Annotated in this window: 67 protein-coding genes and 1 tRNA gene (1 of these 68 only partly in view); 58 read left to right on the top strand and 10 right to left on the bottom strand. The window is 54.4% G+C overall.

The genetic code is table 11. The annotated features are described in order from the left end of the window. Window positions 1-46, top strand: partial view of a hypothetical protein gene (locus ASD8599_RS16130; RefSeq protein ID WP_108829480.1) — the end only. The gene continues 722 nt to the left of window position 1, outside the view; the window shows 46 of its 768 coding nt (coding positions 723-768); the start codon falls outside the window, past its left edge; the stop codon is at window positions 44-46. 48 nt (window positions 47-94) lie between these two features. Continuing rightward, window positions 95-170: transfer RNA gene (locus ASD8599_RS16125), tRNA-Trp, on the top strand. Window positions 171-228: 58 nt separating this feature from the next. Here ASD8599_RS16125 and ASD8599_RS16120 read toward each other — a convergent pair. Then, window positions 229-999, bottom strand: a complete 771-nt coding sequence (locus ASD8599_RS16120) for a hypothetical protein (RefSeq protein ID WP_108829479.1) — start codon at window positions 997-999, stop codon at window positions 229-231. After that, window positions 996-2036 (bottom strand): GSCFA domain-containing protein, encoded by a 1041-nt coding sequence (locus ASD8599_RS16115; protein WP_181364518.1) that lies wholly within the window; start codon window positions 2034-2036, stop codon window positions 996-998. The genes ASD8599_RS16120 and ASD8599_RS16115 overlap by 4 nt, the downstream gene beginning before the upstream one ends. A gap of 274 nt (window positions 2037-2310) precedes the next feature. Between ASD8599_RS16115 and ASD8599_RS16110 the strand changes: the two genes are divergently transcribed. The 3 genes from ASD8599_RS16110 (at window position 2311) to nusG (ending at window position 4032) form a co-directional block, all read left to right on the top strand. Beyond that, window positions 2311-2979 carry a hypothetical protein gene (locus tag ASD8599_RS16110; protein WP_108829477.1) on the top strand — a complete coding sequence of 223 codons (669 nt, stop codon included), beginning with the start codon at window positions 2311-2313 and terminating at the stop codon, window positions 2977-2979. Between the two features lie 132 nt (window positions 2980-3111). Further along, window positions 3112-3309 (top strand): preprotein translocase subunit SecE, encoded by a 198-nt coding sequence (gene secE, locus ASD8599_RS16105; RefSeq protein ID WP_108830234.1) that lies wholly within the window; start codon window positions 3112-3114, stop codon window positions 3307-3309. Window positions 3310-3498: 189 nt separating this feature from the next. After that, window positions 3499-4032, top strand: a complete 534-nt coding sequence (nusG, locus tag ASD8599_RS16100; RefSeq protein ID WP_108829476.1) for a transcription termination/antitermination protein NusG — start codon at window positions 3499-3501, stop codon at window positions 4030-4032. Here the strand turns inward: nusG and ASD8599_RS16095 are convergent. Beyond that, on the bottom strand, window positions 4016-4324 hold the full coding sequence (locus ASD8599_RS16095) for a hypothetical protein (protein WP_108829475.1): 309 nt from the start codon (window positions 4322-4324) through the stop codon (window positions 4016-4018). The genes nusG and ASD8599_RS16095 overlap by 17 nt on opposite strands. Further along, window positions 4311-4646 carry a hypothetical protein gene (locus tag ASD8599_RS16090; protein WP_108829474.1) on the bottom strand — a complete coding sequence of 112 codons (336 nt, stop codon included), beginning with the start codon at window positions 4644-4646 and terminating at the stop codon, window positions 4311-4313. The genes ASD8599_RS16095 and ASD8599_RS16090 overlap by 14 nt, the downstream gene beginning before the upstream one ends. Before the next feature lie 498 nt (window positions 4647-5144). On the opposite strand from ASD8599_RS16090, the gene rplK reads away from it, so the two are divergent. From rplK to rplL, 5 genes are all read left to right on the top strand, one after another. Then, window positions 5145-5570: a 50S ribosomal protein L11 gene (gene rplK, locus ASD8599_RS16085; RefSeq protein WP_108829473.1), complete on the top strand. Its 426-nt coding sequence runs from the start codon at window positions 5145-5147 to the stop codon at window positions 5568-5570. A gap of 1 nt (window position 5571) precedes the next feature. Then, window positions 5572-6273 (top strand): 50S ribosomal protein L1, encoded by a 702-nt coding sequence (gene rplA, locus ASD8599_RS16080; RefSeq protein WP_108829472.1) that lies wholly within the window; start codon window positions 5572-5574, stop codon window positions 6271-6273. A gap of 100 nt (window positions 6274-6373) precedes the next feature. Next, complete coding sequence (locus tag ASD8599_RS16075; RefSeq protein ID WP_108829471.1) at window positions 6374-6802, top strand: hypothetical protein; 429 nt, start codon at window positions 6374-6376, stop codon at window positions 6800-6802. Between the two features lie 321 nt (window positions 6803-7123). Next, window positions 7124-7639, top strand: coding sequence for a 50S ribosomal protein L10 (gene rplJ, locus ASD8599_RS16070; protein ID WP_108829470.1), 516 nt, complete (start codon window positions 7124-7126; stop codon window positions 7637-7639). A 71-nt stretch (window positions 7640-7710) separates the two neighbouring features. Beyond that, the gene (rplL, locus tag ASD8599_RS16065; protein WP_093734404.1) at window positions 7711-8082 is read left to right on the top strand and encodes a 50S ribosomal protein L7/L12; all 372 of its coding nucleotides are present in this window, start codon (window positions 7711-7713) and stop codon (window positions 8080-8082) included. Window positions 8083-8204: 122 nt separating this feature from the next. Here the strand turns inward: rplL and ASD8599_RS16060 are convergent, their stop codons facing one another. Further along, window positions 8205-9287 carry a ubiquitin family protein gene (locus tag ASD8599_RS16060; RefSeq protein WP_108829469.1) on the bottom strand — a complete coding sequence of 361 codons (1083 nt, stop codon included), beginning with the start codon at window positions 9285-9287 and terminating at the stop codon, window positions 8205-8207. A 481-nt stretch (window positions 9288-9768) separates the two neighbouring features. Here ASD8599_RS16060 and rpoB point away from each other — a divergent pair, with 481 nt between their 5' ends. The 6 genes from rpoB to ASD8599_RS16030 all read left to right on the top strand — a co-directional run bounded on the left by rpoB (window position 9769) and on the right by ASD8599_RS16030 (window position 21419). After that, entirely contained in the window at window positions 9769-13905 is a 4137-nt protein-coding gene (gene rpoB / locus ASD8599_RS16055; RefSeq protein WP_108829468.1) for a DNA-directed RNA polymerase subunit beta, read from the top strand. Window positions 13906-14001: 96 nt separating this feature from the next. Next, window positions 14002-18249, top strand: a complete 4248-nt coding sequence (gene rpoC, locus ASD8599_RS16050; RefSeq protein WP_108829467.1) for a DNA-directed RNA polymerase subunit beta' — start codon at window positions 14002-14004, stop codon at window positions 18247-18249. 111 nt (window positions 18250-18360) lie between these two features. Then, on the top strand, window positions 18361-19173 hold the full coding sequence (locus ASD8599_RS16045; protein ID WP_108830233.1) for a nucleotidyltransferase domain-containing protein: 813 nt from the start codon (window positions 18361-18363) through the stop codon (window positions 19171-19173). A 148-nt stretch (window positions 19174-19321) separates the two neighbouring features. Next, window positions 19322-19630 (top strand): hypothetical protein, encoded by a 309-nt coding sequence (locus tag ASD8599_RS16040; RefSeq protein WP_108829466.1) that lies wholly within the window; start codon window positions 19322-19324, stop codon window positions 19628-19630. Window positions 19631-19736: 106 nt separating this feature from the next. Beyond that, on the top strand, window positions 19737-20552 hold the full coding sequence (locus ASD8599_RS16035; RefSeq protein WP_181364517.1) for a glycosyltransferase: 816 nt from the start codon (window positions 19737-19739) through the stop codon (window positions 20550-20552). Next, the gene (locus ASD8599_RS16030) at window positions 20553-21419 is read left to right on the top strand and encodes a DMT family transporter (RefSeq protein WP_108829464.1); all 867 of its coding nucleotides are present in this window, start codon (window positions 20553-20555) and stop codon (window positions 21417-21419) included. Here the strand turns inward: ASD8599_RS16030 and ASD8599_RS16025 are convergent. Beyond that, window positions 21408-22217, bottom strand: coding sequence for a putative rhamnosyl transferase (locus ASD8599_RS16025; RefSeq protein ID WP_108830232.1), 810 nt, complete (start codon window positions 22215-22217; stop codon window positions 21408-21410). The genes ASD8599_RS16030 and ASD8599_RS16025 overlap by 12 nt on opposite strands. 91 nt (window positions 22218-22308) lie before the next feature. After that, window positions 22309-22494: a hypothetical protein gene (locus ASD8599_RS16020; RefSeq protein WP_108829463.1), complete on the bottom strand. Its 186-nt coding sequence runs from the start codon at window positions 22492-22494 to the stop codon at window positions 22309-22311. A gap of 411 nt (window positions 22495-22905) precedes the next feature. On the opposite strand from ASD8599_RS16020, the gene rpsL reads away from it, so the two are divergent. The 11 genes from rpsL (at window position 22906) to ASD8599_RS15965 (ending at window position 31425) form a co-directional block, all read left to right on the top strand. Continuing rightward, entirely contained in the window at window positions 22906-23277 is a 372-nt protein-coding gene (gene rpsL / locus ASD8599_RS16015; RefSeq protein ID WP_108829462.1) for a 30S ribosomal protein S12, read from the top strand. A gap of 12 nt (window positions 23278-23289) precedes the next feature. Then, on the top strand, window positions 23290-23760 hold the full coding sequence (gene rpsG / locus ASD8599_RS16010) for a 30S ribosomal protein S7 (RefSeq protein WP_108829461.1): 471 nt from the start codon (window positions 23290-23292) through the stop codon (window positions 23758-23760). Between the two features lie 15 nt (window positions 23761-23775). Beyond that, entirely contained in the window at window positions 23776-25896 is a 2121-nt protein-coding gene (gene fusA, locus ASD8599_RS16005; RefSeq protein WP_108829460.1) for an elongation factor G, read from the top strand. Window positions 25897-25986: 90 nt separating this feature from the next. Continuing rightward, window positions 25987-27162, top strand: coding sequence for an elongation factor Tu (gene tuf, locus ASD8599_RS16000; protein ID WP_108829459.1), 1176 nt, complete (start codon window positions 25987-25989; stop codon window positions 27160-27162). Window positions 27163-27349: 187 nt separating this feature from the next. After that, on the top strand, window positions 27350-27889 hold the full coding sequence (locus tag ASD8599_RS15995; protein ID WP_245926070.1) for a hypothetical protein: 540 nt from the start codon (window positions 27350-27352) through the stop codon (window positions 27887-27889). 8 nt (window positions 27890-27897) lie between these two features. Continuing rightward, window positions 27898-28305: a hypothetical protein gene (locus ASD8599_RS20320; protein ID WP_108829458.1), complete on the top strand. Its 408-nt coding sequence runs from the start codon at window positions 27898-27900 to the stop codon at window positions 28303-28305. 348 nt (window positions 28306-28653) lie between these two features. Further along, window positions 28654-28971: a 30S ribosomal protein S10 gene (gene rpsJ / locus ASD8599_RS15985; protein WP_011567658.1), complete on the top strand. Its 318-nt coding sequence runs from the start codon at window positions 28654-28656 to the stop codon at window positions 28969-28971. 15 nt (window positions 28972-28986) lie between these two features. After that, a complete protein-coding gene (rplC, locus tag ASD8599_RS15980) occupies window positions 28987-29712 on the top strand; it encodes a 50S ribosomal protein L3 (protein ID WP_108829457.1) in 726 nt (241 codons plus the stop codon). Continuing rightward, a complete protein-coding gene (gene rplD, locus ASD8599_RS15975) occupies window positions 29709-30326 on the top strand; it encodes a 50S ribosomal protein L4 (protein ID WP_108829456.1) in 618 nt (205 codons plus the stop codon). Before rplC ends, rplD begins: the two co-directional genes overlap by 4 nt. Beyond that, complete coding sequence (locus ASD8599_RS15970; RefSeq protein WP_108829455.1) at window positions 30323-30619, top strand: 50S ribosomal protein L23; 297 nt, start codon at window positions 30323-30325, stop codon at window positions 30617-30619. The genes rplD and ASD8599_RS15970 overlap by 4 nt, the downstream gene beginning before the upstream one ends. A gap of 152 nt (window positions 30620-30771) precedes the next feature. Next, window positions 30772-31425 carry a DUF4272 domain-containing protein gene (locus tag ASD8599_RS15965; RefSeq protein WP_181364516.1) on the top strand — a complete coding sequence of 218 codons (654 nt, stop codon included), beginning with the start codon at window positions 30772-30774 and terminating at the stop codon, window positions 31423-31425. A 389-nt stretch (window positions 31426-31814) separates the two neighbouring features. Here ASD8599_RS15965 and ASD8599_RS15960 read toward each other — a convergent pair whose 3' ends face one another. Further along, a complete protein-coding gene (locus tag ASD8599_RS15960) occupies window positions 31815-32423 on the bottom strand; it encodes a hypothetical protein (protein ID WP_108829453.1) in 609 nt (202 codons plus the stop codon). 209 nt (window positions 32424-32632) lie between these two features. Between ASD8599_RS15960 and rplB the strand changes: the two genes are divergently transcribed. The 6 genes from rplB to ASD8599_RS15925 all read left to right on the top strand — a co-directional run bounded on the left by rplB (window position 32633) and on the right by ASD8599_RS15925 (window position 35765). Then, on the top strand, window positions 32633-33475 hold the full coding sequence (rplB, locus tag ASD8599_RS15955; RefSeq protein ID WP_108829452.1) for a 50S ribosomal protein L2: 843 nt from the start codon (window positions 32633-32635) through the stop codon (window positions 33473-33475). A 3-nt stretch (window positions 33476-33478) separates the two neighbouring features. Then, window positions 33479-33757, top strand: a complete 279-nt coding sequence (gene rpsS / locus ASD8599_RS15950) for a 30S ribosomal protein S19 (protein WP_108829451.1) — start codon at window positions 33479-33481, stop codon at window positions 33755-33757. Further along, on the top strand, window positions 33754-34146 hold the full coding sequence (rplV, locus tag ASD8599_RS15945) for a 50S ribosomal protein L22 (RefSeq protein ID WP_108829450.1): 393 nt from the start codon (window positions 33754-33756) through the stop codon (window positions 34144-34146). Before rpsS ends, rplV begins: the two co-directional genes overlap by 4 nt. Then, complete coding sequence (gene rpsC, locus ASD8599_RS15940) at window positions 34146-34853, top strand: 30S ribosomal protein S3 (protein ID WP_108829449.1); 708 nt, start codon at window positions 34146-34148, stop codon at window positions 34851-34853. Before rplV ends, rpsC begins: the two co-directional genes overlap by 1 nt. A gap of 15 nt (window positions 34854-34868) precedes the next feature. Beyond that, complete coding sequence (gene rplP / locus ASD8599_RS15935; protein WP_108829448.1) at window positions 34869-35282, top strand: 50S ribosomal protein L16; 414 nt, start codon at window positions 34869-34871, stop codon at window positions 35280-35282. Between the two features lie 171 nt (window positions 35283-35453). Continuing rightward, window positions 35454-35765, top strand: coding sequence for a hypothetical protein (locus ASD8599_RS15925; protein ID WP_108829446.1), 312 nt, complete (start codon window positions 35454-35456; stop codon window positions 35763-35765). A gap of 301 nt (window positions 35766-36066) precedes the next feature. Here ASD8599_RS15925 and ASD8599_RS15920 read toward each other — a convergent pair whose 3' ends face one another. Further along, window positions 36067-36642: a thermonuclease family protein gene (locus tag ASD8599_RS15920; protein ID WP_108829445.1), complete on the bottom strand. Its 576-nt coding sequence runs from the start codon at window positions 36640-36642 to the stop codon at window positions 36067-36069. 160 nt (window positions 36643-36802) lie between these two features. Beyond that, window positions 36803-37417, bottom strand: coding sequence for a 2OG-Fe(II) oxygenase family protein (locus ASD8599_RS15915; protein ID WP_108829444.1), 615 nt, complete (start codon window positions 37415-37417; stop codon window positions 36803-36805). A 241-nt stretch (window positions 37418-37658) separates the two neighbouring features. Between ASD8599_RS15915 and rpmC the strand changes: the two genes are divergently transcribed. The 25 genes from rpmC (at window position 37659) to ASD8599_RS15785 (ending at window position 54464) form a co-directional block, all read left to right on the top strand. Beyond that, on the top strand, window positions 37659-37862 hold the full coding sequence (gene rpmC, locus ASD8599_RS15910) for a 50S ribosomal protein L29 (protein WP_108829443.1): 204 nt from the start codon (window positions 37659-37661) through the stop codon (window positions 37860-37862). A gap of 11 nt (window positions 37863-37873) precedes the next feature. Beyond that, a complete protein-coding gene (gene rpsQ, locus ASD8599_RS15905; RefSeq protein WP_108829442.1) occupies window positions 37874-38104 on the top strand; it encodes a 30S ribosomal protein S17 in 231 nt (76 codons plus the stop codon). A gap of 76 nt (window positions 38105-38180) precedes the next feature. After that, window positions 38181-38549, top strand: a complete 369-nt coding sequence (rplN, locus tag ASD8599_RS15900; RefSeq protein ID WP_108829441.1) for a 50S ribosomal protein L14 — start codon at window positions 38181-38183, stop codon at window positions 38547-38549. Next, on the top strand, window positions 38549-38854 hold the full coding sequence (rplX, locus tag ASD8599_RS15895) for a 50S ribosomal protein L24 (protein ID WP_108829440.1): 306 nt from the start codon (window positions 38549-38551) through the stop codon (window positions 38852-38854). Before rplN ends, rplX begins: the two co-directional genes overlap by 1 nt. Then, window positions 38854-39408 carry a 50S ribosomal protein L5 gene (gene rplE, locus ASD8599_RS15890; RefSeq protein ID WP_108829439.1) on the top strand — a complete coding sequence of 185 codons (555 nt, stop codon included), beginning with the start codon at window positions 38854-38856 and terminating at the stop codon, window positions 39406-39408. Before rplX ends, rplE begins: the two co-directional genes overlap by 1 nt. A 16-nt stretch (window positions 39409-39424) precedes the next feature. Then, window positions 39425-39730: a 30S ribosomal protein S14 gene (gene rpsN / locus ASD8599_RS15885; protein WP_108829438.1), complete on the top strand. Its 306-nt coding sequence runs from the start codon at window positions 39425-39427 to the stop codon at window positions 39728-39730. Window positions 39731-39742: 12 nt separating this feature from the next. Next, a complete protein-coding gene (rpsH, locus tag ASD8599_RS15880; RefSeq protein ID WP_108829437.1) occupies window positions 39743-40135 on the top strand; it encodes a 30S ribosomal protein S8 in 393 nt (130 codons plus the stop codon). A gap of 12 nt (window positions 40136-40147) precedes the next feature. Then, window positions 40148-40681 carry a 50S ribosomal protein L6 gene (rplF, locus tag ASD8599_RS15875; RefSeq protein ID WP_108829436.1) on the top strand — a complete coding sequence of 178 codons (534 nt, stop codon included), beginning with the start codon at window positions 40148-40150 and terminating at the stop codon, window positions 40679-40681. 11 nt (window positions 40682-40692) lie between these two features. Then, the gene (rplR, locus tag ASD8599_RS15870; RefSeq protein WP_108829435.1) at window positions 40693-41052 is read left to right on the top strand and encodes a 50S ribosomal protein L18; all 360 of its coding nucleotides are present in this window, start codon (window positions 40693-40695) and stop codon (window positions 41050-41052) included. Window positions 41053-41248: 196 nt separating this feature from the next. Next, complete coding sequence (gene rpsE / locus ASD8599_RS15865) at window positions 41249-41827, top strand: 30S ribosomal protein S5 (protein ID WP_108829434.1); 579 nt, start codon at window positions 41249-41251, stop codon at window positions 41825-41827. A gap of 3 nt (window positions 41828-41830) precedes the next feature. After that, a complete protein-coding gene (gene rpmD, locus ASD8599_RS15860) occupies window positions 41831-42019 on the top strand; it encodes a 50S ribosomal protein L30 (protein ID WP_093922174.1) in 189 nt (62 codons plus the stop codon). 204 nt (window positions 42020-42223) lie between these two features. Next, on the top strand, window positions 42224-42985 hold the full coding sequence (locus ASD8599_RS15855; RefSeq protein ID WP_146188224.1) for a hypothetical protein: 762 nt from the start codon (window positions 42224-42226) through the stop codon (window positions 42983-42985). Window positions 42986-43197: 212 nt separating this feature from the next. After that, complete coding sequence (rplO, locus tag ASD8599_RS15850) at window positions 43198-43665, top strand: 50S ribosomal protein L15 (RefSeq protein ID WP_108829432.1); 468 nt, start codon at window positions 43198-43200, stop codon at window positions 43663-43665. A 124-nt stretch (window positions 43666-43789) separates the two neighbouring features. Beyond that, on the top strand, window positions 43790-45151 hold the full coding sequence (secY, locus tag ASD8599_RS15845; protein ID WP_108829431.1) for a preprotein translocase subunit SecY: 1362 nt from the start codon (window positions 43790-43792) through the stop codon (window positions 45149-45151). Next, complete coding sequence (locus tag ASD8599_RS15840; protein WP_108829430.1) at window positions 45148-45795, top strand: adenylate kinase; 648 nt, start codon at window positions 45148-45150, stop codon at window positions 45793-45795. Before secY ends, ASD8599_RS15840 begins: the two co-directional genes overlap by 4 nt. Window positions 45796-46368: 573 nt before the next feature. Further along, window positions 46369-46737, top strand: a complete 369-nt coding sequence (rpsM, locus tag ASD8599_RS15830) for a 30S ribosomal protein S13 (RefSeq protein ID WP_108829428.1) — start codon at window positions 46369-46371, stop codon at window positions 46735-46737. A gap of 15 nt (window positions 46738-46752) precedes the next feature. Next, on the top strand, window positions 46753-47142 hold the full coding sequence (gene rpsK / locus ASD8599_RS15825; protein WP_108829427.1) for a 30S ribosomal protein S11: 390 nt from the start codon (window positions 46753-46755) through the stop codon (window positions 47140-47142). A 113-nt stretch (window positions 47143-47255) separates the two neighbouring features. Next, complete coding sequence (locus ASD8599_RS15820) at window positions 47256-48272, top strand: DNA-directed RNA polymerase subunit alpha (RefSeq protein WP_108829426.1); 1017 nt, start codon at window positions 47256-47258, stop codon at window positions 48270-48272. Window positions 48273-48407: 135 nt separating this feature from the next. Next, the gene (gene rplQ / locus ASD8599_RS15815) at window positions 48408-48827 is read left to right on the top strand and encodes a 50S ribosomal protein L17 (protein ID WP_108829425.1); all 420 of its coding nucleotides are present in this window, start codon (window positions 48408-48410) and stop codon (window positions 48825-48827) included. A 126-nt stretch (window positions 48828-48953) separates the two neighbouring features. Continuing rightward, entirely contained in the window at window positions 48954-50333 is a 1380-nt protein-coding gene (locus ASD8599_RS15810; RefSeq protein WP_108830230.1) for a trypsin-like peptidase domain-containing protein, read from the top strand. After that, a complete protein-coding gene (locus ASD8599_RS15805; protein ID WP_108829424.1) occupies window positions 50333-51640 on the top strand; it encodes a replication-associated recombination protein A in 1308 nt (435 codons plus the stop codon). Before ASD8599_RS15810 ends, ASD8599_RS15805 begins: the two co-directional genes overlap by 1 nt. Before the next feature lie 37 nt (window positions 51641-51677). After that, on the top strand, window positions 51678-52034 hold the full coding sequence (gene crcB, locus ASD8599_RS15800; protein ID WP_108829423.1) for a fluoride efflux transporter CrcB: 357 nt from the start codon (window positions 51678-51680) through the stop codon (window positions 52032-52034). Then, window positions 52031-53071, top strand: coding sequence for an RluA family pseudouridine synthase (locus ASD8599_RS15795; RefSeq protein ID WP_108829422.1), 1041 nt, complete (start codon window positions 52031-52033; stop codon window positions 53069-53071). Before crcB ends, ASD8599_RS15795 begins: the two co-directional genes overlap by 4 nt. After that, window positions 53071-53754 (top strand): HAD-IA family hydrolase, encoded by a 684-nt coding sequence (locus ASD8599_RS15790; protein WP_108829421.1) that lies wholly within the window; start codon window positions 53071-53073, stop codon window positions 53752-53754. The genes ASD8599_RS15795 and ASD8599_RS15790 overlap by 1 nt, the downstream gene beginning before the upstream one ends. Continuing rightward, the gene (locus ASD8599_RS15785; protein ID WP_108829420.1) at window positions 53751-54464 is read left to right on the top strand and encodes an ATP12 family chaperone protein; all 714 of its coding nucleotides are present in this window, start codon (window positions 53751-53753) and stop codon (window positions 54462-54464) included. Before ASD8599_RS15790 ends, ASD8599_RS15785 begins: the two co-directional genes overlap by 4 nt. The last annotated feature ends 12 nt before the right edge of the window (window positions 54465-54476 follow it).

Genomic DNA, 54476 nt, shown 5'->3' with positions numbered 1-54476 from the left:
GCAAGAGGTCTGGCCGCATCTGGAACAAAAAGTCAAAGCAGCCTGAGAACGGACTTGCAAAAGAAAAACACCCCGCATATTTACTGCGGCCAGTAGGGGCGTAGCTCAGTTGGTAGAGCGGCGGATTCCAAATCCGTAGGTCCAGGGTTCGAGTCCTTGTGCCCCTGCCATTTTCAAACATTCCAAAAGAAACCGAATCCGTCGGTGATCTTCGGCTTTAGGCAGGTGTCAGGCTTTCAACAGCTTTTGCAAAATGCTTTTGCGACCCTTGTCTGTTTGCGATGTGTCTGTTGTGGTTTTCGCATCCGACGCACCGTTTGTTTCATCATCCAGAAACGCCGCTGCTTTGGCCAAGGCCAGAATACCATAGTCTTTGTTACCGTGATGCACATCGGTATCGGAAAGGGCCTGATACGGCGCCAGCAAGAAATCGCCATCATGTGTGTCTTTGGGGGTGTCGATCACCGCTGTCCCTGTCGCCTCGACCAACGCGCGTACTTCGGCGCGATAGGTTTCATCCACATGCACCAAGACGCGTTCGTCAATGCCGCTTTCCGTCAATGCCCGCCGTGACAGACGCGGTGGCTCCAGAACGGCCACACTGATGTTTGCGGATATGGCAGCTTTTAAAAGCTGGATCATGGATGCTGTGCGATCTTGCGCCAGCGTTTTGATAAAGTTGCCGGATGCCAGTTGCCGCTTTGGAAAGTGTTCATGCATCGTCCAGGGCGCTGTGCTTTTCCAAAAGCGGTGCCGGGATACAAGGCTGCTGTGAAGCGGCCCCGACAGCACAATGCGGTCGCCTTTGGTCAGGGTCACATCCAATGGTACGCTGACAGAGGTGTTGTCTGCAAAAACGCGCAAAGTGTCACCAACAACGTCCAATTTCATATCGATCAGGTTCTTGCCGTGATTTGCGATCAACGTATAGGGGGATGCCTTCGGGCCGACGGCGGCTTTCAAAGCAGAAACATGAGAATCGCCAAAGATAAGTTTCATTCCGCGAACTCCTTTGTCAAAAGCGCATCGTCACATTGTTCGTACCCGAAATCGCTGTCGATCTCTTCCGACGCGGGTCCTGCGGCTTGCCCGATTTTGTTGACTTCAAAGAACTGTCGCATGACTTCACGCACCCCGAAGGCAGAGACTTCACGCAAGTCGGGTTCATACAGCGAATGACGGCTGGGTTGCCCTACGATGATCTCATAGCTGGGGAAATACGTCACATCATCATGTGTGGCGCTAAGTTCGCCAGCCACGGCCCGCAATACAGATTTTGAGTGTGTGGTGGCTGTCAGTACATGATTTTCCGTGGCTGTGGCCGCCAATCCTACCGGTGATACCGTAAGCAAAAAGCGCGCGGATGGATTGGATTGATGGATGCGGGCACGGGCGGCTTCCATATCGGCCATTACTTCGGAAAAGCGGAGGTTCACAAATTCATACAAGGCGGGGTCATAATTGCCAGCCACCACACCAGGGGCGGTGGGGTAGACAGTGCCGTCTTGCGTGGACGCCCATGTTTCTGTCAGCCCCAAGGTGAAGACAAACACATCCATGGTTTCAAACATGCGCCGCACCCGCCGCAAATGCCGTTCGCGCAGCACGCGCACTTCCGCAACAGAGCCGAAACCGCCTTCTTCTATGCTGGGACGTAAGGCGTCGTAAAAACGGCCGCCTTTTTCCCAGATCGTGTCCAGTGGTTTTGCGTCACCAAAGGCTTCACGCACCAGCTGCAGCAACTGCCGCGAGGTGTAGATATTACCGTAACGGCACGAATAGATGCCGTATCCCAGCTTTGCAGCGGCAGCGTCGCTGAGCAGTTTGGACGGCGCTTCCATATCCATATAGTTCAGCCCGCGGATTTTCAGGTTGTGTCCGATGTGCTGTGCAAAGCAGCTGCCGGCCGTCGCAATCTTGGCGGTATCCAGACCTTCGATGCGTGGAATGATATTGTCCAAGTCTGAAAAATGACGGTCCGAAACGGCGCGCTTCCAAAAGGTGTGGGCGGGTCGGCCAGAGTACGGATTTGGCATGGGGGCGTTCCTTGCAGTCTTGGTCCGGTCAATCGGGACGTCTTGCCATTGCAGCCTTGGTCTTGACCGCATCAGGGTTTACAAACAGTTAAACCACCCGCCGGGCATTGTGAAGGCACCGCCACACGGCATGGTTACCGAACGCAAGAATACGGATGCCCCGTTTTTGCCGCAGTCATGGCATGAGATGGCCGCATTTCTTTGTGAATGTGTTCGCAGAAAGGCTGATCTGCCCCATTCTTTCCAAATGACTGTAATTTGACACGAGTTCACCATGCGCCACGCAACCGCTGATACATCTGACGACACACCTCACATCGAGACGGACGTGACCCTCCACGCGATCCGCTCGATGTTGATGGAAACCTCCGATGGTTCCGCCAGTGTTCCTGTGGAACGGGCTGTCGTGCGCCAAACGGTCATGGCGGGTGCGGTGCGCGGTCCAGATCACAACCATTCAGACGCTGGGGCGAACACCCCTGAAGGCTGTGCAATGGATGCGCCCATGGTCAAAGATACAGCGCGACGTTTGAATCTGGATACGATCAAATCTGCGCTGGGCGCCTATCGGCCGACGCCAAAGCATGTTGTCTTGGCAGTCTTTGCGCTGGTGCTGGTGTTCCGTCCGCATTGGGTTCTGTTGTCGCTTGCTTTGACGCTGTTTCTGACAATTGGCGCTTTTGTGTGTTTCGGCGCAGATCGTGTGTGGGGAATGCTTATGATCGCATTTCAACGCTTTTCACAGCGGCGCCCCGAACAGGCAGCCCGCCTTGGTTCGAAAATGGATGCTTTCGCGTTGCGATGGGATGCTTTGCTTGATCGGTTCCCGGAAGGCTCTGTGGACGGGCTGTATTTGCCGGACTTTCAGGCCCTTAGCACACGCGACGACGCCCATGCCGAAGCGATGGACGCGCGGTTGGCACAAATGCGCAGCGAAGCCTGACCCCATACGACACATTGTTGTCTTGAATTTGACGTCTGCCACGGTTACATGGGCCAAATCGCACGGCTCATTGCGCAGATTGCACATGATTTTCGGGTTGCGCACACAGACGGGCACATAGGGACGCTTCACATGGCTACGGTAAATCCACTTCAGTTCATTCAGCAGGTTCGCTCGGAGGTCTCTAAAGTTGTGTGGCCCACGCGCCGCGAAGTGATGCTGACAACTGTTATGGTATTTATCATGGCGGCACTGACCGCGGTGTTCTTTGCGCTGGTCGATATCACGATCCGCTGGGGCCTTCAGTCCGTGCTGGGCATGTTTGGCTAAGACGGCTTGGGGATGGTGTAAGCCCTTGAAGTGTGAGGGTTTGCAGAGTAAACGGCACATCTAACCGATAGACAGGCGTGCGGCGATTCGAGCCTCGCGCCGATTTTTATTCGGAAGCGGTTGTGGAAACAGGCGCGAAATCAATGAATTACGGCGCAGCAGCGCCACGGCAAAAGGGCGAGCAGTCAGATGGCGAAACGGTGGTATTCGGTCAGTGTTCTTTCCAACTTTGAAAAGAAGATTGCAGAAACAATCCGCACATCTGTCGCTGAAAATGCGCTTGAGCACGAAATTGACGAAGTTCTGGTCCCGACAGAAGAAGTGATCGAGGTCCGTCGCGGCAAGAAAGTGACCACCGAGCGTCGCTTTATGCCCGGTTACGTTTTGGTCCATATGGAAATGTCCGACCGTGGCTATCACCTGATCAATTCTATCAACCGCGTCACAGGCTTTTTGGGGCCGCAAGGTCGCCCGATGCCAATGCGTGACGCCGAAGTTCAAGGTATCTTGGGCCGCGTGCAAGAGGGCGAAGAAAGCCCACGCACTTTGATCCACTACGAAGTGGGCGAAAAAGTCAAAGTCAACGACGGCCCGTTCGAAGATTTCGACGGGATGATCGAAGAAGTGGACGACGAGAACCAGCGCCTCAAAGTGTCTGTGTCTATTTTTGGTCGCGAAACACCGGTCGAACTGGAATTCCTTCAAGTCACCAAACAGGTCTGATCGCGCACGCGGTATATGCAGGCAGTATTTTTAGAAACGCCGCTCCGGTTTGGGGCGGCGTTTTGCGTTTGTGCTGGGGGTCCTGACCCTGGCGGAACACCAGCAAATAGCGCAGCAGTGGGCCGTCGGGATAGGACACGTCCAACCCCGTATCGGGCACGATCTGACGGTGCCCGTTGTCAAATTCATCCCATGCGGCAGACCTTTGGGGCAGGATCATGCCAGACATAAAGTTGATGATGTTCTGGTCTTCAGGGGAAATACGCGCCCACGCCGCCTTAGAGATCAGCACAGAAAACGTCGGTGTGTAGATGCCGTTTTCGACCGCTGTGACCCCACGGGTGCCTTGCCAAATGCGTGCCCCGCGCCGTCATAAAGTTCAACGCCCTGCTTTTGTCTTCGTCATGGTTGCCGTAGATGGCTGCATTGCGTTCTTGCACACGCTTTGGACCGATACTGTCCAAACCTTCAAAATACGGCACCGCATAGCTGTTTTGGGTCAGGATATCTTCACCTGCTTTCACGAGATCCTGTGTCCGACGCCGGATATAGGCCGTCGGCGTCGCAATGAACCCCAGCACATGTGCATCGTCAAAATAGTCAGGCTTCGACAAGTAGTTTTCATGCAGGTGCCAATGGGTACTGTAGTTTGTTGCGCCGATCCCGCCATCAACGGGAACATCGGAAGTTGCAGTAAAGGATGTGAATCGCGCAAGTAGCCATTGAACACATAAGCGGCATCAACTTGTCCCGAGGTAACCAGATCAAGTTGCGCCCTGAGCTGCAAGGGTAAGGGGGGGGCACGGCGGTCAGGGCCCCAATTGCAACTCCCTTGAGATCAAACATCTCTCGCCTGCAAATTGTTAAACTGTGGGTGTATGAACGCAGAAAACCCTTTTTGGGCCAAGCGGCACAAGTCGTGATAAACCGTAATAATACAGTGCAATTGTGGGATTCAGGCCCTTGCAAATGTGCGGTTTTGGGGCTACTGAGCGCCGTGTTGCACATGCAGCATTCGATGTGGGAGGCGGCACGCACGCGAGCGGGCACCGATACCACATAGCAACCTGACCTTGGAAACGCGTTCCAAGGCGCTTAAAAGGAGAAGGCCCATGGCCAAGAAACTCGCAGGGACGATGAAATTGCAAGTCCCAGCCGGGCAAGCAAACCCATCCCCACCCGTAGGTCCAGCATTGGGTCAACGCGGCATCAACATCATGGAATTCTGTAAAGCGTTCAACGCCAAAACAGCGGACCTTGAACCAGGTGCACCTTGCCCGACCGTCATCAGCTACTATCAGGACAAGTCCTTCACAATGGACATCAAGACGCCACCAGCGTCCTACTTCCTGAAGAAAGCGGCCAAAGTAAAATCCGGCGCGACCAACCCGTCCCGCGAGACAGTTGGCACTGTGACCGTTGCTCAGGTGAAAGAAATCGCCGAAGCGAAAATGAAAGACCTGAACGCCAACGATATCGATGCGGCGATGCAGATCATTCTGGGCTCCGCCCGCTCTATGGGCATTGAGGTGAAGTAAGATGGCAAAATACGGAAAACGCGCAACAGAAGCGCGCGCAGCATTCGCCGGCAAAGCCTTGTTGTCTGTTGAAGACGCGGTGGCCTTGGTCAAAGGCAACGCAAAAGCCAAATTCGACGAGACCGTTGAAATCGCTGTGAACTTGGGAGTGGACCCACGTCACGCCGACCAAATGGTTCGTGGTGTAGTTGGCCTGCCAAACGGCACCGGTAAAACAATGCGCGTCGCTGTCTTCGCCCGCGGCCCGAAAGCCGACGAAGCGAAAGCCGCAGGGGCCGACATCGTTGGCGCCGAGGACCTGATGGAAATCGTACAAGGCGGCAAGATCGAATTCGATCGCTGCATCGCGACACCAGACATGATGCCCGTTGTGGGCCGTTTGGGTAAAGTTTTGGGTCCACGTAACCTGATGCCAAACCCAAAAGTCGGTACGGTGACTATGGATGTGGCTGACGCCGTGAAAGCGGCTAAAGGCGGCGAAGTGCAGTTCAAAGTGGAAAAAGCAGGCGTTGTACACGCAGGCGTTGGCAAAGCGTCCTTCGACGAAGCCAAGCTTGTCGAAAACGTCCGTGCGTTCTGCGATGCGGTGGCCAAAGCCAAGCCAGCAGGCTCCAAGGGTGCCTACATGAAGAAAATCGCACTGAGCTCTACCATGGGTCCAGGTGTGACAATCGAAATCGACAGCGCGATCGCCAAAGACTGAGCGTTTGTAGAATAGATTTGGAAAAGGCGCTCCTGATTGGGGCGCCTTTTTTGTGTGCTGTGGATCGCTACAAAATGCGGCGGGTTTCGTAGTGCCGTCGATGTCTGCGTTGAACCCAAAACGTAATTTTCAAAAAAGTCCGGCGACTATCCGCAATCGTTTTAGTGGTCTTCCGAATATCGAAAAATTGTGTGAATATTCAACCATGTCGAAAGTGCAGTTCAGAAATCAGTTGGTTTTTCATGCTATTCACGTACCGTCTGGAGCAAGGGGTGAGCTTGTTTCGTTCACGAGGATAGTAACTAGGGGGAAGGGCGATAAAACGACCGTCAAAACCACGTATGAAGCACTGTTTCGTGTCGACGATGTGCTTGTAACACCGAATGGAGATCCAAACGAGATTGGCAAATACTTTGTAAGAACATTCGGAGACTGCAATGTCTTGAGTTTAGAAGAACGCAACCAAGACCGCTATTGTAGGGATCAGTGGATTTTTGATAATTTTGCCGTCAGACAGAACGGTCAATAGTTAGACCAGTGGGCATTCGAAAGCAGATATCTCCGTCTCGCAACGGAGGTGTAAAAAACACTTCACATCTACCTTAAAACCCCCTAAACGCAAAGCTGCACAATGCGGCTTCCGAGTCGCTGTGTGCACATTCGTCCGAGACGGTGGGTGGAGCCTAGCTTCATAATTCCTGCCTGAGACGGGAAAGACCAGATTACTTCCGCCTTTTAGAGGCGCGTGGCGATTTTGGGCGGACCCCGTAAGGACCCGACTGTCAGGGTGTCTTACCAGATACTCTGGCTGAACTGAGCCGGGGAATTTCCCCAAATTTGGAGTAAAACTGTGGATAGAGCACAAAAAGAACAGTTGGTCGACGAACTCGGCCAAATCTTTGAAAGCTCTGGCGTTGTTGTGGTAGCACATTACGCCGGTCTGACAGTTGCTAACATGCAGGATCTGCGGGCGCGTGCCGCCGAAGCCGGTTCTGCTGTTCGTGTTGCCAAAAACAGGCTCGCCAAGATCGCCCTGGACGGTAAGTCATGCGAAAGCATTTCCGAATACCTGACGGGCATGACCGTTCTGACCTATTCCGAGGATCCTGTGGCTGCGGCCAAGGTTGCCGAGGACTTCGCCAAAGAGCACGACAAGTTCGTGATCCTCGGCGGTGCTATGGGCGAGAACGCGTTGGACCGGGCCGGTGTTACAGCTGTTTCCAAAATGCCAAGCCGCGACGAACTTATCGCGACTATCGCTGGCATGCTGGGCGCACCTGCAAGCAACATCGCTGGGGCCATTGGCGCACCTGCAAGCAACATTGCATCCATCTTGTCCACTGTTGAGGACAAGGCGGCTGCGTAAGCAAACGTCATATCGGCGTGTTGTGAATACAACACGTTGGAACACACATATCGTAACGGAAAGAGCTTAACATGGCTGATCTGAAGAAACTTGCAGAAGACATCGTTGGTCTGACACTGCTTGAAGCACAAGAACTGAAAACAATCCTCAAAGACGAGTACGGCATCGAGCCTGCAGCCGGTGGCGCAGTCATGATGGCGGGCCCAGCAGACGGCGGTGCCGCTGAAGAGGAAAAAACTGAATTCGACGTCGTTCTGAAAAACGCCGGCGCATCCAAAATCAACGTCATCAAAGAAGTCCGCGGCATCACAGGTCTTGGCCTGAAAGAAGCCAAAGACTTGGTTGAAGCTGGCGGCAAAATCAAAGAAGGCGTCGACAAAGCGGAAGCCGAAGACGTCAAAGCCAAGCTGGAAGCAGCTGGCGCGGAAGTCGAACTGGCCTAAGCCTTTTCGAATTTTGTTCTACGGAAGCGGCGGTCCTAATGGGGCCGCCGTTTTTGTGTTTGGTATTCGGAAGAGACTTGTTTGATTTCTGAAGTATCAATCCCAAAAGTTATCGAGGTGCGCTAATTACCAAGAATATCGATCAATGAGCCAATTCTTATTTGAAGAGAAGGTTCATGCCGCTTGGACAAATGACTGATCGTGTACTTATCCAGTTTTTGGTAGTCTTTCGAACTAAGAACGTAATCAAGCGCAGCTAAGACAACATTGGCAGATTTGTCTAAAAGAGCGCTTTTGATGATTTTGGAACGCTGCGGGGTCAGGTCAAACGGCGGCGCTTCCACCCCATATTCATCTAACGATGGTGGAGCGCTTGAAAATATTGCACGACACGCAAGCAGTCGTCGGTAGGCGCATGTGGATTTTGTTGCAACGTCTGGGAGTATTTCTACGAAAGTTCCGGTCTTGATCACGGCCTTAAGGCACTCATTTTTTGAAATATCCGACTCACCGTATATAAAACTTCTAAGCAATGCCTCTTTGACGCCGGGGTATTCAATAAGAGACTGAATAGCACTTAATTCAGGCCGTGAGATACGACTGAAACGCCTGTTTTCTAAAAGGAGGTTCATGATGCCTGCAATGTCGTTTGCTAAACCGCCATTGGGACCACCATTGTTTTGTATCAAGCGCAAGATACACCTAATGGCTTCGAAGCGTACCTCAGGAACCCAATCGTTCAGGCGGACCACTGCGATTGCTAGCCCAATTGTTGGGCCCAATCCATCTAGGCATGATAGTCCACGGGCTCTGGCATAGCCGCAGCGCGAGGTTGAAAAAGCGAGCGCAGCCATACTGTCTGCCGCACAAACATGGGCGACTTGCGCTTCTGAAAAGTCAAACTGGGTTTCCTTTGCAACGGTGTCGACAAGCAAACCCAGTTTGCGTTCGACTGTAGAAACGTGCGCAAGGTTTTCGCGCCCAAGGGCAATTCCTACGCTGTTGCGTCCGTCAACTAATTTGGCCTTTGTCTGGCGCCGTACTGCTGAAAGAAGATCGTCTAGCAGAATTTTCCATAAGGAAGTTTGGGGATTCTTGACCGCATTTTTGAACAATACAGATAAATGCGTCTTGATTAAATTTTGGGGGTTCTTCTTGTCGTCAAGGAATTCAAATAATGAATCTCCATACTCATGGGTTAACAACTTTAGAACCTCCGCTACCGCGATCCTAATAGTCCAGCACAGAAGATGTAAATCTGCAATGCTCTGATCTTTTTTGCCTGAACCATTTTATGCCAAATGCGCAAGTGTTAGAGCGCCAGCCAACGGTAAGGCTACAGCCCTAACATGACCCACACCCCTTGCGTTCGCAGCATTAACCTCCTATTTGAACCATTCACGCGGGTTCGATTGATTCGAGACCCGTTTTTTCTGTCGTGCATCGTAGGAGCCGTAATTACCTCTTTTTGACCCAAAATGTCACGAAGGGAACGGCAAAGCGTTGTGCAACACCTGTCTTGGTAAGGGCCTGAAAGCAGGCAATTTCCAAGGCAGGGATCGGTCGGGAGCCACGCATTGGGACGTGTGGCAAGAATAGGCCGGTTCCATCGCTGTCTCAGGGATAGCCACCGTGGCCCGACGGTGACTGTCTCACGTGAGAAAAACTGAAAGGTGACCTCGTCTTATGGCACAATCGTTCCTTGGTCAGAAACGTCTTCGTAAATATTATGGCAAAATCCGTGAAGTTCTGGAAATGCCAAACCTCATTGAGGTGCAGAAATCATCCTATGATCTCTTCCTAAGATCCGGTGAGGCCGATGTGCCCACGGAAGGCGAAGGCATCAATGGCGTCTTTCAGTCGGTATTTCCGATCAAAGACTTCAACGAAACATCCGTTCTGGAATACGTGAAATACGAGCTGGAAAAGCCAAAGTACGACGTTGAAGAATGTCAGCAACGCGACATGACGTACAGCGCACCTTTGAAGGTCACGCTGCGTTTGATCGTGTTTGATGTCGATGAAGACACGGGCGCGAAATCCGTCAAGGACATCAAAGAACAAGACGTGTTCATGGGCGACATGCCTTTGATGACGCCAAACGGCACATTCATCGTGAACGGCACCGAGCGCGTGATCGTCTCGCAAATGCACCGCTCTCCGGGCGTGTTCTTTGACCATGACAAAGGCAAAACCCACTCTTCCGGCAAACTGCTGTTTGCCTGCCGCATCATCCCATACCGCGGTTCTTGGTTGGATTTTGAATTTGACGCCAAAGACATCGTGTTCTGCCGCATCGACCGTCGCCGCAAGCTGCCGGTAACGACGTTGCTTTACGCCCTTGGTCTCGACCAAGAAGCGATGATGGACGCCTATTACAACACCGTTCAATACACGTACCAGAAGGCAAAAGGCTGGGTCGCCCCGTTCTTCCCGGACCGTGTACGCGGCACGCGCCCGACCTATGATTTGGTTGACGCCGCAACAGGCGAAATCATCGCCGAAGCTGGCAAAAAGGTCACGCCACGCGCGGTCAAGAAACTGATCGACGAAGGCAAAGTCACCGAACTTCTGGTTCCGTTTGACCACATCCAAGGCAAGTTTGTCGCCAAGGACATCATCAACGAAGAAACCGGTGCGATTTATGTCGAAGCCGGTGACGAGCTGACGCTGGAATATGACAAAGACGGCGATCTGATCGGCGGCACAGCGAAAGAGCTGATCGACGCAGGCATCAACGACATTCCGGTTCTGGACATCGACAACGTCAATGTCGGTCCGTACATGCGCAACACGCTGGCGCAAGATAAGAACATGAACCGCGAAACCGCGCTCATGGACATCTACCGCGTCATGCGCCCGGGCGAGCCGCCCACCGTGGACGCCGCGTCCAACCTGTTCGACACATTGTTCTTCGACGGTGAGCGCTATGACCTTTCCGCGGTTGGCCGTGTGAAAATGAACATGCGTTTGGCGTTGGAAAAAGAAGACACGCAGCGCACGCTGGACCGCGAAGACATCGTCAAGTGCATCAAAGCACTTGTTGAACTGCGCGACGGCAAAGGCGACGTGGATGACATTGACCACTTGGGCAACCGTCGGGTGCGCTCTGTCGGTGAGTTGATGGAAAACCAGTACCGCGTTGGCTTGCTGCGCATGGAGCGCGCGATCAAAGAACGTATGTCTTCTGTCGAAATCGACACGGTCATGCCACAAGATTTGATCAACGCGAAGCCAGCAGCTGCGGCTGTGCGTGAATTCTTCGGCTCTAGCCAGCTGTCGCAGTTCATGGACCAAACCAACCCGCTGTCCGAAGTCACACACAAACGCCGCTTGTCTGCGCTTGGGCCAGGTGGTCTGACACGTGAACGCGCCGGTTTTGAAGTGCGCGACGTGCACGCGACCCACTACGGTCGCATGTGTCCGATTGAAACGCCGGAAGGGCCAAACATTGGTCTGATCAACTCGCTGGCCACTTACGCGCGCGTGAACAAATACGGTTTCATCGAAACGCCATATCGCCGCGTTGAAGGCGGAGTTGTGACGGATGATGTGCAATATATGTCCGCCACCGAAGAACAGCGTCACACAGTGGCGCAGGCCAACGCGTCCATCGACGACAACGGCAAGTTCACCAATGAATTCGTGAACACGCGCCAAGCCGGTGAATATACGCTGGCGTCTTCGGAAGCCGTTGACCTGATCGACGTGTCGCCCAAGCAGTTGGTATCTGTTGCGGCATCCTTGATCCCGTTCCTTGAAAACGACGATGCGAACAGGGCCTTGATGGGCTCGAACATGCAACGTCAGGCGGTTCCATTGCTGCAAGCAACGGCACCTCTGGTCGGCACGGGCATCGAAGAGGTTGTGGCACGGGATTCCGGTGCGGCTTACATGGCGAAACGTGGTGGCATCATCGACCAAGTCGACGCAACACGGATCGTTGTACGGGCTACCGAAGATTTGGAGTTGGGCGACGCAGGCGTAGACATCTACCGTATGCGTAAATTCCAACGCTCCAACCAAAACACCTGCATCAACCAGCGTCCGCTGGTGAAAGTCGGCGAACGCGTGACCAAAGGTCAGGTGATTGCGGATGGTCCATCCACGGACATGGGTGAATTGGCCCTGGGTAAAAACGTGGTCGTCGCGTTTATGCCGTGGAACGGCTACAACTACGAAGACTCCATCCTGATCTCTGAGCGCGTATCGCGTGACGACGTGTTCACCTCGATCCACATCGAAGAATTCGAAGTGGCGGCACGCGACACGAAACTTGGACCAGAGGAAATCACGCGCGACATTCCAAACGTCGGTGAAGAAGCGCTGCGCAACCTCGACGAGGCAGGCATCGTGTACATCGGCGCGGACGTGGAACCGGGCGACATTTTGGTCGGCAAGATCACACCAAAAGGCGAAAGCCCGATGACACCGGAAGAAAAGCTTCTGCGCGCCATCTTTGGTGAGAAAGCGTCTGACGTGAGGGATACATCCTTGCGGGTGAAACCGGGTGATTTCGGCACAGTTGTCGAAGTGCGCGTGTTCAACCGCCACGGTGTGGAAAAAGACGAACGCGCCTTGCAGATCGAACGGGAAGAGGTCGAGCGCCTGGCGCGGGACCGCGACGACGAATTGGCCATTCTGGACCGCAACATCTACGCGCGCCTGCGTGATCTGATGATGGGCAACGAGATTGCGAAAGGGCCAAAAGGCGTCCGCGCAGGGGCTGTTGTCGATGAAGAGCTGTTGGAAACCTTCCCACGTTCCGCATGGTGGCAGATTGCGTTGAAAGACGAAGATGCAGCGCAAATCGTTGAAGCTTTGAACGAGCAGTATGAAGTGCAGAAACGCACTTTGGATGCCCGCTTTGAAGACAAGGTCGAAAAAGTGCGCCGCGGCGACGACCTGCCCCCGGGCGTGATGAAAATGGTCAAAGTGTTCGTGGCGGTGAAGCGCAAGCTGCAACCGGGCGACAAAATGGCGGGCCGTCACGGCAACAAAGGTGTTATTTCCAAGGTTGTTCCCATGGAAGACATGCCGTTCTTGGCTGATGGTACTCCGGTCGATTTCTGTCTGAACCCGCTTGGTGTTCCGTCACGTATGAACGTTGGTCAGATCCTTGAGACGCACATGGGTTGGGCCGCACGCGGTCTGGGTCTGAACGTCGACGAGGCGCTGCAGGAATACAAACGCTCCGGCGATTTGACGCCTGTACGTGAAGCGATGCAGATTGCTTATGGCGATGATGTTTACGCTGAAGGCCTCGCTGGTATGGATGAGGAAGCTCTTGTCGATGCAGCCAGCAACGTGACCACAGGTGTGCCAATCGCGACACCCGTCTTTGACGGTGCGAAAGAGGCGGACGTGAATAATGCCCTGTCTCGTGCGGGCTTTGACACATCCGGTCAATCGGTGCTGTTCGATGGTCGTACGGGTGAGCAATTCAGCCGTAAGGTCACCGTGGGCGTCAAATACCTGCTGAAACTGCACCACCTTGTGGACGACAAAATCCACGCGCGCTCCACCGGTCCGTACTCGCTGGTCACCCAGCAACCATTGGGCGGTAAAGCGCAATTTGGTGGTCAGCGCTTTGGGGAAATGGAAGTCTGGGCGCTTGAAGCCTATGGGGCTGCCTACACCCTGCAGGAAATGCTGACCGTGAAATCGGATGACGTGGCTGGACGGACGAAAGTCTACGAAAGCATCGTCAAAGGCGAGGACAACTTTGAAGCTGGCGTACCAGAAAGCTTCAACGTTCTGGTCAAAGAAGTCCGTGGCCTCGGCCTGAACATGGAACTCCTGGATGCGGAGGAAGATGAGTAACGCAACAGCCGGAAACTTATAAAGTTTCCGGTCCGTTTTCTTTCAAAGAAAACGGCGCTCCTCAAACCCCTACGCTCCCAATTCAAGGAATTGAAAATGAACCAGGAACTGACAAACAACCCGTTTAACCCGCTCACACCCCCAAAGGTGTTTGACGAGATCAAAGTGTCGCTGGCCTCGCCAGAGCGCATTCTCTCGTGGTCTTTCGGTGAAATCAAAAAGCCGGAAACCATTAACTACCGGACGTTCAAGCCCGAGCGTGATGGCCTGTTCTGCGCACGTATCTTTGGCCCGATCAAAGACTACGAATGCCTGTGCGGCAAATATAAGCGCATGAAATACCGCGGCGTTGTCTGCGAGAAATGCGGTGTGGAAGTTACGCTGCAAAAAGTGCGTCGCGAGCGTATGGGCCACATCGAATTGGCAGCCCCCGTCGCACACATTTGGTTCCTGAAATCGTTGCCATCCCGTATCGGCCTGATGCTGGACATGACGTTGCGCGATCTGGAACGTGTTTTGTACTTTGAAAACTACGTTGTGATCGAGCCCGGTCTGACAGAGCTTTCCTACGGTCAGATGATGTCCGAAGAAGAGTATATGGACGCCCAAGACGCCTACGGCATGGACGCTTTCACCGCCAACATCGGCGCCGAAGCGATCCGCGAAATGCTGGCCGCGATTGATCTGGAAGCCGAAGCCGACCAGCTGCGCGCCGACTTGGCCGAAGCCACAGGCGAATTGAAGCCTAAGAAGATCATCAAACGTCTGAAAGTCGTGGAATCCTTCCTCGAATCCGGCAACCGCCCGGAATGGATGGTTCTGACCGTGATCCCCGTGATCCCGCCAGAACTGCGCCCCTTGGTCCCGCTGGATGGTGGTCGTTTTGCGACGTCTGACCTCAACGACCTTTACCGTCGTGTGATCAACCGGAACAACCGTCTGAAGCGTCTGATCGAACTCCGCGCGCCCGACATCATCGTGCGTAACGAAAAGCGTATGTTGCAGGAATCTGTCGATGCCTTGTTCGACAACGGCCGTCGTGGTCGTGTGATCACGGGTGCCAACAAGCGTCCGCTGAAATCGCTGTCCGACATGCTGAAAGGTAAGCAAGGTCGCTTCCGTCAAAACCTTTTGGGCAAGCGCGTCGACTTCTCTGGTCGTTCCGTCATTGTGACCGGTCCGGAACTGAAGCTGCACCAATGTGGGTTGCCCAAAAAGATGGCGCTCGAACTGTTCAAGCCGTTCATCTATTCGCGCCTTGAAGCCAAAGGGCTGTCTTCCACCGTGAAGCAAGCCAAGAAACTGGTGGAAAAAGAGCGTCCAGAGGTCTGGGATATCCTCGATGAGGTGATCCGCGAACACCCTGTCATGTTGAACCGTGCGCCGACCTTGCACCGTTTGGGCATTCAGGCGTTTGAACCCGTTCTGATCGAAGGCAAAGCCATTCAGTTGCACCCGCTTGTTTGTTCCGCCTTTAACGCGGACTTTGACGGTGACCAAATGGCGGTCCACGTGCCGCTGTCTTTGGAAGCGCAGCTTGAAGCACGCGTTTTGATGATGTCCACGAACAACGTTCTGTCGCCTGCCAACGGCGCGCCGATCATCGTGCCATCGCAGGATATGATCTTGGGTCTGTATTACACGACCCTTGAACGCGCAGGCATGCAGGGCGAAGGCATGGTCTTTGGTTCTATCGAAGAAGTGCAACACGCGCTTGATTCAGGTGCCGTTCACCTTCACGCCAAAGTCACTGCGCGGATTCCGCAAATTGACGAACATGGCAACGAAGTGATGCAACGCTTTGAAACGACACCGGGGCGTGTACGTCTTGGCGCACTTTTGCCGCTGAACGCCAAAGCGCCGTTTGAACTGGTGAACCGCCTTCTGCGTAAGAAGGAAGTGCAGCAGGTCATCGATACGGTCTACCGTTACTGTGGGCAAAAAGAGTCGGTTATCTTCTGTGACCACATCATGACCATGGGTTTCCGTGAAGCGTTCAAGGCAGGCATCTCGTTTGGTAAAGACGACATGTTGATCCCCGACACCAAATGGCCGCTGGTTGAAGAAACCCGCGATCAGGTGAAGGACTTTGAACAGCAGTACATGGACGGTCTGATCACACAGGGCGAAAAGTACAACAAAGTGGTCGATGCTTGGTCGAAATGTAACGACAAGGTCACCGACGCGATGATGGGCTCGATCTCTGCGGAACGCACGGATGAGGCGGGCGCTGAAATGGAACCGAACTCGGTTTACATGATGGCCCACTCCGGTGCGCGTGGCTCTGTCACGCAGATGAAACAGCTAGGCGGGATGCGTGGTCTGATGGCCAAGCCGAACGGCGACATCATCGAAACGCCGATCATCTCGAACTTTAAAGAAGGTCTGACCGTTCTTGAGTACTTCAACTCGACACACGGTGCGCGGAAAGGTCTGTCTGACACGGCTCTGAAAACGGCGAACTCGGGTTATCTGACACGTCGTTTGGTTGACGTGGCACAGGACTGCATCGTGCGCATGATCGATTGTGGCACCGAAAACTCTATCTTTGCGGTTCCGGCGATCAACGACGGTGAAGTTGTGTCGTCCTTGTCCGAGCGTCTCTTGGGCCGTGTTGTGGCCGAAGACATCCTGAAGCCCGGCACAGACGAAGTGCTGATTGCAGCAGGGACACTGGTCGACGAACGCATGGCGGACTCTTTGGAAGACTTCAAAGTGGCCTCTGCGCGTATTCGCTCACCTTTGACCTGTGAGGCCGAAGAAGGCGTTTGCGCCACATGCTACGGTCGTGACCTTGCCCGTGGTACACGCGTCAACACCGGTGAGGCTGTTGGCATCATCGCGGCGCAGTCCATTGGTGAACCCGGCACACAGCTGACGATGCGGACCTTCCACATCGGCGGTGTTGCGCAGGGTGGTCAGCAGTCCTTCTTGGAAAGCTCCCACGCCGGTACAGTCGTGTTCGAAAACCCACAAACCCTGACCAACGCCCAAGGCGATGTGATGGTGATGGGCCGGAACATGAAGATGGCGATCAACGACGAAAACGGCGTTGAAGTGGCCAGCCACAAGCTGGGCTACGGTTCCAAATTGTTCATCACAGACGGTCAGGCCATCGCGGCCGGCGACAAGATGTTCGAATGGGATCCGTACACATTGCCCATGATCGCGGAGAAATCCGGTACAGCCAAATTTGTTGACCTTGTCAGCGGGATTGCTGTGAAGGACGAAACCGACGATGCGACAGGCATGACCCAAAAGATCGTGATCGACTGGCGTTCGGCTGCCAAAGGCAACGAACTGAAACCAGAGATCATCTTGGTCGACAAAGATGGTGAGCCCGTGCGCAATGACGCAGGCAACCCCGTCACCTACCCGATGTCTGTGGACGCTGTTCTGTCCATCGAAGACGGGCAGGAAATTGTCGCTGGTGAAATCGTCGCGCGTATCCCGCGTGAGGGTTCCAAAACCAAGGACATCACCGGTGGTTTGCCACGGGTTGCGGAACTCTTTGAGGCACGTCGCCCCAAAGACCACGCAATCATCGCGGAAATCGACGGCTATGTGCGCTTTGGCAAAGACTACAAAAACAAGCGTCGCATCGCGATTGAGTCCTCCGAAGATCCGGATCACAAGGTCGAGTACATGGTGCCCAAAGGGAAACACATTCCGGTTGCGGAAGGTGATTTCATCAAGAAGGGCGACTACATCATGGACGGCAACCCGGCCCCGCACGATATTCTTGCGGTCATGGGCGTCGAAGCGCTTGCCAACTACATGATCGACGAAGTGCAGGACGTTTACCGCCTGCAGGGTGTGAAAATTAACGACAAACACATCGAAGTCATCGTGCGCCAAATGCTGCAAAAGTGGGAAATCTCGGAATCTGGGGACACCACGTTGCTCAAAGGCGAACATGTGGACAAGCAGGAATTCGACGCAGCCAACGCCAAGGCCGTGTCCAAGAAAGGCCGCATGGCCAAAGGCGAGCCGATCCTTCTGGGGATCACAAAGGCGTCCTTGCAGACACGTTCGTTCATCTCTGCGGCCTCCTTCCAGGAAACGACGCGCGTTCTCACAGAAGCCTCTGTGCAGGGCAAACGCGACAAACTGGTTGGCCTCAAAGAGAACGTTATCGTGGGTCGCTTGATCCCGGCCGGTACAGGTGGTGCGACACAAAAAGTGCGCAACATTGCAACCGACCGTGACAACGTGGTCATCGAAGCACGCCGTGAAGAAGCCGAAGAAGCCGCACGTTTGGCCGCTCCGGTTCCGGGCGAAGATGTGGTGGGCGGCGATGTCTTTGACACCGTGATCGACACATCCGAGGAAAGCCGCGACTAAGCGTTCGTTTCAAAACATTTTCAAAGGGCCCCCATGCAGCGATGCGCGGGGGCCTTTTTTGTAATGTACCCTGTTGATATGCTTATGGCGCAGCAACACAGGATGCAGATGATGAACCATCAAAGTGTTATCGAAACGATCACCACATCGCTCAGGGATGAGCCTGAGATCAGCGGGCTGTTTTTAGGTGGCAGCTATGGCAACGGGTTGGCAGACGCCTACAGCGATATTGATTTCATCCTTGTCAGCGATACGGGTGCAACAGACGAGATTGCACAGCTTTGGCGCAAAGCCATCGCACAGACCGGAGAAATTGTGCTGTGGTGGGATCGCACCACCGTGCCGGTTTTGATCAATGCCATCACAGCTGATTGGACGCGCACCGATGTGCTGATCCTGAAGCCTGAACAACTTGGGGGCTATGCGCAGAACACCTTGAAACCGTTGTTTGACCATGCCGGATTGTTCGACACTCTCAAAGAAAGTGTGCCGCCTGTCGCGCCAAATCCAAAACGGCTGAGATACCAGTATGAAGAATTCATTCGCATCCTCGGGCTGTTGCATCTGGCAGCGGGGCGCGAGGAATACATCAACGGTGTGCTGGGCGTGTTCCACTTGCGCAATATGTTGGTAGAGCTGTTGATCACACAAACCAACGCACCGCATCGTGGAGGTATGTTGCATTTGAACCGTTTGCTGAGTGCGTCGCAAAAAGCATTGCTGACAGGCCTGCCTGCACCTTTGGTATCACGCGCTGGCATGATCGAGGCACATCTGGCGTATGCGGCGGCTTATCTGCCGCGGGCGCGCGAACAGGCCAAGACGTCAGGGGTAGAGTGGCCAGAGCGGTTTGAGACAGTGACCTGGGACAGATTGGAGAAAACGCTGGGGATCAAGCGGCCATATGATCCGGAGAACGCCTAAGTTTAAAAAATTTTACATTAATTTCAATTAGTTCGGAATAAATCTGCACATTTTCGCCACACTCCTTACCGGATTTTGTCACGCGCCCCCTGTCTACACGATCATATCAAGGCACACATAAAGCCATCACAGATCACAGGAGACAAACATGTTGGGTAAGGCATTGGCAGCGGTTTTGCTGCTTACAGGGACAGCAGCGACAGCAGACGTCGGCATCAACTTTGGGGATCGCTCTCAGGGGTATATGGCATCAATCAGCACGGCATCGGCCAGTGGGTCTGACCACTTGCTGAACCGCCCACCAGAATCCTTCCAAGGTCAATGGTTCACAACATCCACGGGCTGTTCCTACTCGCGCACCCAAGCGCCTGGATATCCGGCCATGTGGGTGTTGATCGTCAATCCGCACCATATCAACCAGCCATCGCGCAACTTTGGCTGCGCCACAACCCTCTAAGCTATCAGGCCCCCCATCTTGAGGTGCGGGGGCCATCAACAGGCAAACAGGGGTTTTGTGCCTCGACATAAGGCGCTAGCGTGCAGACGAAAACATGCAGGTGCCGATGTCAGATCAGATAAATATTGCCGTCAAAGGTTTGGTGCGCTTCTCCTATCCGGCGCAAGGTGGTTTTGCCCTGTCTGACAAAGGGTTGGATGTGGTGGAAGCCACACTGTACGATACCGACCGTCTGGAACGACGGTTTGCCTATTTTGAAACCTTGGCATTGCCCAGTTTGCTTTTGCAGGATGATCAAGATTTTCAAACGGGGATACTGGTTGGTGACACGTTCCCCGATGCGGCCCGCGCCCGCCTGGATGCGCTTGTGGCGGATCATCCATCGCTGCACGTCATTAAACTGCCCAGCATGAACCACATTCAGGCCGTCAAAGCGTCTTTCGATGCGTTGCCGCAGGCCGCGGATGCAACGCACGTTGCCACCTTTCGGTTGGATGATGATGATGCCATGCACAAAGGCACAGTGGGCCGTGTGCGCGCTTTGGCGACAGGGATTTTGCCGCTGCGCTTACATGATGATCCCTTTTGCATTGCCTTCAACCGGGGTTTTTATCTGGACACATCCGACCGGGAACAGCCGCTGCGCGAATGTTACGAACGCGCCCCTTTGGGTGTTGGCATGGCGTTGGTGACGGGCCTTGATACCGGACAGAATGTGTTCAGCCGTAACCACCGCGCCATTTCACAATTCTATGATACATTCACCGAAGTGAACCGGCCGATGTTCATCCGGTCGGTGCATGAAGACAACGACTCAGGTGCCGCCCCAACTGGTCGTGCCCGTGACTGGAAAGAAAAGCGTTTGCGACATTATCTGCGAAACGAATTCGGACTTGATTACGATACGGTCAGGGCGCTTTAGATGTCGCCAAATCTTGCCGGTGCCTTGTTGATGATGGCATCCATGGCCTGCTTCACCTTCAACGATGCCGCAACCAAATCCATCGGCACGCAGATGCCCCTGTTTCAAATGCTGTTTTTGCGTGGGGTGTTGTCAACGATCCTGATCTTGTTCCTTGCACGAACACTTGGCACCGTGCATTTCCGGATACGTCGGGACGATTGGCTGCTGATTGCACTGCGCTGTGTGGCCGAAGTTGTGACGGCGTATTTCTTCCTTAATGCGCTGTTTAACATGCAGCTTGCGAACCTGACCGCGATCTTGCAAGCGCTTCCTTTGACTGTGACTTTGGGCACTGCATTGTTTTTTGGCGAAAAAGTAGGCTGGCGCCGAATGCTTGCGATCGTGGTGGGATTTAGCGGCGTTTTATTGATTGTGCGTCCCGGCACAGACGGCTTCAACGTCTACGCCTTGTATGGGTTGGCCGCAGTGATGTGTGTGACAGTGCGCGATCTGGCCACCAAGAAATTGTCCAAAGACGTACCGTCCATGACAGTGACCCTATGTGCCATTTTGTCGGTGATGATCTTTTCAGGCTTTGCGTCTTTGGCCACGCCTTGGGTCCCTGTCACGCCACAGTTTGCGGGCCTTATTGCCTTGGCGGCCTTGTTCATTCTGGGCGGGTATTACTTTAGCGTGGCGACCATGCGCACCGGCGATGTGTCGTTCATAGCCCCCTTTCGCTACACTGGGTTGATCTGGTCGCTGTTGCTGGGATGGCTGATCTTTGGCGATTGGCCCGATGGTCTGACGATGCTGGGGGCGGGGATTGTGGTCGCTATGGGGCTGTTCACGCTGTACCGCGAACGGGCTTTGTTAAAGGGCTGAAAAGGCTGTTTTGATGGCGTCTTCGTCGATGGCAAAGCGGTCTTTGAACAGTGCACGTTGCGCGTCATTCAAAGGTTTGACACGCACGGGTTTGGCGTTGGCTTTTTGACGAGAGTCGTTGAAGTCGTTGTGTGACCGTATCCACATAGGCGTGTCCCCGTAGCTGACCACCGGCATAAAGCGCCCCATCTTCTCGTGTCCGAAGTTCATGATGCTTTGCCCGTTGCCACCCGCGACCTGAACGGCCAAGGCAGCGGTGAACATCGGGCGGTAGGTCTGTGTCGCGCTGATCCCTTGGCCCGTGAATTCAGCCGTCCACCCGTGGTGAAAATCGAACGCCACCATCTTATGTTTCGCGGTCAGCGGTTTGGCATCTGTTGCGGCCTCACGTAGGCGGGTGATGAAATCCACACCGATGGCATCATCATCGTCAAAGCGGAATTGCAGGCATGGCTTTGACCTGTCGTGCCGCGCGTCGTTCAGAATGTCGCGCATGCCTTGGCGGTGGGGCAGGGGGGGATGCACCTGAACACGTAGTTGGGGCATATCTTCGATCAGGTCCATGAGGCGGGTCAAATGCATGTCTGGCAAGCTGTCACCAACGACGATGATGATCTCGAAATTCGGATCGGTCTGGGCGCGTAGGCAAGGCAGCGCAACGTGTTCAAACAGGGCAAAGCGTTCTTGCAAGCGTTTCTCCGCATAGAGATAGGCAATGCGATCCTCTATCTTTTCATGCTCGACCTGAAACCCGCCAAGGGCGGGGTAGGAAAAGCGGCAAAGGCCGATGGCTTGGATCATGAAAGAGACTTTCTACGTTGGGTTGCCACCATCTTGTCGGTGCCGGCGACACCCAATTTATAGGATCGTTCTGGGCCAGACTGTCTCGTTAATCAGAGGACAAATACGCGGTGACCGGGTCTATAGATGTATGATCCGAATGGTGTTGCGTGGCGGGTTTTGGGGGCGTGTCATAGTCGCCTTTGCGAAGCTTCAACAGGAACCGAACACCATAGGTCAGTAAGAACCCGAAATAGAGTGTCATTATGACGCCAAAGACAATTGCCAAATTCATACCGTCTACTGTTCCTCCAAGATCGCGCTTGCAGTTCCATTTTTATCATAGATAAAACTTCATATGTTGTCCAATTGCGTTGGCATTGGGCCAAATGAACTACACTGGATTTCGCACGGATCCCCACCCCCGTTGACACCCTCTACGACTCCCCCTATACGCCCGCTATCCGGATCACGGCACACGCCCGAAATCCGACATCAAAACTGGAGTGGTCAAGATCCGTCCTAATGCTGGGCGCATCCTCTGAGAACCCACCGCCTTGTTCACCTCGGTACGGGAACATTGCGGTGTTTTTGCTTTGTCACACGAACATGTGGCACCGCGCGAACATCAGACTGGCCGACACGATTGAACCGCCCTTGGGCAACCAGGGGTTCCGATGAGCGCAAAAACGGGGAAAAACCGCCTATGCCAACGATCCAGCAGCTGATCCGCAAGCCGCGTCAGCCAAAGCGTAAGACTTCCAAGTCGCAGCACTTGGAGCAGTGTCCTCAAAAACGTGGCGTATGCACGCGCGTTTATACAACGACACCAAAGAAACCGAACTCTGCTATGCGTAAGGTCGCCAAAGTGCGCCTGACAAACGGCTTCGAGGTCATCTCCTACATTCCCGGTGAAAGCCACAACCTTCAGGAGCACTCTGTGGTTCTGATCCGTGGTGGTCGTGTAAAAGACCTTCCCGGTGTGCGTTACCACATCCTGCGCGGTGTTCTGGATACTCAGGGCGTTAAAGACCGTAAACAACGTCGTTCGAAATACGGCGCCAAGAAGCCTAAATAAGGAGATCCGCAGATGTCACGTCGTCACGCCGCTGAAAAACGCGAGATCCTGCCAGACGCAAAGTTTGGCGACCGCGTATTGTCCAAGTTCATGAACAACCTCATGATCGATGGCAAAAAATCCACTGCCGAGCGCATCGTTTATAACGCGATGGATCGTGTAGAAGCAAAAATCAAACGGGTGCCTCTGGAAGTTTTCCACGAAGCACTGGACAACATCAAACCATCCGTCGAAGTGCGTTCGCGCCGCGTCGGTGGTGCGACGTATCAGGTTCCCGTTGAAGTGCGTCCAGAACGCCGCGAAGCATTGGCCATCCGTTGGTTGATCAAAGCGTCCCGTTCGCGCAACGAAAACACAATGGAAGAGCGCCTCGCAGGTGAGCTGATGGACGCCGTACAGTCCCGCGGCACAGCTGTGAAAAAGCGCGAAGACACCCATAAAATGGCCGAGGCAAACAAAGCCTTCAGCCACTATCGCTGGTAAGAGGAACGCAAAGCTATGGCACGCGATTATCCACTCGACCGCTACCGGAACTTCGGAATTATTGCGCATATTGATGCGGGTAAGACCACATGTTCCGAACGCATCCTGTTCTATACAGGCAAGTCCCACAACATTGGCGAAGTCCACGACGGCGCAGCAACAATGGACTGGATGGAGCAAGAGCAGGAACGGGGTATTACCATTACTTCCGCTGCGACGACGACATTCTGGGAACGCACAGAGAACGGCACAGACGCCGATTCCCTGAAGCACCGCATGAACATCATCGACACACCGGGCCACGTTGACTTCACTATTGAAGTTGAACGTTCTTTGGCTGTTCTCGATGGGGCCGTGACTGTTTTGGACGGGAACGCCGGTGTTGAGCCACAGACTGAAACGGTTTGGCGCCAGGCCGACCGTTATAAAGTTCCACGTATCGTTTTTGTCAACAAAATGGACAAAATCGGCGCGGACTTCTTCAACTGTGTTCACATGATCGAAGACCGCACAGGTGCTACGGCTATTCCGGTTGGTATTCCAATTGGTGCCGAAACCGAGCTTGAAGGCCTGATCGATCTGGTGACCATGGAAGAATGGTTGTGGCAGGGCGAAGACCTTGGTGCGTCCTGGATCAAAGCCCCCATCCGTGACGGTTTGAAAGCGCAAGCTGACGAATGGCGTGCGAAGATGGTTGAAGCGGCTGTTGAAATGGACGACGACGCCATGGAAGCCTATCTGATGGAAGGCACAGAGCCTGAAGTTCCTGAATTGCGCGCTTTGCTGCGCAAAGGCTGCCTTGAGCTGAAATTCGTTCCTGTTTTGGGCGGTTCCGCGTTCAAAAACAAAGGCGTTCAGCCATTGCTCAACGCTGTGATCGACTATCTGCCGTCCCCATTGGACGTTGTTGATTACATGGGCTTTGCACCGGGCGACGAAGAAGAAACGCGTAACATCGCACGTCGTGCGGATGACGAAATGCCCTTCTCCGGCCTCGCGTTCAAAATCATGAACGACCCGTTCATGGGCACGTTGACGTTCACACGTATCTACTCTGGCACGCTTGCCAAAGGCGACACGCTGATGAACACAACGAAGGGCAACAAGGAACGCATCGGCCGTATGGTTATGATGCACTCCAACAAGCAAGACGAAATCACTGAAGCTTACGCGGGTGACATCATTGCGCTTGCCGGTCTGAAAAACACAACAACAGGTGACACTTTGTCTGATGACAAGGCTCAGGTTGTTCTGGAAACGATGACCTTCCCTGATCCGGTGATCGAGATCGCGGTTGAGCCTAAAACCAAGGCCGACCAAGAGAAAATGTCATTGGGTCTGCAGCGTCTTGCAGCAGAAGATCCATCCTTCCGCGTGGAAACAGACGTCGAAAGTGGTCAAACAATCATGCGCGGCATGGGCGAATTGCACCTCGACATTCTGATCGACCGTCTGAAGCGTGAATTCAAAGTTGAAGCGAACATTGGTGCGCCACAAGTGGCATACCGTGAGACCATCGGCCACGAAGTTGAGCACAGCTACACGCACAAGAAACAGTCCGGTGGTTCTGGTCAGTTTGGCGAGGTCAAATTGCTGATCTCTCCAACAGAGCCGGGCGAAGGCTATTCTTTCGAATCCCGCATCGTTGGTGGTTCTGTTCCGAAAGAATACATTCCGGGTGTTGAAAAGGGTATCAACTCGGTCATGGACTCCGGTCCTTTGGCGGGCTTCCCTGTGATCGACTTCAAAGTTGAATTGCTGGACGGTAAGTTCCACGATGTTGACTCTTCGGTTCTCGCGTTCGAAATCGCTGCCCGTATGTGTATGCGTGAAGGCATGCGTAAAGCTGGCGCGAAACTGCTTGAGCCAATCATGAAAGTCGAAGTGATTACGCCTGAAGAATACACAGGTGGTATCATTGGTGACCTGACGTCTCGTCGTGGTCAGGTTCAAGGTCAAGACACGCGCGGCAATGCAATTGCTATCGACGCGCAAGTGCCTTTGGCCAACATGTTCGGTTACATCAACACCTTGCGGTCGATGTCATCGGGTCGTGCGAACTTTACCATGCAGTTCGGCCACTACGAAGCTGTTCCAAGCAACATCTCCGAAGAGATCCAAGCGAAATTCGCTTAAATCAAAAGTAGGTGCGCGTTCCTATGCGCACCTTACCCAAACGCCAAGTTGCGTGCGTTGCACGCACTGAAAAATCAAAGGAGCCATCCCATGGCTAAGGAAAAGTTTGAACGCAATAAGCCGCACGTCAACATCGGCACAATCGGCCACGTTGACCACGGCAAAACGACGCTGACAGCGGCGATCACCAAGTACTTTGGTGACTTCCAGGCGTATGACCAGATTGACGGCGCGCCCGAAGAAAAAGCGCGTGGGATCACGATCTCGACCGCGCACGTTGAATACGAGACAGAGACACGCCACTACGCGCACGTCGACTGCCCCGGCCACGCCGACTACGTCAAAAACATGATCACCGGTGCCGCGCAAATGGACGGCGCGATCTTGGTTGTGAACGCGGCTGACGGCCCGATGCCACAAACACGTGAGCACATCTTGTTGGGCCGCCAGGTTGGCATCCCGCACATGGTTGTTTTCATGAACAAAGTGGATCAGGTCGACGATGACGAGCTGCTTGAGCTGGTTGAAATGGAAATCCGTGAGCTGTTGTCCTCTTACGAGTACCCAGGCGACGACATTCCAGTGATCCCTGGTTCCGCTCTGGCAGCCATGGAAGGCCGTGACGAAGCAATCGGCGAAAACGCGATCAAAGCCCTGATGGCTGCGGTTGACGAATACATCCCAACGCCTGAGCGTGCGGTTGACCAGCCGTTCCTGATGCCTGTTGAAGACGTGTTCTCGATCTCCGGTCGTGGTACAGTTGTGACAGGTCGTGTTGAGCGCGGCGTGATCAACGTGGGCGAAGAGATTGAAATCGTTGGCATTCGTGACACAACGAAGACAACCTGCACAGGCGTTGAAATGTTCCGCAAGCTGCTTGATCGTGGTGAAGCGGGCGACAACATCGGCGCATTGTTGCGCGGCGTTGACCGTGAAGGTGTTGAGCGCGGCCAGGTTCTTTGCAAGCCGGGTTCCGTGAAGCCACACACCAAGTTCGAGGCCGAAGCCTACATCCTGACCAAAGAAGAAGGTGGCCGTCACACGCCATTCTTCGCCAACTACCGCCCACAGTTCTACTTCCGTACAACGGATGTGACGGGCACAGTTGCGCTGCCAGAAGGCACGGAAATGGTTATGCCGGGCGACAACCTGAAGTTCGACGTTGAGCTGATCGCGCCAATCGCGATGGAGCAAGGCCTGCGCTTCGCGATCCGCGAAGGCGGCCGCACAGTCGGCGCCGGCGTTGTGTCCAAAATCACTGAGTAAATCGCTTTGCGCCCTTCGGGGCGCACACCGGGTGGCCGTCACCTGCGGTAATTGCTCTGCAAGAGCAATGAGAGCAGAGGCGGAGCACTCAGTCGAAATACGTCAAAAGGCCGCCCCATACACCGGGGCGGCCTTTTTCTTTTTATCTTTCACTGACAATTCATCAAAGACGCATTATCTTAAGCGTATGAAACATATTTTGTCCCCGCTGCGCGCTGTAATTCTTACCCTTGCCATGCTGACGCCTATCCCTGCGTTGGCGGGTTCAATTAACCAATTTGTCGGCAGCTATCTTGGTCAGGCAGATGTTGTTTTGGATGGTGAAACCAAGGGGCGGACAATTCGCGTGGACATGGTTCCAAAGGACGACGGGTTCCAACTGACATGGACCTCTACGTCCTACCGCGACGACGGCGACATCCGCGAAAGCACCAATGAAATCGATTTTGTTCCCAGCGCACGCGACAATATCTACGGCTCCGCGATGAAGACCAACATCTTCGGCAAACAGGTGCCGCTTGATCCGTTGAAAGGACAGCCATTTGTCTGGGCCCGCTTTGAAGAAGAAACCTTTTCGGTGTTTTCTCTGGCGATTACCGAAGGTGGGGAATACGAACTGCAAGAGTACCACCGGACGCTGGCGGACGGCGGTCTGGATTTGCTGTTCCGGAGCGTGAAGAACGGCGTGCCACAACGCGAGATCACGGCGTTCTTGGCGCGGGAGTAGGGGCTGACATGTCGGCGAGCAAAACTAAACTCACGTTCAAAACGCTACAGTTTTCGTGCGACTTGAGTGGATCTGATCTCAATATTGAGATCATTAAAACGCTGCCGGACATTTATGTGCTTCGTGAGGGTATGAAAGGCTCTTTTGAGCCACGGGGACTCTATAAGGACAGTCCGCGACCAGACTCCTACATTTCATTTAACTTCGGAGAAATGACGTTTCCAATTTTTGTATCGACGCTGTGGTCGCATCGAAACATGCTGGCGTCCGTCGGGGATGAGTATCGCCAATGCGATGTGGCCTATTACCACGAAGGTCAGTGCAATTTGGAATTTGCGGTCGCTGAGATGGAGAAACTATCAGAACTTGGGATGGGAATTTCTGTCTCTTGCTATGATGTGAACGACGAGGAATAGCGCCAGCCCGGAATCAAGCGCACAGCGCGCCGGGCAGCACCGGACCGTCCGGCGGGCTGGTGCTTTTGGACAGGGATGCGCTGCCTTTTCGAGGGTCAGCAGGTGCGGCGCGATAAAGTGCCATCCACAAAGGTTCGCCGCACCACCCCACGGTCCTGCGCTGCCCTATGTCAGGTAGGTCAAATTAAGGGTTGATGACTTAACCGACTCCCCCTATACGCCCACTCACGGAACAAGGGTGCGCCATGCGTGCCCTTCTTTATGTTTCGCCAAAAGACGCGATGAGGGCTCTGGATGAGCCATGGTCCTCCTCTCCGTTCTCAATCCCAACTCAAGGGATGACGACATATGGCACAAAGCCAAAATATCCGCATCCGGTTGAAGGCGTTTGACTACCGCGTGCTGGACACATCCACACAAGAGATCGTCAACACTGCCAAGCGTACCGGCGCATCTGTTCGCGGCCCCATTCCGCTGCCGAACAAGATCGAAAAATTCACAGTTCTGCGTGGCCCCCACGTCGACAAGAAATCCCGCGATCAGTTCGAGATCCGCACGCACAAGCGTCTGCTCGACATCGTAGATCCGACCCCACAAACCGTAGACGCGCTGATGAAGCTTGATCTTGCGGCTGGTGTGGACGTCGAGATCAAATTGCAGTCTTAAAGGAGGGTATTGATTATGCGCTCTGGAATTCTCGCAAAGAAAATCGGCATGACCCGGTTGTTCATGGAAGACGGCAAGCAGATCCCTGTGACCGTTTTGCAAATGGACGGCCTGCAGGTCGTGACACAGAAAACAAACGACCGTGACGGCTACACAGCCGTGCAGTTGGGGGCTGGCACCGCGAAAGTAAAGCGCGTCAGCCAAGCGATGCGTGGGCACTTCGCCGCCGCAAAGGTTGAGCCCAAAAGCAAACTGGTCGAGTTCCGCGTCTCTGAAGACAATCTGATCGCCGTTGGCGAAGAGCTCTCAGCTGAGCACTTCCTGGATGGTCAAAAGGTTGACGTGTCAGGCACATCCATTGGTAAAGGTTTTGCCGGTGCGATGAAGCGTCACAACTTTGGCGGTTTGCGTGCGACACACGGTGTGTCCATCTCTCACCGTTCGCACGGCTCCACTGGCCAATGTCAGGACCCGGGCAAAGTTTTCAAAGGCAAGAAAATGGCCGGCCACATGGGCGCAGCCCGCGTGACCACGCAAAACCTTGAGGTTGTGAAAACAGACGCAGACCGCGGCCTGATCATGATCAAAGGCGCGGTCCCAGGCTCCAAAGGCGGCTGGGTCACGGTCAAAGACGCTGTGAAAAAGAAATTGCCAGAAGGCGTGCCGTTCCCGGCCGCTCTGAAATCGGCAGCGGCAGCGGCTCCGGCTGAAGAGGCCCCTGCGGAAGGTGGTGAAGCATGAAACTTGATGTGATCAAAATGGACGGCGGCAAAGCCGGTTCTGTTGACCTGGACGAGGCCCTGTTTGGTCTTGAGCCACGCGCAGACATCTTGCACCGCGTCGTGCGCTGGCAGCGCAACAACGCCCAGGCTGGCACGCACAAGGTGAAAACCCGTCGTGAAGTCAGCTATTCCACAAAGAAGATCTATCGCCAAAAAGGCACCGGTGGCGCACGCCACGGCGCACGTTCGGCCCCGATCTTCCGTGGCGGTGGCGTTTACAAAGGTCCCGTTGTGCGTTCGCACGGCCACGACCTGACAAAGAAGTTCCGCAAACTCGGTCTGCGCCACGCGCTGTCTGCCAAAATGGCAGCTGGTGAGTTGGTGATCATCGAAGATGCAGCGTCTGACGGCAAAACAGCGGCCTTGGCCAAGCAAGTGAAAAACCTCGGTTGGAAACGCGCTTTGGTTATCGATGGGGCCACCGTCAACGAGGACTTCCTCACAGCATCCCGCAACATTGAAGGCTTGGACATCCTGCCAACAATGGGCGCAAACGTATATGACATCCTCAAGCGTGACACACTTGTGCTCACGAAGGCGGGCGTCGAAGCACTGGAGGCTCGCTTGAAATGAGTGCCAAGGCAGAACATTACGACGTGATCCGTAAGCCGATCATCACCGAAAAAGCGACAATGGCATCCGAAAATGGTGCGGTCGTGTTTGAAGTGGCGATCGACAGCAATAAACCGCAGATCAAAGACGCTGTTGAGGCGCTCTTTGGTGTGAAGGTTAAGGCTGTGAACACAACCATCACAAAGGGCAAAGTAAAGCGCTTCCGTGGTGCGTTGGGTAAACGCAAAGACGTCAAAAAAGCATATGTGACGCTCGAAGAGGGCAACACAATCGACGTGAGCACCGGGCTGTAATCAGCGCGATGTGGTGCGCCGAAGGCGACACCTTACGGTGAAATTGAGAAACCCCAGTCTGGAAACAGGCTGGGGTTTTTTTGTTGGCTGGCGTTCCTTGACACTCGGTTTCTAAGGAATAGCCTCCGTGCAGTGCAAGTCGAGGTATGACTATGAGTGAGAACGGAGCGGCGACGCGCAAAGAGAACTCAATTTCTAGGCTTCAAGATCATTCTGTTCCCTATATCGACCACCTCCCTGAGACCAATTCAGAAGAGGATTCACTTCGTCGTTCAAAAGAAGAAGTAGGCCTGAGGATCATCTGTTTAGCTCTGGTTTCGATGAAAGGGGCTGGAGCGGCTGACCAGTTTGTGCATGCGGGTATTGAGCACTATGATGTTGGAGATGCTTTGTCGCCTCTTGAGAGAAGGTTTCTTTTTGACGCTAACGCGACTGATCACGAGAAGCTTCAAGCGTCTTGGCGCACAGAGGCCGCACATGTGCTGCTGTGGTCGGTTGGGTTAGAGGCATCACTATCGTTCCCAACAACGCCCTGCGATTGGAATGCGCTTTGGGAATTGTTTCATGTTGGGAACAGAGAAACTTTCTTGAAGAGTTTGGAATTGAGACCTCAAGCGGAGCTGCTCGATGAAGCGGACTTCATCTACCGCATTCATTGGGCGGTAAGGGAAGCTGGGTTAAGGCAAAAACCTATGCCATCGAATCTGGACGCAGGTGTTGTTATGGAACGGCACTATGCGTTGAATTGGTTAACAACGCATGTTCTGGATGACTTTGGCTGGGATGAAGTATCGACCAATACATGACGCACCCACCAGCCCGGAATCAAGCCGCAGGCGCCGGGCGAGCGATGGGCCGTCCCGCGGCCTAGCGCTTGGATGGGGGGGCACTCCCTAGAGAACACACATAACAGCAGCAGCCATAAAGTGACCCCAACATGTGTCACAGCGCCAGTTCCCGGCCCATCGCGCACCCTCGGTTCCCCAATCAAACCACCAAACCCAACAAAACAAGCCCAACCAGCTTGACCCCATACTCCATCCATCCCGACGACCCCAATCGGCAAGGCTTCGTTGTTGTGTGCAAAGGCGCGTCAAGACGCACCTTACACCCCACCCGGTAAGGCGGGGTTCACCCCGCCCAACAACGCCAGACACGGGCACTGATGTCGCAAACCTAGCCCCGGAACACCCGCCTAAAACCCTTCCAACACATCCCGTAACTTCGGAAATCCAGCCGCGCGCCACGCCAGATTGACCTGCACTTGGGAGCCACCCGCGAAATCAAACGTCGCCTTCACCTCGCCCCTTAGCTTTCGATACTTCTGGGGCACCACCACGAAGGGGCCGCGCATTATGTCGCGGCCTTGGCGGGTGCAGAAGAACTCGCCAGAACCATAGCCCCCGTCCGACAACGCGGTCTTGCCGCGGCACTCGGCGCCGACGGCTTTGTTCCAATAAATGTAGTTGGAGGATCCGTCCCGCTTGCCCACGATGTAACCATATAGGGCGATGACCTCGCCGCCTGGCAATTTCAAAGCCATGGCTGCGGGCAGGGCGAGGCCACGGAGGTCTTCGCCCAGGTGGTTGGTTTTCGGGATGTCGCGGGGCTTTGGCTTGGCGGGGGGCAGGGCAGGATTGGCAGAGGCGTAAGAGACCGAGTAAGCGTCAGGCAAAGGGTCGCCGCAAAGGTCTGCCAGAGTGTCCGTGCCATGCGTAATGTCCCAGTGTCGCTTGGGAAAAACGATACGGGCGCATGCAGGCCCGGTCAAAGGCAAAAGAGCGGCATTGTTGCTTGACCCCACACGCCAACCACCCTATCAGACCCCATCGACAAGGCCCCGGATTCGTTCGGGGCTTCGTTGTTGTTTGCAAAGGCGCATCAAGATGCACCTTACGCAGCACCCGGTAAGGTGGATCTCGATCCACCACACCACACCAAACTCTGGCACCTACGGGGGCCTATAACCACGGCGGGGCAACCCGTCACATAGCAAAACGGAAGACAGACAACATGGCACTCAAGTCGTATAAACCGACGACGCCGGGCCAGCGTGGGCTGGTACTGATCGACCGTTCGGAGCTCTGGAAAGGCCGCCCGGTCAAAGCCCTCACTGAAGGCTTGACGAAAAACGGCGGACGGAACAACACCGGACGGATCACGATGCGCCGCAAAGGCGGTGGGGCAAAGCGCCTCTATCGTATCGTAGATTTTCGGCGCAACAAAATGGATGTATCGGCCACGGTCGAACGCATCGAATATGACCCTAACCGCACAGCCTTTATCGCGCTCGTAAAATACGAAGACGGCGAACAGGCCTACATCCTGGCGCCTCAGCGCCTTGCGGTTGGTGACAAGGTGATCTCTGCGGCCAAAGCAGACATCAAACCCGGTAACGCGATGCCATTTTCGGGCATGCCCATCGGTACAATCATTCATAACATCGAGCTGAAGCCTGGCAAAGGCGGTCAAATCGCCCGTGCTGCCGGCACATACGCCCAGTTCGTGGGCCGTGATGGCGGTTACGCTCAGATCCGCCTGTCTTCAGGCGAGCTGCGTCTGGTGCGTCAGGAATGCATGGCCACCGTTGGTGCCGTGTCCAACCCCGACAACTCGAACCAGAACTTCGGTAAAGCGGGCCGCATGCGTCACAAGGGCATCCGCCCAAGTGTGCGTGGTGTCGTTATGAACCCGATCGACCACCCGCACGGTGGTGGTGAAGGCCGGACCTCTGGTGGTCGTCACCCGGTTTCCCCATGGGGCAAACCAACCAAGGGTGCGCGCACACGCAACAAAAACAAAGCGTCGCAAAAGCTGATCATCCGCTCGCGTCACGCCAAGAAAAAGGGACGCTGATTTATGGGTCGTTCTGTTTGGAAAGGTCCTTTTGTCGACTCTTACGTGTTGAAAAAGGCCGAAGCGTCCCGCGAAAGCGGTCGCAACGAAGTGATCAAAATCTGGTCGCGTCGCTCAACCATCCTGCCCCAGTTTGTGGGCCTCACATTTGGCGTGTACAACGGCCAGAAGCATATCCCGGTGAACGTCTCCGAGGAAATGATCGGTCAAAAGTTTGGTGAATATTCGCCAACACGTACCTACTACGGCCACGCCGCTGACAAGAAAGCGAAACGCAAATGAGCAAGGATAAAAACCCTCGCCGCGTCGCTGATAACGAAGCAATGGCAAAAACACGCATGCTGCGCACCAGCCCTCAAAAGCTGAACCTTGTTGCGCAGATGATCCGTGGCAAGAAAGTCGACAAGGCCCTGACGGACCTGACTTTTTCTAAAAAGCGGATCGCGCAAGACGTGAAAAAATGCCTGCAGTCGGCAATTGCGAACGCAGAAAACAACCACAATCTGGACGTTGACGAGCTGATCGTCGCCGAAGCTTGGGTTGGCAAAAACATGACACTGAAACGCGGTCGCCCTCGTGCCCGTGGTCGCTTTGGCAAGATCATGAAGCCTTTTGCTGAGATCACCATCAAAGTGCGTCAAGTTGAAGAAGTGTCAGGGGAGCAAGCCTAATGGGTAACAAAGTAAATCCAATCGGTATGCGCCTTCAGGTCAACCGTACTTGGGACAGCCGCTGGTATGCGGACACCAAGGATTACGGCGATCTGTTGCTGGAAGACCTGAAAATGCGTGCCTTCATCAAAGAAGAGTGCAAACAAGCGGGCATCGCCCGTGTGATCATCGAGCGCCCACACAAGAAGTGCCGCGTCACGATCCACACTGCACGTCCCGGCGTTATCATCGGCAAAAAAGGCGCAGACATCGAAGTTTTGCGCAAGAAGCTGGCGAACCTTACAGACTCCGAATTGCACCTCAACATTGTTGAAGTTCGCAAGCCGGAACTGGACGCCGCGTTGGTTGGCGAATCCATCGCACAGCAATTGGAACGTCGGGTATCTTTCCGTCGCGCCATGAAGCGTGCCGTTCAGAACGCGATGCGCATGGGGGCCTTGGGCATCCGTGTGAACGTGGCTGGCCGTTTGGGTGGTGCAGAAATCGCGCGTACCGAATGGTACCGCGAAGGTCGTGTGCCTTTGCACACACTGCGCGCCGACATCGATTACGCTCACGTTGAAGCTGAAACTGCCTATGGCATCATCGGCATCAAGACCTGGATCTTCAAAGGCGAGATCATGGAACACGATCCACAGGCACGTGACCGTAAAGCACAAGAACTCCAAGACGGCCCAACACCTCGCGGTGCTGGCGGTCGTCGCTGATAGGAGGGCATTTAGATGCTTCAGCCAAAGCGTACCAAATTCCGCAAGCAGTTTAAGGGCTCTATCAAGGGTCTGGCAAAAGGCGGTTCCGACCTCAACTTCGGCACTTACGGCCTCAAGGCGACTGAGCCTGAGCGTGTGACAGCCCGTCAAATCGAAGCGGCCCGCCGCGCGATGACACGTCACATGAAACGTCAGGGCCGTGTCTGGATCCGTATTTTCCCGGACGTGCCTGTCACAGCCAAACCCATCGAAGTGCGTATGGGTAAAGGTAAAGGCTCCGTTGACCGTTGGGCAGCCAAAGTCAAACCCGGCCGCGTGATGTTCGAGATCGATGGCGTCAACGACGACATCGCCCGCGAAGCCCTGCGTCTGGCGGCGATGAAACTGCCGATCAAGACACGGGTTGTTGTCAGAGAAGATTGGTAACGGACGAAAACGCAAAGCGTTTTATGTTCAGCCGGAGGCAGGGTATTTCGCAGAAATGCCCGTTGCGGCTGCGGTAGAGTTTAAGAAGCCCCCGCCTGAGAAATCGGCGGGGGCTTTTGTTTTCTTTCCGGCTAGTGTTTGCTTTGGTTACAAAGAAAATGGGATCTAAAAATGATGAAGTTAGTTTTGATGGGGTTTCTTTTGAGCTGTGTTAGCGCTGCTGACGCTAGTGAACTGATTTTTAAGCAAGAAATGGATGTTCCATATGGGCAAAATTGGTATGCGGGACATGCAGACAGTTTAGGTCAAAACTCTTTTCACATTTATGTTCGTGGCGAAGGCAAACTTGGCGATTTTTATGGAATATTGTATTTGGACTGCAATCAGGCAGAGTTTTCTAGGTGGGATGCAGTTGGTGGAAATATAGAGAAAGCTGACGTTCCGAATGAAGCCATTGCAGGAATACGTTTCAGCTTTTGCTAATATACAACGCTGCTGAATTGCCCAATCAAAGATTGGGCAGCGCCCGAGACAGGGCTTCGCCCGTTCAACCCTGAAACTGTCCACAGGACAGTTTCCAAGACGGGTCTCACCCTCCCCCATGGGGAGGGCGCTTCGCACCCCCCCCTCGGCTCGGGCGCGGTGTGCCATTTGGCAAACGGGGTCGACCTATTCTCTGGATCAGACGTTTTGCCAAATAACCCCTCTGTGCCGCTCTCGTGCATTTGCTTTGCAAATACCCTGCCGCGCACCGATGACTTTCAATTCCGAGGGGAATTGAAAGTCATCTCCACCGCCCATACCCCCGCAACTTCCGCCGCATCTCGGGGTCTTCCAAATCCTTGTACTTACCTTTGGAAAACACGCCCCCGTCCAAAGCCAACCCGGCTCTAATAATCTCGGCCCCCAAATCACGCCCATCGGGCAAATAGCAGGTGCCGACCAAGCGGTCATAGGATGTCTCTCCAGTCAAAGCGACGGTAATAACCTGCCCCTTACACAGCTTCACCATTTCCCATTTCGATTTCTGCCCCCACGGCTGATCCAGCTCAGGCGCATCAATGCCTGCCAGCCGGATTTTGCACTTGTTGACCACAATCGTGTCGCCATCAATGACCCATGCCTTGCCTTTCAATTCCATCGACGATGGAATGGGGGGCGGGGGCGCGTGATCTACCTTTTTGCGCTGTTGGCTTTGGGGCGGCGCTTTGGGTCTATGAGGCTCAGCCGAGGAAGGACTGGGGGCAGGCGGGCTTTGCGTTTCAGGCGGTGGCTTGTGCTGTTGGCGCGGCTTTTTATCATTGGGCGCGAAGATATAAGTCGCCACGCAAAGGACGAGAATGAGAAAAAGTATTTCCATAAAAATGACCCGCCAAACTCACTAGTACAATGACCAAGGCTACCATTGGTTTTCGATCGTTTGCAAGCAGGGCGGGAAGTGTTGGCGGAGTGCCCAAAACTTCTTTGTGTCGCTTATGGCGTGTCTCTGACACGCCGCCGCGCACCGATTTCACGAAGTTTTAATTCCAAGAGTAGTTGAAACTCACTGAAATTCTTTCATCCTCCGCCATATTCACCGGCACCTCGTGCCGTAGCCAGCTTTCCCATAGCAACACTTCACCCACCTCAGGCGCCACATAAGTGAACGCCTTCAGCTCAGCCCGCGCGTCCTTGGACCGGGCAGGGGCGGCCATCATCATCTGCAAACGCGGATCCTCGAACTTGATGGCACTCGCCCCATCAGGCATCGCCACATAGGTCGTGCCGGAGATCACGGAATGCGGGTGGATGTGGGACGTATGCACGCCGCCTTCGGGCAGGATATTGATCCAGATGTCTTCCAGTTTGATCTCTTTGCCATCCAGATCAAACTCCAGATCGGCCACAAAAGCCGCCACATGGGCGTCCAGCACCTTGACCAGATCGGCAAAGATCGGAAAGCGCCAGGGCAGGTCGGTCAAAGACGCATAAGAGGTGTAGCCGGGAAAGCCGTTGTCCTCACACCACGCTTGGCCCGCCTCATCATCATTGGCGATGGCCCAGCAGGAATTTTCCAGCTCGGATGGATCAATCGCGCCCTGTTGAGACAGATGGGCACGGTAAAGGCGGGTCACGAAGAGGGATGTAATGGACATAGGGTTTGATAGCGCAGGGGATTGCCCGTGGCGAGAGGGCAAAACACCATATATAGACAGCCCGGCGGATCACCCCCGAAGCCAATAAAACATAAGCAAAAACAGTTGCGGGCTAGGGGTTGCCACACCGTGCAAACCCTCCTATACGCAGCCATCTATCATGACCTCCACCAGAATCATGGTCACCCGGACGAATAATCGAAAGCGGGGCCATCTGGTGATGTTGAAAAGGAAAATGGCAATGAATGCCTCAGAACTGCGTGACATGACGCCAGACCAGCTGCGTGACAAGCTGGCGGACGAGAAAAAAGCAAGCTTCAACCTGCGCTTCCAAGCGGCCACAGGTGCACTGGAAAACCCAGCACAAATTCGTGCGGCACGTCGTAACGCTGCGCGCATCAAAACAATTCTGAACGAAAAAGCCGCTGCTGCGGCCGCTGAATAAGGACTGCACCTATGCCTAAGCGTATCTTGACCGGCACAGTGACGTCTGATGCCAACGCCCAAACAGTAACAGTGTCCGTTGAACGTCGCTTCACGCACCCTGTTCTGAAGAAAACCATCCGTAAGTCCAAAAAGTACCGGGCCCACGATGAAAACAATGCCTTCAAAACTGGCGATTCCGTACGCATCATCGAATGTGCGCCAAAGTCGAAGACAAAACGCTGGGAAGTGATCACAGCGTAAGCTGCGTGATCTAACAGTATAATCGAAACCCTAGGGATCAGGCACGCATCGCCCCCTACAGGTCGGGAGAAACCATATGATCCAGATGCAGACAAACCTTGAGGTAGCTGACAATAGCGGCGCACGCCGTGTTCAGTGTATCAAGGTTCTGGGTGGTTCCAAGCGTAAGTACGCATCCGTAGGCGACATCATTGTCGTCTCGGTTAAGGAAGCCATTCCTCGTGGTCGTGTTAAGAAAGGTGACGTCCGTAAGGCCGTTGTCGTTCGCACGGCAAAAGAAGTTCGCCGCGATGATGGCACAGCCATCCGCTTTGACGGCAACGCCGCAGTTATTCTGAACAACAACAACGAACCAATGGGTACACGTATCTTTGGGCCAGTTGTTCGCGAATTGCGCGCCAAAAACTTCATGAAAATCATTTCCCTCGCTCCGGAGGTGCTGTGATGGCTGCTAAGCTGAAAAAAGGCGACAAGGTCGTCATGCTGACCGGCAAGGACAAAGGCAAAGAGGGTACAATCTCTTCCATTGATCCAAAAGCGGGCAAGGCCGTTGTTGAAGGTCTGAACATCGCCATCCGCGCGACACGTCAGTCTCAAGAATCCCAAGGTGGCCGTATTCCAAAAGCCATGCCAATCGCGCTCAGCAACCTCGCGTTGCTGGATGCAAACGGCAAAGCCACACGCGTTGGCTTTAAAATGGATGGTGACAACAAAGTGCGTTACGCCAAGACAACAGGGGATGTTATCTAATGGCTGATTATACACCCCGTCTGAAATCGGTATACACGGATACAATCCGTCCGGCGATGAAAGAAGAATTTGGCTACAAAAACGACATGCAGATCCCGCGTCTGGACAAAATCGTCCTGAACATCGGGTGTGGCGCTGAAGCGGTTCGCGACAGCAAGAAAGCCAAGTCTGCACAGGAAGATCTGACAGCGATTGCTGGCCAGAAAGCCATGACAACCATCGCCAAGAAATCCATCGCGGGCTTCCGCGTACGTGAAGACATGCCTTTGGGCACGAAAGTGACCCTGCGCGGCGCACGTATGTATGAATTCCTTGATCGTCTGATCACGATTGCAATGCCTCGTATCCGCGACTTCCGCGGCGTATCTGGAAAATCTTTTGATGGTCGTGGCAACTATGCCATGGGCATGAAAGAGCACATCGTGTTCCCGGAAATCGACTTTGATAAAGTGGATGAGACCTGGGGCATGGACATCGTTATCGCCACAACGGCGAAGACCGACGACGAAGCAAAGAGCCTGTTGAAAGCTTTCAACATGCCCTTCAACTCGTAAGCGGGAAGGATAGCACATGGCTAAAAAATCAATGATCGCGCGTGAAGTAAAACGCGAAAAGCTGGTGAAAAAGTATGCTGCAAAGCGTGCCGAGCTGAAAGCAATCATCAGCGACCAGGAAAAGCCGATGGAAGAGCGTTTTCGCGCGTCCTTGGCCTTGGCGAAACTGCCGCGCAACAGCTCTGCTGTTCGTTTGCACAACCGCTGCCAACTCACCGGTCGTCCGCACGCGTACTACCGTAAACTGAAAATTTCGCGGATCGCGTTGCGGGATCTCGGCTCTGCCGGTCAAATCCCCGGCATGGTCAAGTCAAGCTGGTAAGGAGAGCATAAGATGAACGATCCTATCGCAGATATGCTCACACGTATCCGGAACAGCCAATTGCGCGGCAAGTCCACCGTTGAAACACCAGCGTCAAAGCTGCGTGCATGGGTGCTGGACGTGCTGGCGGACGAAGGCTACATTCGCGGCTACGAAGCAACGACAGGCAAAGACGGCCACCCGGCCATCGAAATCAGCCTGAAGTATTACGAGGGCGAACCTGTAATTCGCGAGTTGAAGCGGGTCTCTAAACCCGGTCGTCGCGTTTACATGGGCGTCAATGACATTCCTGTTGTCCGTCAGGGCCTTGGTGTGTCGATTGTCTCCACCCCAAAGGGTGTGATGTCGGACGCAAGCGCACGTGCAGCCAATGTTGGCGGCGAAGTGCTCTGCACCGTATTCTAAGGAGATACATCAATGTCTCGTATTGGTAAAAAACCAGTCGCTCTTCCTGCAGGCGTTTCCGCCTCCATGTCGGGCCAAACGATCGAAGTCAAAGGTCCGAAAGGCACGCGTACGTTCAAAGCAACGGACGATGTGACAATCGCGATCGAAGACGGCGCTGTCACTGTGACACCACGCGGCAAATCCAAGCGCGCACGCCAGCAGTGGGGCATGAGCCGCACGATGGTTGCAAACTTGGTGACCGGCGTGACCGACGGTTTCAAGAAAGAACTTGAAATCCAAGGTGTTGGTTATCGTGCGACAATGAACGGCAACACGTTGAAACTGAACCTCGGCCTGTCCCATGACGTCGACTACACCGCCCCTGAAGGCGTGACAGTCACGGCGCCAAAGCAGACCGAAATCGTTGTGGAAGGCATCGACGACCAACTTGTGGGTCAAGTCGCTGCGAACATTCGCGCATGGCGTAAACCAGAGCCCTACAAAGGCAAAGGTATCCGCTATAAGGGCGAATTCGTCTTCCGCAAAGAAGGCAAGAAGAAGTAAGGACGCACACAATGGCAAACAGCAAAAGAACTCTGTTTCTGAAGCGCCGTATGCGCGTTCGGAACAAACTCCGCAAAGTGAACGCAGGACGCATGCGTCTTTCCGTTCACCGTTCGAACAAAAACATCTCAGTTCAGCTGATCGACGATGTGAATGGCAAGACGCTCGCGTCCGCCTCCACATTGGAAAAAGGTTTGGGCTCGGTTGGCAAAAACAACGTCGAAGCAGCGACAAAAGTGGGCGCGGCGATTGCCGAGCGTGCGAAGAAAGCTGGCGTTGAAGAAGCGTACTTCGATCGCGGTGGTTTCTTGTTTCACGGCAAAGTCAAAGCGGTTGCAGATGCAGCACGCGAAGGCGGCCTGAAAATCTAAACGGCAGGGTGCACCAAGGTGCACCTTACCCGTAAACGATCCAGCGTAAGGCGTATCTTGATACGCCCCGCACCCCAAAACAACAGCGCAGGCGGGGATCCCCTCCGCCTCGATGATCCGGGGGCTTCTGGCCCACTTGGATTGACCAAACGAGCGCCCGCCTTAAAGCAGCGCCACCAATCAAAGGATGTTCTCAATGGCAGAACGTGAAAACCGTCGCGGCCCACGCCGTGATCGTGACGAAACACCGGAATTCGCAGACCGCTTGGTCGCGATCAACCGCGTCTCCAAAACAGTAAAAGGTGGTAAGCGCTTCGGCTTCGCAGCCCTCGTGGTTGTTGGCGACCAAAAAGGCCGCGTTGGCTTTGGCAAAGGTAAAGCAAAAGAAGTACCTGAAGCCATCCGCAAAGCCACAGAGCAAGCCAAACGCCAAATGATCCGCGTTCAGCTGCGCGAAGGCCGCACATTACACCACGACATGGAAGGCCGCCACGGCGCCGGCAAAGTTGTGATGCGGACAGCGCCTGAAGGTACTGGTATCATCGCCGGTGGTCCAATGCGTGCTGTGTTCGAAATGTTGGGCATCAAGGACGTTGTGTCCAAGTCCATCGGCTCGCAGAACCCGTACAACATGATCCGCGCCACCATGGACGGCCTCAAGAAAGAGTCCTCCCCTCGCTCCGTCGCTCAGCGCCGCGGCAAAAAGGTGGCTGACATCCTGCCCAAGCGCGACGACGCGCCAGCAGCTGAAGCTGCTGCGACTGAGGAGGCCTAAACCATGGCTAAAACAATCGTCATCAAACAGGTGGGCTCGCCCATCCGTCGCCCTGCAAAACAGCGTGCAACATTGATCGGTCTCGGCCTGAACAAAATGCACAAAACACGCGAGCTGGAAGACACCCCTTCCGTGCGTGGTATGGTGAACTCGATCTCTCACATGGTCGAAATCATCGAAGAAAAGGGGTGAATTCCGGTCCGCACCTTCGGGTGCGGCAAACGCTCCAGTGGAGCGTTTGAGGATTTCACGGGCGACGCCCCGGTATTTCAGAAGTTCTGGACGCAACCCGTAAGGTGCACCTTGGTGCACCACATGATTGTAGAAACGCCCCGTGGAAACACGGGGCGTTTCTGCATTTTGTAACGAGGGATCAAACTTGCGAAGAGTAAGGTTGTGCTGTCTGATGCCAAAATGAAAATACCTCTTTCAGATCCGATTTGGTCCCGCCTTTACAGTGCGCATGGTCTTGAAGACATACAGGACGTGCTTCGCATATTGCGAGAGGCTTGGGATGCCGACGTGGCAGATGACCTGTTTTGGGAAAGCTTGCACCACCAAGACACCCTCTACCCCGCGACGTATGCGGCCTTACCTTGGATTTTGGACATAGCGCCAAAGGATGACATCGAACATAAGGTTTTCGCGTCTACGGTTCTCGCCAATTGCGAGGACCATCGAAACCCAAGCGAATACTCATTTCAAGGTCTATCCTTGACCCTCAACGATCATGCGCATTCTTGGGTCCCAAGCAAACTGAATGAAAATGATATGAAACAGCTGTCTCACTTACAAGATTGGTTCGGAGCTCAGCGGCAAAGCCTCTCAAAGATGTGTTTAGACGCGATCCCAGGTCGTGACCCAGACACCATCCTGTACCTTTTGTACGGACCTTTAGAGACTTTAGGTGCAGGGCCTCTCGGAACGGCGCTCCAGTTTTGGGACAACGGGGAAAGGCTCGAAACCATTTTGAATGAATTGCCAAGTCCAACTCAAGACCAATTGCGCGTCGGAGATGAAATAGCAGAACTATTGAGCGAAAACGCATCGGATATTTTTTCATTTGTCTCTGAATGGATCGCAGCGGTTTCCGAGAAAGCGGGGCTTCAACTGCCTCAGGCGCAACAAATGCAGCTAATTCTTAGCAGCGACCCGTAAGAAAAAAAGACCGGAACAACAGCCAGAAAGTTTGGATAGTGAGGCAGCTTCAAATAACGCGATTGGCGCACCGCTTGCATCCTGCGCTTGATCCCAAACCAGACCTCGTCTATACGCCCCCAGTGGGTCGTAGGCCCGCGATAAGAATCATGAAACGCCGCGTCTGACCGCTCCCGTCGCTGGGGGTCATTTCCGGCAAAAGGAGAAGCGACATGAAACTGAATGAACTCCGTGACAATCCTGGTGCAACCAAGCCACGCAAACGCGTTGGTCGTGGTCCCGGTTCCGGCACCGGTAAAATGGGTGGCCGTGGTATCAAAGGTCAAAAATCCCGTTCGGGTGTAGCGATCAACGGTTATGAAGGCGGCCAGATGCCTTTGTACCAACGTCTGCCAAAGCGTGGCTTTAACAAGCCGAACCGCAAGGCCTATGCCGTTGTAAACCTTGGTCTGATCCAGAAATTCATCGACGCCAAGAAACTGGACGCCAAAGCCGTCACCGAAGACGCGCTGATCGAATCCGGTTTGGTCCGTCGCAAGCTGGACGGTATCCGCGTTCTGGCGAAAGGCGAATTGACAGCCAAAGCGACAATCACTGTCACTGGCGCCTCCAAATCTGCCATTGAAGCCGTTGAAAAAGCAGGCGGTTCTTTGACTGTTGCTGCAGCGGCGGCTGAGTAAGCCCTTGAACGCCCTTGTGGGCGGCCCAAGGGCCGCCTACATTGGCTAGAGTTTTCCATTCGCCGCCCACCGGAAAACGGTCAGGGCGGCGTTTTGCCAAAAAAGCCAAAGAAAGAGCCACCTTATGGTATCTGCCGTCGAGAACATGGCCGCCAACACCAGCTGGTCCGCATTGGGCAAAGCCACGGATTTGCGCAACCGCATCCTGTTTACGCTGGGTTTGCTGATCGTCTACCGCCTGGGCACCTTTATCCCGGTGCCGGGTATTGATGGTGCCGCTTTGCAGCAGTTCATGGAGGACGCAGGCCAAGGCATCGGCGGCATGGTATCCATGTTCACGGGCGGCGCGTTGGGTCGGATGGGCATCTTTGCCCTTGGTATTATGCCATATATTTCGGCGTCCATTATCGTACAGCTTCTGACCTCTATGGTTCCTTCTTTGGAGCAACTGAAAAAAGAAGGCGAACAGGGCCGCAAAAAGATCAACCAATATACGCGCTACGGCACGGTTGCTTTGGCCACATTGCAGGCCTACGGTCTGGCAGTATCGCTTGAATCTGGCGGTTTGGTCACTGAGGGCGGACTGTATTTCCGAGTGGCTTGCCTGATCACTCTTGTCGGCGGCACAATGTTCTTGATGTGGCTGGGTGAGCAGATCACAGCACGCGGCATTGGCAACGGTATTTCCCTTATCATCTTCGTCGGCATCATCGCCGAAGTGCCTGCCGCATTGGCACAGTTCTTTGCCTCTGGTCGGTCCGGTGCTATCAGCCCCGCGATCATCATCGGCGTGATCTTGATGGTGATTGTGACCATCATGTTTGTGGTCTTCATGGAACGGGCGCTGCGCAAGCTGCATATTCAGTACCCGCGACGCCAAGTCGGCATGAAGGTTTATGACGGCGGTTCCAGCCACTTGCCCATCAAAGTGAACCCAGCGGGAGTTATCCCTGCGATCTTCGCATCGTCATTGCTGCTACTGCCTGTCACGATCAGCACGTTCTCGGGCAACTCGACCAACCCTATCATGTCCTGGTTGTTGGCCAACTTTGGTCCGGGCCAGCCGCTTTACCTGCTGTTCTTTGTCGCGATGATCGTGTTTTTTGCCTATTTCTACACGTTCAATGTGTCGTTCAAGCCGGAGGAAGTCGCAGACAACCTGAAGAACCAAAACGGCTTTGTGCCAGGCATTCGCCCCGGCAAAAAGACAGCGGAATATCTTGAGTATGTGACGAACCGTATTCTGGTCCTTGGCTCTGCGTATCTTGCTGCCGTGTGTTTGTTGCCGGAAATTTTGCGCGGTCAGTTTGCTATTCCGTTCTATTTTGGCGGGACGTCTGTTTTGATCGTGGTGTCTGTCACCATGGACACCATCCAACAGGTTCAAAGCCATTTGCTGGCGCATCAGTACGAAGGTCTGATTGAGAAGTCGAACCTGCGCGGCAAAAGTAAAACCCGCAAGAAACGGAGCCCAGTACGTCGATGAACATTATTCTGCTTGGGCCTCCTGGGGCTGGGAAAGGGACGCAAGCGCGTCATTTGGTTGAAACGCGTAACATGGTGCAGCTGAGCACAGGCGATATGTTGCGCGCAGCCAAGGACAGTGGCAGTGAGATGGGCAAGATCGTGGCAGATGTCATGGCGCGTGGTGCGTTGGTGACAGACGAGATCGTTATCGGCCTGATCCGCGAGCAGTTGAACACAGTCAAAGCGGATGGGTTCATCTTTGATGGGTTCCCACGGACTTTGGCGCAGGCCGATGCTTTGACAGAACTGCTGGCCACCGAAGGCGAAAGCCTCGATGCGGTGATCGAAATGGAAGTCGACGACGAAGCGTTGGTAGCGCGGATCACCGCGCGTTCCACCTGCGGCGGTTGTGGTGAGGTCTACAATGACAATACCAAGCCGGAACCGGCTGACGGTAAATGTTCCAATTGTGGTGCGGAGGGCAAATTCCAACGTCGGGCAGATGACAACGAAGAAAGTCTAAAGACCCGTCTTATGGAATATTATAAAAAGACGTCGCCTTTGATCGGCTATTACTATGCGAAGGAAATGTTGAATAAGCTTGATGGCCTAGGAGACATTGAAACGGTGCAAGGCGACATCGCAAAAATCCTCGACGCGTGAAGCCGGTCTGGGTTTGCGCCGCGGTGCTTGCCGTTTGGTTAGCGCCGCATATCGCAATCTCCGACGCTCAGCGTTTTCTTCCTGACCCTGATTTGTGTGATGCCCGTATCGGCACACTAAAGACTTTGAATCCTTTTGTTCTAACGTCGTCCGGATTTGGCAATCTCCAGTTTGCATGTGAGTGGGCAAACGGGGAAATGATGTATGTATCAGGTGCAAAAATTACTGTGCTTGCATCCTGTTCAAACACCCTAATGGTATGGACAGAAAGCTATTTGGTTGGGTCTCCCGGGGAAGGAATTGTGTCATTGCGCCCTGCGAATACAGATATGAACGCTACCTTGTTTTATGCATGTCCGGGTGCAGTGTGACGTCTAAGTTTGGCTCTGGTCTTGACGTTAATTCAGAATACTCATAAGCACCGCTATCTCTAATGAGAATCAAACAGTTTCTATGGTCGCTCCATTGAAACAGATCACCTGATCAGCTTGGCCCGACGGCGTTTTCGCTTCGGGCCTATGTTGTGAAAAAAGGGCCCGGGATTACGGGCCCGCAACGAAAAGGAAAGCTCACGTGGCACGTATTGCCGGCGTAAACATCCCGACTGCAAAGCGGGTTCCAATCGCCCTCACATATATCACCGGTATCGGTACAACATCTGCACAAGCCATCTGCGAAGCAGTTGGCATCGACGCATCCCGTCGTGTGAACGAATTGTCCGACGCTGAAGTTCTGAAAGTGCGCGAGCACATTGACGAAAACTACACCGTTGAAGGCGACCTGCGCCGTGACACACAGATGAACATCAAACGCTTGATGGATCTGGGCTGCTACCGCGGCTTGCGTCACCGTCGTAACCTTCCTGTGCGCGGTCAGCGTACACACACAAACGCACGCACACGCAAAGGCCCCGCGAAGGCCATTGCCGGCAAGAAGAAATAAGGGAGGCTCTGTTCGATGGCACGCGAAAAGACACGTACTAAGAAAAAAGAGCGCAAGAACATCGCCGCAGGTGTGGCGCATGTGAACTCTTCTTTCAACAACACCAAGATCCTGATCTCTGACGTTCAGGGCAACGCAATCAGCTGGTCCTCTGCCGGTACGATGGGCTTCAAAGGCTCTCGTAAATCTACGCCATACGCGGCGCAGATGGCTGCAGAAGATGCAGGGCGCAAAGCACAGGAACACGGCGTGAAAACGCTGGAAGTTGAAGTGCAGGGCCCCGGTTCCGGTCGTGAAAGCGCATTGCGCGCCCTGGCGGCTGCTGGCTTCAACATCACGTCCATCCGCGACGTGACGCCAATGGCCCACAACGGCTGCCGCCCACCAAAGCGCCGACGCGTTTAAGCACTATTTTTTCGGTTGGGGCCGCGTGTTTTGCACGGCCCCACTCCGCTTTTTTGAAACCTCGGGCGCTTTTGCCTTTCGGACATGGAGCAGAAGCAAGAATGGAGGGACGCATGATCCACAAGAATTGGGCTGAATTGATCAAGCCACAACAATTGGACGTAAAGCCGGGCAATGATCCTGCGCGCCAAGCCACAGTGGTTGCAGAACCGCTTGAACGTGGCTTTGGTTTGACAATGGGCAACGCGCTGCGTCGCGTTTTGATGAGCTCACTGCAAGGTGCTGCCATCACATCTGTACAAATCGACAACGTTTTGCACGAATTCTCGTCTGTTGCTGGTGTGCGTGAAGACGTCACCGACATTATCCTGAACCTCAAGCAGGTCAGCATTCGTATGGAAGTGGAAGGGCCAAAGCGTCTGTCCATTTCTGCGAAAGGCCCCGGAGTTGTGACGGCTGGCGACATTTCTGAGTCCGCCGGTATCGAGGTTCTGAACCGCGATCACGTGATCTGCCACCTCGACGATGGCGCCGATGTTTACATGGAATTGACGGTAAATACCGGCAAAGGCTATGTGTCAGCGGACAAGAACAAGCCAGAAGACGCGCCAATCGGTTTGATCCCGATCGATGCGATCTATTCACCTGTCAAGAAAGTCTCTTATGACGTTCAGCCGACACGTGAAGGCCAAGTTCTGGACTATGACAAACTGACGATGAAAGTCGAAACAGACGGTTCCATCACGCCAGACGACGCGGTCGCTTTTGCGGCACGTATCTTGCAGGACCAGCTGGGCATCTTCGTTAACTTCGACGAGCCTGAATCAGCATCCCGCGCCGATGAAGACGACGGTCTCGAGTTCAACCCGCTTCTGTTGAAGAAAGTGGACGAGCTCGAATTGTCTGTCCGTTCTGCGAACTGCCTGAAGAACGACAACATCGTTTACATTGGCGATCTGATCCAGAAAACCGAAGCCGAAATGCTGCGCACGCCAAACTTCGGCCGCAAGTCTTTGAACGAAATCAAAGAAGTGCTGTCCGGTATGGGCTTGCACCTTGGCATGGACGTCGAAGACTGGCCGCCGGACAACATCGAAGATCTTGCGAAAAAGTTCGAAGATAACTTTTAAGACAAAGGGGTGGGCGACACGCCCACCTTACCACAACGACTGGGCCGCATGTGCCCCAAGGAGAGTCCGCAACACGCATTGTGGGCCAGACAAAGCAAAATCGCCCGTAGAGGGCACCAAATTGGAGACCAAGATATGCGTCACGCACGTGGATACCGCCGCCTGAATCGTACACATGAGCACCGCAAAGCGTTGTTCAGCAACATGGCAGGCTCGCTCATCGAACATGAGCAAATCAAAACAACATTGCCTAAAGCAAAAGAACTGCGCCCGATCATCGAGAAAATGATCACACTGGCGAAACGTGGCGATTTGCACGCCCGTCGCCAAGCCGCATCCAAGCTGAAAGAAGACCAGTACGTCACAAAATTGTTCGACATTCTGGGCCCACGCTACAAAGACCGCCAAGGTGGTTATGTGCGCGTTTTGAAAGCCGGTTTCCGTTACGGTGACATGGCGCCAATGGCCATCATTGAATTCGTAGACCGCGACCGCGACGCCAAAGGCGCCGCAGACAAAGCCCGCATTGCCGCAGCCGAAGCTGCCGACGAATAAGACGCATCACTGCGTTTGAAGTTTGAAGGCCCTCGCCACATGGCGGGGGCTTTTTCCGTTTATGGAGATCCGGGGAATACGAAGCAGGGCTTGCAAGCGGGCGCCCCTCTGCGCATATCTTTTGACATGAAACACATATTTGCCAGCCTTGCCCTTACACTTTTGACGCTGCCTGTTTTTGCAGACCAGCGGGTCCCGACCAGTCAGACCGAAGTTCAACTCAGTTTCGTGCCATTGGTCCAAAAGGCGACCCCGGCCGTTGTCAACATATACACCAAACGCGTCACCCAAGCGCGGCGTAACACCTTCATGGAAGATCCCTTTTTCGAACGCTTTTTCCAAAGCGGCCCGCGAGAGCCACGTGTTCAAAACTCTCTCGGTTCCGGTGTGATTTTGACCTCAGATGGGATCGTTGTATCCAACTACCATGTCGTCGGCATGGCCACCGATATTCGCGTGGTTCTGAACGATCGCCGGGAATACACTGCGCGCGTTCTATTGGGGGATGAAGACAGTGATTTGGCGATTTTGCAGCTTGAGGATGCGTCGGACTTGCCCAGCCTTGATTTGCGCCCCAGCGACGAAGTTCAGGTCGGTGAATTGGTCTTGGCCATAGGCAATCCCTTTGGCGTAGGTCAAACTGTCAGCAGTGGGATCGTGTCCGGTCTGGCGCGGTCCGGCGCATCAAATGGCAATGGGCGGGGGTATTTTATCCAAACAGATGCACCTATTAACCCGGGCAATTCCGGTGGCGCTTTGATCGACATGTCGGGCCGCGTGATTGGCATCAATACGCGTATTCTGTCCCGCTCTGGTGGTTCCAACGGCATCGGCTTTGCGATTCCAGCGGATCTGGTGCGTGCGTTTGTCGAACAAGCTGATGCGGGCAACGATGTGTTTGCACGGCCTTGGGCGGGGCTAAGTGGTCAAACCGTCGACGCGGATATGGCCGAAACCTTCGGTCTTGAGTTGCCCGGCGGTATCGTCATTTCCGGCATGCACCCCGTCAGCCCCTTTCAATCTGCAGGTTTTCAAGTGGGCGATGTGATTGTGGCTGTAGATGGGTTGGCGGTGAACACGCCGTCCGAAATGGTATTCCGGATGAGTGTCGCGGGCCTCGGCAACACATCCCAAGTCACGCGGGTGCGCGAAGGGCAGCAGGATACGGTTCCGGTGTCGCTGATTGCGGCCCCGGATATGCCGCCGCGCAATGCCACCGTTTTGGGGCGTCGCGATGTGTTGGAAGGGCTGTCTTTGGCGCAGATCAATCCAGCGGTGATCAATGAATTGAACCTGCAATTGAATGCAAAAGGCGTCGTGGTCGTTGATCCGGGCCCTGTCGCTGTGCGCGTCGGCTTGCGCCGCGGTGATGTGGTCGCACGGGTCGACGACACAGATGTTTCTTCGCCGCAAGATGTGGCCCGCGCCTTGCAAGACGCTGGCCGTTGGGTGCGTTTGGAAGTGATCCGAGGTGCATCGCGGGTGCAATTGCGGTTTCGCATCTGATGTCCGATCTTTTTGGCGACCAACCCAAGCCGGACATGCCACGCCCCTTGGCCGACCGTCTGCGGCCCAAAACCTTGCAAGAGGTCATTGGCCAGTCACAGGTGTTGGGGCCAGAAGGCCCGCTGTCGGTGATGTTGGGGGCAGGGGCGTTGACATCGTTGATTTTCTGGGGCCCACCCGGCGTTGGTAAAACAACGATTGCGCGGTTGTTGGCCCATGAAACCGATCTGCATTTTGTGCAGATATCGGCCATTTTCACAGGGGTTCCAGACCTGCGAAAAGTGTTTGAAGCGGCCAAGATACGCCGACAGAACGGGCAAGGCACGTTGTTGTTTGTCGACGAGATCCACCGCTTTAACAAAGCGCAACAAGACGGATTTTTGCCGCATATGGAAGATGGGACCATTCTGCTTGTGGGAGCCACCACCGAAAACCCGTCTTTTGAACTGAACGCAGCCGTCATGTCGCGGGCGCAGGTCTTGGTGCTGGATCGCCTTGACTTGGCGGACCTTGAGCGTTTGGCGCAAAGAGCAGAGCAAGAACTAGGCCGCGCGTTGCCATTGGACGGGCACGCGCGTGAAGCCCTGCTTGAAATGGCCGATGGCGACGGGCGAGCGCTGCTAAATCTGGTCGAACAGGTTGCGGCATGGACCGTTGAAGGCAAGCTTGATCCGCAGGCGTTGGGCAATCGCCTGATGCGCCGCGCGGCCCAATACGACAAAGGCGGCGATGCACATTACAACTTGATCAGCGCGTTGCATAAATCTGTGCGCGGGTCAGACCCTGATGCGGCGCTGTACTGGTTTGCACGTATGTTGGAAGGGGGCGAAGATCCGCGTTTTCTGGCACGGCGCATCACGCGGATGGCTGTTGAAGATATAGGACTGGCGGATCCACAGGCGCAGGCCGTGTGCCTGCAGTCGTGGGAAACGTATGAACGCCTTGGCAGCCCGGAAGGCGAATTGGCGCTGGCGCAGGCCGTGACTTATGTGGCTCTGGCCCCCAAATCCAACGCAACCTACGTCGCGTATAAAAGTGCGCGACGCGCAGCCAAGGAAACCGGATCAAAACTGCCCCCGAAACATATCCTGAATGCCCCCACATCTTTGATGAAGGACCAAGGGTACGGCGACGGCTATGCCTACGATCATGATGCGGAAGACGGGTTTTCGGGGCAGAATTATTTTCCTGACGGCATGGGGCGACCCGTTCTTTATGATCCAGTGGAACGGGGCTTTGAACGCGAATTGAAAAAACGCGTCGATTACTTTGCGAAGCTACGCGCCAAGCGCGAAACCCGAGGCTGAACTTGACTCTGGGGCTGCGACACGCAACAGACGCCCCATGATGAAAACGATGATCTTTGTGGCGTTGGGCGGCGCGTTGGGCGCGTCTTTGCGCTATCTCTTGGGAATGGCGTTTGCCTTTCCGTTGGGTACGCTTGCCGTCAACGTGTGTGGATCATTTCTGATCGGCGTGGTTTGGGTTTTGGCGATGGACAAATCGCCATCTGTGCTGCCCTTCCTGATGACGGGTGTCTTGGGCGGCTTCACGACGTTTTCGACGTTTTCACTGGATACCATGCGCCTTGTTCAGGATGGACGGTTGGGTGCGGCAGGTACATATGTTCTGGCCACGGTGATTTTATCGCTGTTGGCCTGTTTTGCGGGCCTTTGGCTTGCCAAAGGAGGTGCGGCATGAGCCGTGTTCAAATATTAACAGTGGGCAAAGATGAAGGCGACCAGCGTCTTGATCGGTGGTTCAAAAAGATGTTTCCGCATATCCCGCAGGGTCGTGTTGAAAAGATGTGTCGTAAAGGTGATTTGCGAGTGGACGGGGGGCGCGTCAAGGCGTCGACCCGTCTTGAAGTTGGCCAATCCATTCGGATTCCACCTTTACCGGACAATCAGGCCCCGGAACCTGACCACAAGCGCAAGGTTTCTGACGCAGATGCCAAGATGATCCGTGCTTGCGTGATTTATAAAGACGATCACGTCATTGCCATCAACAAACCCGCGGGCTTACCAACCCAAGGCGGGTCGGGTCAGACACGACATGTGGATGGGCTATGTGAGGCCTTGATGTTCGACTACGACGAAAAACCGCGTCTTGTGCACCGTTTGGACAAAGACACATCGGGTGTTTTGTTGTTGGCACGCACACGCATGGCGGCGAAATCGCTGACCGAAGCATTGCGCCACAAACAAACACGCAAGATTTACTGGGCGCTGGTGGCAGGCGTGCCGACACCGTATCTGGGCGAAATCCGCTTTGGTGTGGTGAAGGCGGGCGGGCACGGTCGCTCCGGTGAAGGCGAAAAGATGGTCGCTTTACACCCGCGTGATGTGGACAACACCCCCGGGGCCAAGCGCGCGCATACTTTATATGCAACGCTTTACCGTGTGGCGTCGCGTGCCGCGTGGGTCGCGATGGAACCGCTCACAGGCCGCACACACCAATTGCGCGTCCATATGTCCGAAATTGGTCATCCGATCATTGGTGATGGCAAATATGGCGGGTCAGGCCAAGAAAACATGGGTGACGGATGGGGCGCACAGTTGGGTGGCACCATTTCCAAAAAATTGCATTTGCACGCCCGTATGATGCGCTTTGAGCATCCTGAAACGCGCAAACCCATCACTGTGACGGCTGAGCTGCCTGATCATATGGTGCATGCGTGGGACACCTTCGGATGGACCGAAGATCTGGCTGCAGAAGATCCGTTCGAGGCGCTGTAATGGACGCGCCTTTGCGTTTGGTCATTTTCGATGTTGATGGCACATTGGTCGACAGCCAAGCCGTAATTGTAGCGTGTATGAAAGCGGCGTTTTCCGAAGTCGGATTGGCGGCCCCTGAACGGGCTGACATTTTGAGTGGTGTGGGATTGTCCCTGCATATGTTGATGCCGCTTTTGGCCCCAAGCGCCAGCGCGGCCGCCCATGAGGCTCTGTCCACTGCCTATAAATCGGCCTTTATGGCGCACCGCGAAGAAACGGGTGTGGCTGCATCGTCGCCGCTGTATCCCGGTGCGCTGGAGTGTTTGAATGCGCTGCACAATGTGCCGGACGTTTTGCTGGGTGTGGCGACGGGTAAATCAAAGCGGGGGCTCGACAAATTGCTAGAGGCTTTCGATCTGGCGCCTAAATTTGTCACACAGCAGGTTGCAGATTTTCACCCGTCCAAACCGCACCCCGCGATGATCCTGACCGCTTTGCAAGAAACGGGCGTCGATGCGCAGCATGCGGTTATGGTGGGTGACACCAGCTTTGATATGGACATGGCGGCCAGTGCGGGCGTGCGATCTGTTGGGGTGACGTGGGGCTATCATGGGCGCGATCGCTTGGGTGGCGCTACACGGATGGTTGATAATTTTCAGGCATTGCCTGACGTTTTGAACGAGATGTGGGAAAACAAACAATGAGCGATTGGGCCCCGAAACGGTTTTGGACAAACGCGGATGTGCAGGAAGTGGACGGTGGTTTTGCCGTGGCGCTTGATGGTCGTCCAGTGAAGACGCCGGCCAAGGCCGCGTTACATGTGCCGACGCAAGCCATGGCACAAGCGATTGCAGCGGAATGGGACGCACAATTGGAAAAGGTGGACCCAAACACGATGCCTTTCACCCGCAGCGCAAATGCCGCCATCGACAAGGTGCGCGTGCAACACGCCGAAGTGGCTGACATGCTGGCAGCTTATGGCGACAGTGATTTGCTGTGTTATCGGGCGCAATCGCCTGCGGAATTGGTGGCACGGCAAGCGGCGGCTTGGGATCCGGTTCTGAACTGGTCTGAAACCTTTTTGAATGCCAAACTTGAGCCACGCACCGGCGTCATTCACGTCCCGCAAGACCCCGCGTCGCTGGCCACGTTGAGCGACAGAACACATGCTTTAAACCCGTTCGAATTGGCGGGGTTTCACGACTTAGTTAGCATGTCGGGGTCACTGATTCTTGGTTTTGCAGCGGCCTACGATCATATGCCCATCGAAGATATCTGGACCATGTCGCGACTGGATGAACTTTGGCAGGAAGAACAGTGGGGCGAAGATGATGAAGCGCAAGCGCTGATTGCGGTAAAACAGACTGCTTTTATACACGCAAAGCGCTTTTTTGACGCTTCTCGTGCAGGGTGAAGCAGAGGCAAG

The sequence above is a fragment of the Ascidiaceihabitans donghaensis genome, assembly GCF_900302465.1.
Lineage (GTDB): Bacteria > Pseudomonadota > Alphaproteobacteria > Rhodobacterales > Rhodobacteraceae > Ascidiaceihabitans > Ascidiaceihabitans donghaensis.
This window is presented reverse-complemented; position numbering and strand designations above follow the sequence as displayed.

What these genes read in the sequence shown, in the direction of transcription:
- ASD8599_RS16075 (WP_108829471.1), top strand. Translation starts at nt 6,374, where the DNA reads ATGTCTGCGTTGAACCCAAAACGTAATTTTCAAAAAAGTCCGGCGACT.
- secY (WP_108829431.1), top strand. Translation starts at nt 43,790, where the DNA reads ATGGTATCTGCCGTCGAGAACATGGCCGCCAACACCAGCTGGTCCGCA.
- ASD8599_RS15820 (WP_108829426.1), top strand. Translation starts at nt 47,256, where the DNA reads ATGATCCACAAGAATTGGGCTGAATTGATCAAGCCACAACAATTGGAC.
- rplV (WP_108829450.1), top strand. Translation starts at nt 33,754, where the DNA reads ATGAGCAAGGATAAAAACCCTCGCCGCGTCGCTGATAACGAAGCAATG.
- rplO (WP_108829432.1), top strand. Translation starts at nt 43,198, where the DNA reads ATGAAACTGAATGAACTCCGTGACAATCCTGGTGCAACCAAGCCACGC.
- secE (WP_108830234.1), top strand. Translation starts at nt 3,112, where the DNA reads ATGGCTACGGTAAATCCACTTCAGTTCATTCAGCAGGTTCGCTCGGAG.
- rpsS (WP_108829451.1), top strand. Translation starts at nt 33,479, where the DNA reads ATGGGTCGTTCTGTTTGGAAAGGTCCTTTTGTCGACTCTTACGTGTTG.
- ASD8599_RS16020 (WP_108829463.1), bottom strand. Translation starts at nt 22,494, where the DNA reads ATGAATTTGGCAATTGTCTTTGGCGTCATAATGACACTCTATTTCGGG.
- ASD8599_RS15810 (WP_108830230.1), top strand. Translation starts at nt 48,954, where the DNA reads ATGAAACACATATTTGCCAGCCTTGCCCTTACACTTTTGACGCTGCCT.
- rpsH (WP_108829437.1), top strand. Translation starts at nt 39,743, where the DNA reads ATGAACGATCCTATCGCAGATATGCTCACACGTATCCGGAACAGCCAA.
- ASD8599_RS16110 (WP_108829477.1), top strand. Translation starts at nt 2,311, where the DNA reads ATGCGCCACGCAACCGCTGATACATCTGACGACACACCTCACATCGAG.
- crcB (WP_108829423.1), top strand. Translation starts at nt 51,678, where the DNA reads ATGATGAAAACGATGATCTTTGTGGCGTTGGGCGGCGCGTTGGGCGCG.
- ASD8599_RS16035 (WP_181364517.1), top strand. Translation starts at nt 19,737, where the DNA reads ATGTCAGATCAGATAAATATTGCCGTCAAAGGTTTGGTGCGCTTCTCC.
- rplN (WP_108829441.1), top strand. Translation starts at nt 38,181, where the DNA reads ATGATCCAGATGCAGACAAACCTTGAGGTAGCTGACAATAGCGGCGCA.
- rpmD (WP_093922174.1), top strand. Translation starts at nt 41,831, where the DNA reads ATGGCTAAAACAATCGTCATCAAACAGGTGGGCTCGCCCATCCGTCGC.
- rpsN (WP_108829438.1), top strand. Translation starts at nt 39,425, where the DNA reads ATGGCTAAAAAATCAATGATCGCGCGTGAAGTAAAACGCGAAAAGCTG.
- ASD8599_RS16030 (WP_108829464.1), top strand. Translation starts at nt 20,553, where the DNA reads ATGTCGCCAAATCTTGCCGGTGCCTTGTTGATGATGGCATCCATGGCC.
- rplR (WP_108829435.1), top strand. Translation starts at nt 40,693, where the DNA reads ATGGCAAACAGCAAAAGAACTCTGTTTCTGAAGCGCCGTATGCGCGTT.
- ASD8599_RS15965 (WP_181364516.1), top strand. Translation starts at nt 30,772, where the DNA reads ATGAGTGAGAACGGAGCGGCGACGCGCAAAGAGAACTCAATTTCTAGG.
- ASD8599_RS16115 (WP_181364518.1), bottom strand. Translation starts at nt 2,036, where the DNA reads ATGCCAAATCCGTACTCTGGCCGACCCGCCCACACCTTTTGGAAGCGC.
- rpsG (WP_108829461.1), top strand. Translation starts at nt 23,290, where the DNA reads ATGTCACGTCGTCACGCCGCTGAAAAACGCGAGATCCTGCCAGACGCA.
- rplD (WP_108829456.1), top strand. Translation starts at nt 29,709, where the DNA reads ATGAAACTTGATGTGATCAAAATGGACGGCGGCAAAGCCGGTTCTGTT.
- rpoB (WP_108829468.1), top strand. Translation starts at nt 9,769, where the DNA reads ATGGCACAATCGTTCCTTGGTCAGAAACGTCTTCGTAAATATTATGGC.
- nusG (WP_108829476.1), top strand. Translation starts at nt 3,499, where the DNA reads ATGGCGAAACGGTGGTATTCGGTCAGTGTTCTTTCCAACTTTGAAAAG.
- rplK (WP_108829473.1), top strand. Translation starts at nt 5,145, where the DNA reads ATGGCCAAGAAACTCGCAGGGACGATGAAATTGCAAGTCCCAGCCGGG.
- tuf (WP_108829459.1), top strand. Translation starts at nt 25,987, where the DNA reads ATGGCTAAGGAAAAGTTTGAACGCAATAAGCCGCACGTCAACATCGGC.
- fusA (WP_108829460.1), top strand. Translation starts at nt 23,776, where the DNA reads ATGGCACGCGATTATCCACTCGACCGCTACCGGAACTTCGGAATTATT.
- ASD8599_RS16040 (WP_108829466.1), top strand. Translation starts at nt 19,322, where the DNA reads ATGTTGGGTAAGGCATTGGCAGCGGTTTTGCTGCTTACAGGGACAGCA.
- rpmC (WP_108829443.1), top strand. Translation starts at nt 37,659, where the DNA reads ATGAATGCCTCAGAACTGCGTGACATGACGCCAGACCAGCTGCGTGAC.
- rplB (WP_108829452.1), top strand. Translation starts at nt 32,633, where the DNA reads ATGGCACTCAAGTCGTATAAACCGACGACGCCGGGCCAGCGTGGGCTG.
- rplQ (WP_108829425.1), top strand. Translation starts at nt 48,408, where the DNA reads ATGCGTCACGCACGTGGATACCGCCGCCTGAATCGTACACATGAGCAC.
- ASD8599_RS15995 (WP_245926070.1), top strand. Translation starts at nt 27,350, where the DNA reads ATGAAACATATTTTGTCCCCGCTGCGCGCTGTAATTCTTACCCTTGCC.
- ASD8599_RS15925 (WP_108829446.1), top strand. Translation starts at nt 35,454, where the DNA reads ATGATGAAGTTAGTTTTGATGGGGTTTCTTTTGAGCTGTGTTAGCGCT.
- ASD8599_RS16045 (WP_108830233.1), top strand. Translation starts at nt 18,361, where the DNA reads ATGAACCATCAAAGTGTTATCGAAACGATCACCACATCGCTCAGGGAT.
- ASD8599_RS15790 (WP_108829421.1), top strand. Translation starts at nt 53,071, where the DNA reads ATGGACGCGCCTTTGCGTTTGGTCATTTTCGATGTTGATGGCACATTG.
- rplF (WP_108829436.1), top strand. Translation starts at nt 40,148, where the DNA reads ATGTCTCGTATTGGTAAAAAACCAGTCGCTCTTCCTGCAGGCGTTTCC.
- rpsK (WP_108829427.1), top strand. Translation starts at nt 46,753, where the DNA reads ATGGCACGCGAAAAGACACGTACTAAGAAAAAAGAGCGCAAGAACATC.
- ASD8599_RS16120 (WP_108829479.1), bottom strand. Translation starts at nt 999, where the DNA reads ATGAAACTTATCTTTGGCGATTCTCATGTTTCTGCTTTGAAAGCCGCC.
- rplL (WP_093734404.1), top strand. Translation starts at nt 7,711, where the DNA reads ATGGCTGATCTGAAGAAACTTGCAGAAGACATCGTTGGTCTGACACTG.
- rplE (WP_108829439.1), top strand. Translation starts at nt 38,854, where the DNA reads ATGGCTGATTATACACCCCGTCTGAAATCGGTATACACGGATACAATC.
- rplC (WP_108829457.1), top strand. Translation starts at nt 28,987, where the DNA reads ATGCGCTCTGGAATTCTCGCAAAGAAAATCGGCATGACCCGGTTGTTC.
- ASD8599_RS15920 (WP_108829445.1), bottom strand. Translation starts at nt 36,642, where the DNA reads ATGGAAATACTTTTTCTCATTCTCGTCCTTTGCGTGGCGACTTATATC.
- ASD8599_RS15785 (WP_108829420.1), top strand. Translation starts at nt 53,751, where the DNA reads ATGAGCGATTGGGCCCCGAAACGGTTTTGGACAAACGCGGATGTGCAG.
- rpsJ (WP_011567658.1), top strand. Translation starts at nt 28,654, where the DNA reads ATGGCACAAAGCCAAAATATCCGCATCCGGTTGAAGGCGTTTGACTAC.
- ASD8599_RS15970 (WP_108829455.1), top strand. Translation starts at nt 30,323, where the DNA reads ATGAGTGCCAAGGCAGAACATTACGACGTGATCCGTAAGCCGATCATC.
- rpsQ (WP_108829442.1), top strand. Translation starts at nt 37,874, where the DNA reads ATGCCTAAGCGTATCTTGACCGGCACAGTGACGTCTGATGCCAACGCC.
- ASD8599_RS15805 (WP_108829424.1), top strand. Translation starts at nt 50,333, where the DNA reads ATGTCCGATCTTTTTGGCGACCAACCCAAGCCGGACATGCCACGCCCC.
- ASD8599_RS15840 (WP_108829430.1), top strand. Translation starts at nt 45,148, where the DNA reads ATGAACATTATTCTGCTTGGGCCTCCTGGGGCTGGGAAAGGGACGCAA.
- rpsE (WP_108829434.1), top strand. Translation starts at nt 41,249, where the DNA reads ATGGCAGAACGTGAAAACCGTCGCGGCCCACGCCGTGATCGTGACGAA.
- ASD8599_RS15915 (WP_108829444.1), bottom strand. Translation starts at nt 37,417, where the DNA reads ATGTCCATTACATCCCTCTTCGTGACCCGCCTTTACCGTGCCCATCTG.
- rpsC (WP_108829449.1), top strand. Translation starts at nt 34,146, where the DNA reads ATGGGTAACAAAGTAAATCCAATCGGTATGCGCCTTCAGGTCAACCGT.
- rpsL (WP_108829462.1), top strand. Translation starts at nt 22,906, where the DNA reads ATGCCAACGATCCAGCAGCTGATCCGCAAGCCGCGTCAGCCAAAGCGT.
- rplA (WP_108829472.1), top strand. Translation starts at nt 5,572, where the DNA reads ATGGCAAAATACGGAAAACGCGCAACAGAAGCGCGCGCAGCATTCGCC.
- ASD8599_RS15795 (WP_108829422.1), top strand. Translation starts at nt 52,031, where the DNA reads ATGAGCCGTGTTCAAATATTAACAGTGGGCAAAGATGAAGGCGACCAG.
- rplP (WP_108829448.1), top strand. Translation starts at nt 34,869, where the DNA reads ATGCTTCAGCCAAAGCGTACCAAATTCCGCAAGCAGTTTAAGGGCTCT.
- rplX (WP_108829440.1), top strand. Translation starts at nt 38,549, where the DNA reads ATGGCTGCTAAGCTGAAAAAAGGCGACAAGGTCGTCATGCTGACCGGC.
- rpoC (WP_108829467.1), top strand. Translation starts at nt 14,002, where the DNA reads ATGAACCAGGAACTGACAAACAACCCGTTTAACCCGCTCACACCCCCA.
- ASD8599_RS20320 (WP_108829458.1), top strand. Translation starts at nt 27,898, where the DNA reads ATGTCGGCGAGCAAAACTAAACTCACGTTCAAAACGCTACAGTTTTCG.